67 protein-coding genes, 2 tRNA genes and 18 pseudogenes (1 of these 87 cut by a window edge) are annotated in these 54,388 nt (G+C 46.8%); 45 read left to right on the forward strand and 42 right to left on the reverse strand.

Annotated elements, in window-relative coordinates:
• Positions 1–78: 78 nt before the first annotated feature.
• The 14 genes from JCM16161_RS10585 to JCM16161_RS10625 all read right to left on the reverse strand — a co-directional run bounded on the left by JCM16161_RS10585 (position 79) and on the right by JCM16161_RS10625 (position 7,004).
• Complete coding sequence (locus JCM16161_RS10585; RefSeq protein WP_054855830.1) at positions 79–285, reverse strand: hypothetical protein; 207 nt, start codon at positions 283–285, stop codon at positions 79–81.
• A complete protein-coding gene (locus JCM16161_RS10590) occupies positions 282–584 on the reverse strand; it encodes a hypothetical protein (protein ID WP_054855831.1) in 303 nt (100 codons plus the stop codon). Before JCM16161_RS10590 ends, JCM16161_RS10585 begins: the two co-directional genes overlap by 4 nt.
• Complete coding sequence (locus JCM16161_RS10595) at positions 577–966, reverse strand: DUF6036 family nucleotidyltransferase (protein ID WP_243671399.1); 390 nt, start codon at positions 964–966, stop codon at positions 577–579. Before JCM16161_RS10595 ends, JCM16161_RS10590 begins: the two co-directional genes overlap by 8 nt.
• Positions 967–1,192: 226 nt before the next feature.
• Positions 1,193–1,609, reverse strand: coding sequence for a hypothetical protein (locus JCM16161_RS10600; protein WP_243671400.1), 417 nt, complete (start codon positions 1,607–1,609; stop codon positions 1,193–1,195).
• A complete protein-coding gene (locus JCM16161_RS10605; RefSeq protein WP_054855833.1) occupies positions 1,537–2,397 on the reverse strand; it encodes a hypothetical protein in 861 nt (286 codons plus the stop codon). The genes JCM16161_RS10600 and JCM16161_RS10605 overlap by 73 nt, the downstream gene beginning before the upstream one ends.
• 136 nt (positions 2,398–2,533) lie before the next feature.
• Entirely contained in the window at positions 2,534–2,791 is a 258-nt protein-coding gene (locus JCM16161_RS18150; protein WP_243671475.1) for a PaaI family thioesterase, read from the reverse strand.
• Between the two features lie 11 nt (positions 2,792–2,802).
• Positions 2,803–3,015, reverse strand: a complete 213-nt coding sequence (locus tag JCM16161_RS18155) for a hypothetical protein (protein ID WP_243671401.1) — start codon at positions 3,013–3,015, stop codon at positions 2,803–2,805.
• 35 nt (positions 3,016–3,050) lie between these two features.
• On the reverse strand, positions 3,051–3,215 hold the full coding sequence (locus tag JCM16161_RS18160; protein ID WP_243671402.1) for a hypothetical protein: 165 nt from the start codon (positions 3,213–3,215) through the stop codon (positions 3,051–3,053).
• Positions 3,179–3,970, reverse strand: a complete 792-nt coding sequence (locus tag JCM16161_RS18165) for an ATP-binding protein (RefSeq protein ID WP_243671403.1) — start codon at positions 3,968–3,970, stop codon at positions 3,179–3,181. Before JCM16161_RS18165 ends, JCM16161_RS18160 begins: the two co-directional genes overlap by 37 nt.
• The gene (locus JCM16161_RS18170) at positions 3,922–4,167 is read right to left on the reverse strand and encodes an AAA family ATPase (protein WP_243671404.1); all 246 of its coding nucleotides are present in this window, start codon (positions 4,165–4,167) and stop codon (positions 3,922–3,924) included. The genes JCM16161_RS18165 and JCM16161_RS18170 overlap by 49 nt, the downstream gene beginning before the upstream one ends.
• Complete coding sequence (locus JCM16161_RS18175) at positions 4,143–4,316, reverse strand: hypothetical protein (RefSeq protein ID WP_243671405.1); 174 nt, start codon at positions 4,314–4,316, stop codon at positions 4,143–4,145. The genes JCM16161_RS18170 and JCM16161_RS18175 overlap by 25 nt, the downstream gene beginning before the upstream one ends.
• Positions 4,317–4,442: 126 nt before the next feature.
• Positions 4,443–4,940, reverse strand: a complete 498-nt coding sequence (locus tag JCM16161_RS10620; protein ID WP_054855834.1) for a hypothetical protein — start codon at positions 4,938–4,940, stop codon at positions 4,443–4,445.
• Positions 4,941–5,034: 94 nt separating this feature from the next.
• Positions 5,035–5,451, reverse strand: a complete 417-nt coding sequence (locus tag JCM16161_RS18180) for a hypothetical protein (protein WP_243671406.1) — start codon at positions 5,449–5,451, stop codon at positions 5,035–5,037.
• Positions 5,445–7,004, reverse strand: coding sequence for an AMP-binding protein (locus JCM16161_RS10625; protein WP_243671407.1), 1,560 nt, complete (start codon positions 7,002–7,004; stop codon positions 5,445–5,447). The genes JCM16161_RS18180 and JCM16161_RS10625 overlap by 7 nt, the downstream gene beginning before the upstream one ends.
• A 276-nt stretch (positions 7,005–7,280) precedes the next feature.
• Between JCM16161_RS10625 and JCM16161_RS10630 the strand changes: the two genes are divergently transcribed.
• The 6 genes and pseudogenes from JCM16161_RS10630 (at position 7,281) to JCM16161_RS18190 (ending at position 11,026) form a co-directional block, all read left to right on the forward strand.
• The gene (locus JCM16161_RS10630; protein WP_243671476.1) at positions 7,281–7,736 is read left to right on the forward strand and encodes a 30S ribosomal protein S19; all 456 of its coding nucleotides are present in this window, start codon (positions 7,281–7,283) and stop codon (positions 7,734–7,736) included.
• Positions 7,737–7,798: 62 nt separating this feature from the next.
• Positions 7,799–8,320, forward strand: a complete 522-nt coding sequence (gene rpl7ae / locus JCM16161_RS10635; RefSeq protein ID WP_054855835.1) for a 50S ribosomal protein L7Ae — start codon at positions 7,799–7,801, stop codon at positions 8,318–8,320.
• Positions 8,317–8,558: pseudogene (locus JCM16161_RS10640) on the forward strand (30S ribosomal protein S28e). The gene rpl7ae and the pseudogene JCM16161_RS10640 overlap by 4 nt, the downstream one beginning before the upstream one ends.
• 130 nt (positions 8,559–8,688) lie before the next feature.
• On the forward strand, positions 8,689–9,060 hold the full coding sequence (locus JCM16161_RS10645; protein ID WP_054855836.1) for a hypothetical protein: 372 nt from the start codon (positions 8,689–8,691) through the stop codon (positions 9,058–9,060).
• Between the two features lie 49 nt (positions 9,061–9,109).
• Positions 9,110–10,198 (forward strand): hypothetical protein, encoded by a 1,089-nt coding sequence (locus JCM16161_RS18185; RefSeq protein ID WP_243671408.1) that lies wholly within the window; start codon positions 9,110–9,112, stop codon positions 10,196–10,198.
• A 94-nt stretch (positions 10,199–10,292) separates the two neighbouring features.
• A pseudogene (locus JCM16161_RS18190) lies at positions 10,293–11,026 on the forward strand (S9 family peptidase).
• Here the strand turns inward: JCM16161_RS18190 and JCM16161_RS10655 are convergent.
• Both JCM16161_RS10655 and JCM16161_RS10660 read right to left on the reverse strand, forming a co-directional pair.
• Positions 11,004–11,473: pseudogene (locus JCM16161_RS10655) on the reverse strand (50S ribosomal protein L32e). The pseudogenes JCM16161_RS18190 and JCM16161_RS10655 sit on opposite strands and share 23 nt — an antisense overlap.
• Before the next feature lie 205 nt (positions 11,474–11,678).
• A pseudogene (locus JCM16161_RS10660) lies at positions 11,679–12,070 on the reverse strand (30S ribosomal protein S8).
• Between the two features lie 382 nt (positions 12,071–12,452).
• On the opposite strand from JCM16161_RS10660, the gene JCM16161_RS18195 reads away from it, so the two are divergent.
• Positions 12,453–12,677: a hypothetical protein gene (locus JCM16161_RS18195; protein WP_243671409.1), complete on the forward strand. Its 225-nt coding sequence runs from the start codon at positions 12,453–12,455 to the stop codon at positions 12,675–12,677.
• Between the two features lie 275 nt (positions 12,678–12,952).
• On the opposite strand, the gene JCM16161_RS18200 is transcribed toward JCM16161_RS18195, so the two are convergent.
• Positions 12,953–13,069, reverse strand: a tRNA-Pro gene (locus JCM16161_RS18200).
• Positions 13,070–13,196: 127 nt separating this feature from the next.
• Here JCM16161_RS18200 and JCM16161_RS18205 point away from each other — a divergent pair.
• The 3 genes from JCM16161_RS18205 to JCM16161_RS10670 are packed head-to-tail and all read left to right on the forward strand — an operon-like array spanning position 13,197 to position 14,969.
• On the forward strand, positions 13,197–13,427 hold the full coding sequence (locus tag JCM16161_RS18205) for a hypothetical protein (RefSeq protein ID WP_243671410.1): 231 nt from the start codon (positions 13,197–13,199) through the stop codon (positions 13,425–13,427).
• Between the two features lie 19 nt (positions 13,428–13,446).
• Positions 13,447–13,761: a hypothetical protein gene (locus JCM16161_RS18210; RefSeq protein ID WP_243671411.1), complete on the forward strand. Its 315-nt coding sequence runs from the start codon at positions 13,447–13,449 to the stop codon at positions 13,759–13,761.
• Positions 13,728–14,969 carry a hypothetical protein gene (locus tag JCM16161_RS10670; RefSeq protein WP_243671412.1) on the forward strand — a complete coding sequence of 414 codons (1,242 nt, stop codon included), beginning with the start codon at positions 13,728–13,730 and terminating at the stop codon, positions 14,967–14,969. Before JCM16161_RS18210 ends, JCM16161_RS10670 begins: the two co-directional genes overlap by 34 nt.
• Before the next feature lie 153 nt (positions 14,970–15,122).
• Here JCM16161_RS10670 and JCM16161_RS10675 read toward each other — a convergent pair whose 3' ends face one another.
• The 4 genes from JCM16161_RS10675 to JCM16161_RS18225 are packed head-to-tail and all read right to left on the reverse strand — an operon-like array spanning position 15,123 to position 16,788.
• A complete protein-coding gene (locus JCM16161_RS10675; protein WP_054855838.1) occupies positions 15,123–15,386 on the reverse strand; it encodes a hypothetical protein in 264 nt (87 codons plus the stop codon).
• 45 nt (positions 15,387–15,431) lie between these two features.
• Positions 15,432–15,755 (reverse strand): heterodisulfide reductase-related iron-sulfur binding cluster, encoded by a 324-nt coding sequence (locus JCM16161_RS18215; protein ID WP_243671477.1) that lies wholly within the window; start codon positions 15,753–15,755, stop codon positions 15,432–15,434.
• Complete coding sequence (locus tag JCM16161_RS18220; RefSeq protein ID WP_243671413.1) at positions 15,749–16,336, reverse strand: hypothetical protein; 588 nt, start codon at positions 16,334–16,336, stop codon at positions 15,749–15,751. The genes JCM16161_RS18215 and JCM16161_RS18220 overlap by 7 nt, the downstream gene beginning before the upstream one ends.
• A complete protein-coding gene (locus JCM16161_RS18225) occupies positions 16,333–16,788 on the reverse strand; it encodes a (Fe-S)-binding protein (protein WP_243671414.1) in 456 nt (151 codons plus the stop codon). The genes JCM16161_RS18220 and JCM16161_RS18225 overlap by 4 nt, the downstream gene beginning before the upstream one ends.
• 153 nt (positions 16,789–16,941) lie before the next feature.
• Here JCM16161_RS18225 and JCM16161_RS10685 point away from each other — a divergent pair.
• The 3 genes and pseudogenes from JCM16161_RS10685 to JCM16161_RS10690 all read left to right on the forward strand — a co-directional run bounded on the left by JCM16161_RS10685 (position 16,942) and on the right by JCM16161_RS10690 (position 17,716).
• Positions 16,942–17,342, forward strand: a pseudogene (locus JCM16161_RS10685) (30S ribosomal protein S8e).
• Positions 17,343–17,381: 39 nt separating this feature from the next.
• Entirely contained in the window at positions 17,382–17,522 is a 141-nt protein-coding gene (locus JCM16161_RS18230; RefSeq protein WP_243671415.1) for a hypothetical protein, read from the forward strand.
• Positions 17,468–17,716 (forward strand): signal recognition particle subunit SRP19/SEC65 family protein, encoded by a 249-nt coding sequence (locus JCM16161_RS10690; protein ID WP_243671416.1) that lies wholly within the window; start codon positions 17,468–17,470, stop codon positions 17,714–17,716. Before JCM16161_RS18230 ends, JCM16161_RS10690 begins: the two co-directional genes overlap by 55 nt.
• Here JCM16161_RS10690 and JCM16161_RS10695 read toward each other — a convergent pair.
• Both JCM16161_RS10695 and JCM16161_RS10700 read right to left on the reverse strand, forming a co-directional pair.
• Complete coding sequence (locus JCM16161_RS10695) at positions 17,713–17,985, reverse strand: hypothetical protein (RefSeq protein WP_243671417.1); 273 nt, start codon at positions 17,983–17,985, stop codon at positions 17,713–17,715. The two genes, JCM16161_RS10690 and JCM16161_RS10695, sit on opposite strands and share 4 nt — an antisense overlap.
• A 116-nt stretch (positions 17,986–18,101) precedes the next feature.
• Complete coding sequence (locus JCM16161_RS10700) at positions 18,102–18,446, reverse strand: hypothetical protein (RefSeq protein WP_243671418.1); 345 nt, start codon at positions 18,444–18,446, stop codon at positions 18,102–18,104.
• Positions 18,447–18,553: 107 nt separating this feature from the next.
• Here JCM16161_RS10700 and JCM16161_RS10705 point away from each other — a divergent pair.
• Positions 18,554–19,929 (forward strand): annotated as a pseudogene (locus JCM16161_RS10705) (bifunctional hydroxymethylpyrimidine kinase/phosphomethylpyrimidine kinase).
• A gap of 29 nt (positions 19,930–19,958) precedes the next feature.
• On the opposite strand, the gene JCM16161_RS10710 reads toward JCM16161_RS10705, so the two are convergent.
• The 3 genes and pseudogenes from JCM16161_RS10710 to JCM16161_RS10715 all read right to left on the reverse strand — a co-directional run bounded on the left by JCM16161_RS10710 (position 19,959) and on the right by JCM16161_RS10715 (position 20,907).
• Positions 19,959–20,270, reverse strand: coding sequence for a hypothetical protein (locus tag JCM16161_RS10710; RefSeq protein ID WP_054855840.1), 312 nt, complete (start codon positions 20,268–20,270; stop codon positions 19,959–19,961).
• 109 nt (positions 20,271–20,379) lie between these two features.
• Positions 20,380–20,534: pseudogene (locus JCM16161_RS18235) on the reverse strand (50S ribosomal protein L40e).
• A 52-nt stretch (positions 20,535–20,586) separates the two neighbouring features.
• Positions 20,587–20,907, reverse strand: a complete 321-nt coding sequence (locus JCM16161_RS10715) for an AbrB/MazE/SpoVT family DNA-binding domain-containing protein (RefSeq protein WP_054855841.1) — start codon at positions 20,905–20,907, stop codon at positions 20,587–20,589.
• Between the two features lie 129 nt (positions 20,908–21,036).
• Here JCM16161_RS10715 and JCM16161_RS10720 point away from each other — a divergent pair, with 129 nt between their 5' ends.
• Complete coding sequence (locus JCM16161_RS10720; RefSeq protein ID WP_243671419.1) at positions 21,037–21,591, forward strand: MarC family protein; 555 nt, start codon at positions 21,037–21,039, stop codon at positions 21,589–21,591.
• 245 nt (positions 21,592–21,836) lie between these two features.
• Here the strand turns inward: JCM16161_RS10720 and JCM16161_RS18240 are convergent, their stop codons facing one another.
• Positions 21,837–22,772: a S53 family peptidase gene (locus tag JCM16161_RS18240; protein ID WP_243671420.1), complete on the reverse strand. Its 936-nt coding sequence runs from the start codon at positions 22,770–22,772 to the stop codon at positions 21,837–21,839.
• On the reverse strand, positions 22,721–23,626 hold the full coding sequence (locus tag JCM16161_RS18245) for a hypothetical protein (protein ID WP_243671421.1): 906 nt from the start codon (positions 23,624–23,626) through the stop codon (positions 22,721–22,723). Before JCM16161_RS18245 ends, JCM16161_RS18240 begins: the two co-directional genes overlap by 52 nt.
• 150 nt (positions 23,627–23,776) lie before the next feature.
• On the opposite strand from JCM16161_RS18245, the gene JCM16161_RS18250 reads away from it, so the two are divergent.
• From JCM16161_RS18250 to JCM16161_RS10755, 8 genes and pseudogenes are all read left to right on the forward strand, one after another.
• On the forward strand, positions 23,777–24,286 hold the full coding sequence (locus JCM16161_RS18250) for a hypothetical protein (RefSeq protein ID WP_243671422.1): 510 nt from the start codon (positions 23,777–23,779) through the stop codon (positions 24,284–24,286).
• A gap of 35 nt (positions 24,287–24,321) precedes the next feature.
• On the forward strand, positions 24,322–24,975 hold the full coding sequence (locus JCM16161_RS18255) for an MFS transporter (protein ID WP_243671423.1): 654 nt from the start codon (positions 24,322–24,324) through the stop codon (positions 24,973–24,975).
• Between the two features lie 220 nt (positions 24,976–25,195).
• Positions 25,196–26,106: pseudogene (locus JCM16161_RS10735) on the forward strand (divalent metal cation transporter).
• A gap of 11 nt (positions 26,107–26,117) precedes the next feature.
• Positions 26,118–26,291, forward strand: coding sequence for a hypothetical protein (locus JCM16161_RS18260; protein ID WP_243671424.1), 174 nt, complete (start codon positions 26,118–26,120; stop codon positions 26,289–26,291).
• Positions 26,292–26,557: 266 nt separating this feature from the next.
• A pseudogene (locus JCM16161_RS18265) lies at positions 26,558–26,754 on the forward strand (hypothetical protein).
• Between the two features lie 77 nt (positions 26,755–26,831).
• Positions 26,832–27,725, forward strand: a pseudogene (locus JCM16161_RS10745) (branched-chain amino acid transaminase).
• 72 nt (positions 27,726–27,797) lie between these two features.
• The gene (locus JCM16161_RS10750) at positions 27,798–28,346 is read left to right on the forward strand and encodes an MFS transporter (RefSeq protein WP_243671425.1); all 549 of its coding nucleotides are present in this window, start codon (positions 27,798–27,800) and stop codon (positions 28,344–28,346) included.
• 23 nt (positions 28,347–28,369) lie between these two features.
• A complete protein-coding gene (locus JCM16161_RS10755) occupies positions 28,370–28,987 on the forward strand; it encodes an MFS transporter (RefSeq protein WP_243671426.1) in 618 nt (205 codons plus the stop codon).
• Here the strand turns inward: JCM16161_RS10755 and JCM16161_RS18270 are convergent.
• A complete protein-coding gene (locus tag JCM16161_RS18270; protein ID WP_243671427.1) occupies positions 28,959–29,474 on the reverse strand; it encodes a hypothetical protein in 516 nt (171 codons plus the stop codon). The genes JCM16161_RS10755 and JCM16161_RS18270 overlap by 29 nt on opposite strands.
• Entirely contained in the window at positions 29,471–29,974 is a 504-nt protein-coding gene (locus JCM16161_RS18275; RefSeq protein ID WP_243671428.1) for an SIS domain-containing protein, read from the reverse strand. Before JCM16161_RS18275 ends, JCM16161_RS18270 begins: the two co-directional genes overlap by 4 nt.
• 305 nt (positions 29,975–30,279) lie before the next feature.
• On the opposite strand from JCM16161_RS18275, the gene JCM16161_RS18280 reads away from it, so the two are divergent.
• The 9 genes and pseudogenes from JCM16161_RS18280 (at position 30,280) to JCM16161_RS10785 (ending at position 35,948) form a co-directional block, all read left to right on the forward strand.
• On the forward strand, positions 30,280–30,792 hold the full coding sequence (locus tag JCM16161_RS18280; RefSeq protein ID WP_243671429.1) for a hypothetical protein: 513 nt from the start codon (positions 30,280–30,282) through the stop codon (positions 30,790–30,792).
• An 11-nt stretch (positions 30,793–30,803) separates the two neighbouring features.
• Positions 30,804–31,223 carry a hypothetical protein gene (locus tag JCM16161_RS18285; RefSeq protein ID WP_243671430.1) on the forward strand — a complete coding sequence of 140 codons (420 nt, stop codon included), beginning with the start codon at positions 30,804–30,806 and terminating at the stop codon, positions 31,221–31,223.
• Between the two features lie 489 nt (positions 31,224–31,712).
• A complete protein-coding gene (locus JCM16161_RS18290; RefSeq protein ID WP_243671431.1) occupies positions 31,713–32,525 on the forward strand; it encodes a C2H2-type zinc finger protein in 813 nt (270 codons plus the stop codon).
• Positions 32,483–33,376 (forward strand): annotated as a pseudogene (locus JCM16161_RS18295) (helicase); the annotation flags it as partial. The gene JCM16161_RS18290 and the pseudogene JCM16161_RS18295, both read left to right, overlap by 43 nt.
• A gap of 39 nt (positions 33,377–33,415) precedes the next feature.
• The gene (locus JCM16161_RS10770) at positions 33,416–33,601 is read left to right on the forward strand and encodes a hypothetical protein (protein WP_054855844.1); all 186 of its coding nucleotides are present in this window, start codon (positions 33,416–33,418) and stop codon (positions 33,599–33,601) included.
• Positions 33,598–33,759, forward strand: a complete 162-nt coding sequence (locus JCM16161_RS18300) for a hypothetical protein (RefSeq protein WP_243671432.1) — start codon at positions 33,598–33,600, stop codon at positions 33,757–33,759. The genes JCM16161_RS10770 and JCM16161_RS18300 overlap by 4 nt, the downstream gene beginning before the upstream one ends.
• A 4-nt stretch (positions 33,760–33,763) precedes the next feature.
• Positions 33,764–34,036 (forward strand): hypothetical protein, encoded by a 273-nt coding sequence (locus tag JCM16161_RS10775; RefSeq protein WP_243671433.1) that lies wholly within the window; start codon positions 33,764–33,766, stop codon positions 34,034–34,036.
• A 137-nt stretch (positions 34,037–34,173) separates the two neighbouring features.
• Entirely contained in the window at positions 34,174–34,842 is a 669-nt protein-coding gene (locus tag JCM16161_RS10780) for a hypothetical protein (RefSeq protein WP_243671434.1), read from the forward strand.
• A 79-nt stretch (positions 34,843–34,921) separates the two neighbouring features.
• A pseudogene (locus JCM16161_RS10785) lies at positions 34,922–35,948 on the forward strand (DUF1152 domain-containing protein).
• Positions 35,949–36,028: 80 nt separating this feature from the next.
• Here the strand turns inward: JCM16161_RS10785 and JCM16161_RS10790 are convergent.
• Positions 36,029–36,517, reverse strand: coding sequence for a hypothetical protein (locus tag JCM16161_RS10790; RefSeq protein ID WP_243671435.1), 489 nt, complete (start codon positions 36,515–36,517; stop codon positions 36,029–36,031).
• Between the two features lie 147 nt (positions 36,518–36,664).
• Here JCM16161_RS10790 and JCM16161_RS10795 point away from each other — a divergent pair, with 147 nt between their 5' ends.
• Positions 36,665–36,943 carry a hypothetical protein gene (locus JCM16161_RS10795; protein ID WP_054855887.1) on the forward strand — a complete coding sequence of 93 codons (279 nt, stop codon included), beginning with the start codon at positions 36,665–36,667 and terminating at the stop codon, positions 36,941–36,943.
• 49 nt (positions 36,944–36,992) lie between these two features.
• On the opposite strand, the gene htpX is transcribed toward JCM16161_RS10795, so the two are convergent.
• The 3 genes and pseudogenes from htpX to JCM16161_RS10810 all read right to left on the reverse strand — a co-directional run bounded on the left by htpX (position 36,993) and on the right by JCM16161_RS10810 (position 40,105).
• The gene (gene htpX / locus JCM16161_RS10800) at positions 36,993–37,967 is read right to left on the reverse strand and encodes a zinc metalloprotease HtpX (RefSeq protein WP_054855847.1); all 975 of its coding nucleotides are present in this window, start codon (positions 37,965–37,967) and stop codon (positions 36,993–36,995) included.
• Positions 37,968–38,012: 45 nt separating this feature from the next.
• Positions 38,013–38,710 (reverse strand): annotated as a pseudogene (locus JCM16161_RS10805) (acetate--CoA ligase family protein).
• A gap of 28 nt (positions 38,711–38,738) precedes the next feature.
• Positions 38,739–40,105 (reverse strand): annotated as a pseudogene (locus JCM16161_RS10810) (CoA-binding protein).
• Between the two features lie 306 nt (positions 40,106–40,411).
• Here JCM16161_RS10810 and JCM16161_RS10815 point away from each other — a divergent pair.
• Positions 40,412–41,685 (forward strand): annotated as a pseudogene (locus JCM16161_RS10815) (aspartate aminotransferase family protein).
• A 144-nt stretch (positions 41,686–41,829) separates the two neighbouring features.
• Here the strand turns inward: JCM16161_RS10815 and JCM16161_RS10820 are convergent.
• Positions 41,830–42,144: a thioredoxin domain-containing protein gene (locus JCM16161_RS10820; RefSeq protein WP_243671436.1), complete on the reverse strand. Its 315-nt coding sequence runs from the start codon at positions 42,142–42,144 to the stop codon at positions 41,830–41,832.
• A 207-nt stretch (positions 42,145–42,351) separates the two neighbouring features.
• On the opposite strand from JCM16161_RS10820, the gene JCM16161_RS10825 reads away from it, so the two are divergent.
• From JCM16161_RS10825 to JCM16161_RS10840, 4 genes and pseudogenes are all read left to right on the forward strand, one after another.
• A tRNA-Asp gene (locus tag JCM16161_RS10825) sits at positions 42,352–42,428 on the forward strand.
• 244 nt (positions 42,429–42,672) lie between these two features.
• Positions 42,673–43,442: pseudogene (locus JCM16161_RS10830) on the forward strand (sulfide-dependent adenosine diphosphate thiazole synthase).
• Positions 43,443–43,492: 50 nt separating this feature from the next.
• Complete coding sequence (locus JCM16161_RS10835) at positions 43,493–43,729, forward strand: hypothetical protein (RefSeq protein ID WP_054855848.1); 237 nt, start codon at positions 43,493–43,495, stop codon at positions 43,727–43,729.
• Entirely contained in the window at positions 43,705–44,382 is a 678-nt protein-coding gene (locus tag JCM16161_RS10840) for an inorganic phosphate transporter (RefSeq protein WP_243671437.1), read from the forward strand. Before JCM16161_RS10835 ends, JCM16161_RS10840 begins: the two co-directional genes overlap by 25 nt.
• Before the next feature lies 1 nt (position 44,383).
• On the opposite strand, the gene JCM16161_RS10845 is transcribed toward JCM16161_RS10840, so the two are convergent.
• The 4 genes from JCM16161_RS10845 to JCM16161_RS10855 form a co-directional block, all read right to left on the reverse strand.
• On the reverse strand, positions 44,384–45,160 hold the full coding sequence (locus tag JCM16161_RS10845; RefSeq protein ID WP_243671478.1) for a sn-glycerol-1-phosphate dehydrogenase: 777 nt from the start codon (positions 45,158–45,160) through the stop codon (positions 44,384–44,386).
• A gap of 23 nt (positions 45,161–45,183) precedes the next feature.
• Complete coding sequence (locus tag JCM16161_RS18305) at positions 45,184–45,423, reverse strand: hypothetical protein (RefSeq protein WP_243671438.1); 240 nt, start codon at positions 45,421–45,423, stop codon at positions 45,184–45,186.
• A 116-nt stretch (positions 45,424–45,539) separates the two neighbouring features.
• Positions 45,540–46,085, reverse strand: coding sequence for a DJ-1/PfpI family protein (locus JCM16161_RS10850; protein ID WP_243671439.1), 546 nt, complete (start codon positions 46,083–46,085; stop codon positions 45,540–45,542).
• A 37-nt stretch (positions 46,086–46,122) separates the two neighbouring features.
• The gene (locus tag JCM16161_RS10855) at positions 46,123–46,722 is read right to left on the reverse strand and encodes an adenylate kinase (protein ID WP_054855851.1); all 600 of its coding nucleotides are present in this window, start codon (positions 46,720–46,722) and stop codon (positions 46,123–46,125) included.
• A 102-nt stretch (positions 46,723–46,824) separates the two neighbouring features.
• Between JCM16161_RS10855 and JCM16161_RS10860 the strand changes: the two genes are divergently transcribed.
• The 6 genes and pseudogenes from JCM16161_RS10860 to JCM16161_RS10880 all read left to right on the forward strand — a co-directional run bounded on the left by JCM16161_RS10860 (position 46,825) and on the right by JCM16161_RS10880 (position 51,897).
• A complete protein-coding gene (locus JCM16161_RS10860) occupies positions 46,825–48,027 on the forward strand; it encodes a glycosyltransferase family 4 protein (protein WP_054855852.1) in 1,203 nt (400 codons plus the stop codon).
• Positions 48,028–48,165: 138 nt separating this feature from the next.
• A pseudogene (locus tag JCM16161_RS10865) lies at positions 48,166–48,358 on the forward strand (30S ribosomal protein S27ae).
• Positions 48,359–48,415: 57 nt separating this feature from the next.
• Positions 48,416–49,519 carry a mandelate racemase/muconate lactonizing enzyme family protein gene (locus JCM16161_RS10870; RefSeq protein WP_243671440.1) on the forward strand — a complete coding sequence of 368 codons (1,104 nt, stop codon included), beginning with the start codon at positions 48,416–48,418 and terminating at the stop codon, positions 49,517–49,519.
• A 43-nt stretch (positions 49,520–49,562) separates the two neighbouring features.
• A complete protein-coding gene (locus JCM16161_RS10875) occupies positions 49,563–50,795 on the forward strand; it encodes a UbiD family decarboxylase (RefSeq protein WP_243671441.1) in 1,233 nt (410 codons plus the stop codon).
• Entirely contained in the window at positions 50,768–50,905 is a 138-nt protein-coding gene (locus tag JCM16161_RS18310) for a hypothetical protein (RefSeq protein WP_243671442.1), read from the forward strand. Before JCM16161_RS10875 ends, JCM16161_RS18310 begins: the two co-directional genes overlap by 28 nt.
• 90 nt (positions 50,906–50,995) lie before the next feature.
• A pseudogene (locus JCM16161_RS10880) lies at positions 50,996–51,897 on the forward strand (RimK family alpha-L-glutamate ligase).
• Here JCM16161_RS10880 and JCM16161_RS10885 read toward each other — a convergent pair.
• Entirely contained in the window at positions 51,894–52,778 is an 885-nt protein-coding gene (locus JCM16161_RS10885; protein WP_054855853.1) for a phosphomethylpyrimidine kinase, read from the reverse strand. The pseudogene JCM16161_RS10880 and the gene JCM16161_RS10885 overlap by 4 nt on opposite strands.
• A gap of 89 nt (positions 52,779–52,867) precedes the next feature.
• Complete coding sequence (locus JCM16161_RS10890; RefSeq protein ID WP_054855854.1) at positions 52,868–53,587, reverse strand: hypothetical protein; 720 nt, start codon at positions 53,585–53,587, stop codon at positions 52,868–52,870.
• A gap of 58 nt (positions 53,588–53,645) precedes the next feature.
• Between JCM16161_RS10890 and JCM16161_RS10895 the strand changes: the two genes are divergently transcribed.
• A complete protein-coding gene (locus JCM16161_RS10895) occupies positions 53,646–54,101 on the forward strand; it encodes a hypothetical protein (protein WP_054855855.1) in 456 nt (151 codons plus the stop codon).
• 6 nt (positions 54,102–54,107) lie between these two features.
• Here JCM16161_RS10895 and JCM16161_RS10900 read toward each other — a convergent pair whose 3' ends face one another.
• On the reverse strand, positions 54,108–54,388 hold the 3' portion of the coding sequence (locus JCM16161_RS10900; RefSeq protein WP_243671443.1) for an AAA-associated domain-containing protein. 187 nt of this gene lie beyond the right edge of the window; 281 of the gene's 468 nt are visible here — the last part of the coding sequence; its start codon lies off the right edge, out of view; the stop codon is at positions 54,108–54,110.

A 54,388-nucleotide genomic window follows, 5' to 3' on the forward strand; every position in this document is an offset into this window, starting at 1 on the left:
TTGTATGTTGAGGGTGCTATTGAGGCATTGAGGGAGATGAGGGGCGGTTCTGAGTCGTGATACGTCGTCATTGATGTGCTACCCATTAAAAATTGGTCCTCCCCGCCTCCTTGCGATTAACTTGGTCGGCGGCCTTACTTTGCCGTTTGAGTACTTCTCAATGAGCCTGAGGTCCCTCACGTGCTCCCTAAGGTGCATTACGTGGTTAATGGCGTCTTCGACCGAGGCAATGCCCAACCCACACCTTTCACCATCGCTCCTTACCCTCTCCTCGAAAATCCTCAACTCGCCCAGCGCGACCCTGAGGGTCTATAGACCCAGCCGACCGTGGCCCAACGCCTCCCGCGCCAAATCATTAGGCCGAGTTCCCTGAGGCCGTTAACAACTGCGTCAATGTCTGGGCAGGCAATCTCGAGGTAGCTTGGGTGGTATGGAATCAATAACTTACTACCGGCGTGTATTGCCAATGCGGTCCAGCCGGTGAAGGAGCAGCCATAACCGCCCAACGCCCTAGCCACCTCAATGGGTATCCTAACATTATCAATGATTACACAGCCCTCGTCAAACACGAACCCCCTAACCATCAATCCTCAACCCAACTCTCCTGGCAATCCTTAATAAATCCTTATCAACACCCGCATCACGTGAGCGCCTTAGCAGGTAATGAGTGTCCAGGTTGGATAGCCTAAGTAGCTTCTTGACGTCCTCCACGTCCTTATCCTCACCGCTCATCAACTTAAGGATTATTAAATCCTCAATTGATGGGACGAGGATATCTCCCAAGGCCCTGGACCTATTGATGAATTCCTCATCAAGTGTCAGGGGCATGTAATTAATATCAATATGAACAGCGCCGGCATCAACGTAGAATCCCCACCTACGCCACTGCACGAGAAATCCCAAATCCCTCAATCTCCTCGTCACTGCATCCCTAACCTCAACACTAAACGGTCTATCGATGGTCAAGTCCCAATCGCCCGTCTCCCTGATAATACCGTAGAAGGCCAGAGCCTCGCACCAATAAGAAAAACCCTAAGGCCAAGTCCCCTAAGTACCGAAACCACCAACAAAACCTCCCGAGGAACCTCCACAAAACATAGATAGAGCCGTGGTCTCTTAAAAGCAGTGTCAGTATAAAATACATGACCTAATTCTAGCTTATTAATACGTGATAAGACCTATCATGCCTTGATTAAGGTGGAATCATTAGAAACTTTTCATGAGCAGTTAATCTTACTGGGTTAATAACGTCCTTTGGTTCAATGCTTATTGTACCCTTCACGGCCATAGCCTTGATTATCCAATAGTAAGTTGGTGATTGATATGCGTAGTGCCTCCCTATCCATGGCTCGTTTGGTAGTTGTGATATTGCCGTGGAGCTTATGCCAATGAGTATGTTATTCCTCAGCAGTGGCTCTGCATGAAGTGGCGTGTTTAGTACTAGGTTATCTGGCCCTGTGTCCTGCCCAATGCGCCTAATCACGGTGTTCAGAACCTCATCAACACTACCGAGGCCCAGTCTCTCCTTCTCCTCATTCAGCACCTTAATGACCTCGTTAATGGCATCCCTAAGCCAGGCATCCACGCTCCAGCCATAGGCGGTGGCCAACTGTGATAGGGCCTTGGGTTACCACCGAGCAACTGCCACAGCAACTCAACGTCAACGTCCCGCCTCCCCACTAACTCGAGGATCAACTCCGTAAATGGCCCCTTGGGTAGGTTCCACATGAGCATTGAATGCAGCCCACCCTTACCCCTATACCTATTGGCTACTTCCACCGCCGTGTAATCACTTAGCGCCAGGTAAGTGACGCTGTACTTATTGCCCCAGGGCCTCTCAACACTCGCTGGCCCACCCTCGTATAAATTCGATAACAAGCCCACGAGACCTATAACGGCGTTACCCAAGCCCCTCGACGTCAACCACCTATCTAAATCATCATGAACGATCACAACACGATCAACGCCCCAACCCCTGACCAACTCAAAGAGTCTCCTCACTAACGTGGTGATAGCGCTTAAAGCCGCTGAAACACCAATGGACGCCCCAGACAGGGAGACCACAACGTTAAGCACCGAATTGACCACAGCATCCCTGGCATTGGCCGCGTTAACCCCACGGTAAAGAATATCAACAACTGCACCATCATAATTAATATAAACACCAGCTACATCACCGCCAAGCTCCTCAACACCACTAATAAACAACCTAAGAAACGTAGACTTACCAGCACCCAAAGGCCCATAAACCACACCAACATGCTCAAACCTAAACAAATCACCAAGCAAAGCCTCAACCTCAAACTCCCTATCCCTAAACCTAGTACGAAAACCACCCAACAAAACCTCACGACCACTAATCCACCTAATCAACGAACTAACATCTAGACCAACCATTAAAAACAAGAACAAAAGCCCCAATTAAAAACAAACCATACAATGAATTACGAAAAACAACTTTCAGCTTACCGAGCCATGGCAAAATTTGCATGGAACGACCCAGGAAGAAGTACTCGAAAGCTTTCCACAATGTTCACGTTTTGCCTCTTAATTCGTTTATTAAGTCGTTTAATGACTTATTAGTTAGTGTTACCCAGTAGGTTGCTGTTGATGTTCCTATTAATTCATTGCTCTTATTCCTTAGCTCCACTGTTATGAGTGCCATTGGTTCCTTGATGTGTGTTATCCTTGCCACGGCCTTTAGCACCCCCTCGGTTATTGGCCTTAGGTACTTCACTGTTAGGTCTGTGGTCACTGCGATTACGTACCTTGGGTAGTAATGGCTTATTATGGCTACCCATGCTATCGCGTCGGCCAGTGCCGCGTGGACCCCGCCGTGTACCGTGCCAGGATCTGAAGGTGCTTCCTGCCTATCTCCACGAATCCCACGGCGCAGTCCCTACCCACGTCCTCAATCTTAATGCCTATGAGTCCCCAATATGGGCTTAACTCCTCGATGATCATCATCGTCCTTAATAACTCATCATTACTTGCCTCACACCTTAACCTCTGCATCGCCGATTGGTGTTGCGGTCATGGACTTTAAGCATTTAGCCTGCAAGCAACCACCTCCAGAGCGGTGTTATTTTTACCTTGATCCCCTCGATCTCGACCTCATCCTCCAGGTCCCAACTAATTACCCTAGTCATTCCACGGCCGAGGACCTCATTAGCCCTAACTAGGGCCTTGAACTCCCTCCTATCGATTTCGTCCATTGACGATGCGTAGGTGACTTGGATGTACTCCCTGGCTCTTGATTAATTATGAAGTCAACCTCGTAATCATTTACCTTAAGGTAGCTATAATTAAGGCCCCTCCTCATTAGTTCCACAGCAACCACGCCCTCCATCATAGGCCCAATGGACCTCCTCCTGAAGTATGCCGTATCTATTGGGTACACCTTCCTTGGCTGTTTAATGACCTCCCTACTTGAGAACCCAAACCTCCGAACAAGTATTACGTAGTAGGACTCCTCCAGGTACTTAAGGTAATTACTGAGCGTCCTCTTGCTCTTGCTAATACCTAAGCTCCTAAAGTAGTTGCTCAATTTCGTTATCGAGACATAGCCGCCAAAGTTATTCTCAATAATCTCCAGGAAGGTCTCGAAGAACGCCGCATCCCTAACCCTGTACCTCTCGATTATGTCCCTGTAAATAATCGTCTGCCTATACGTCCTGACCAGGTCACTGGCCATTTCCGGCCTAAGCACCACCTCGGGTAGGAAGCCATTGAGTACGTAATCCCTCAGGTAATTAAGTAATTTGCCGCGCTTCTCAGGCACTTCCAGGAATTCCTGCTCAAAACCCCTAACCCTTAGGAACTCCTTGAAGGAGAACGGCAGCACTAACCTATCAATGTAGCGGCCCCTCAACTCCGTGGCCACATCGCTAGCCCTCACCCTTGATGATGAACCACTGAGTATCACGAAGTACCTACCCTTATCAAGTAGGTCCTCACCCAGCGACCCCACTCTGGCAGGTTTTGGACTTCATCAAGCATCAGCAATATCCTGCCATTGTACTCACGCGCCTCCTCATTAATGACCTTAAGAAACACGCCAAAGTCCGTTGGCCTAAGAACGCTTAACCTGACATCCTCAAAATTAATATAGACAATGCTTGACCTAGGCCAACCCCTACCCATTAAGTCCTGGGCGATCCAATACATGAAGTACGTCTTACCGGCCTACGAGGACCAACCAACGCGAGGGCTGAACCCTCAGGTAGTAGGTACGAAATATCCCTAGGTATAACCCTAGGCAGGTTAAAGGCAAACCACTCCTCAATAACCTCCCTAAGCACACTCTCAATACTCATACCGTGAGTTCGATATAAATAGGAAACAGCTTAATTATAAATCTGTTTCCTATAGGAAACAAGAATAACGAGAATTAGGCATGGGTATTTATTTAAATGAGTAGGTAAAGATACTTGCATATGCCATTAGTTATTTTTCTCTTTTAAATAATTGCTTAGGCATTCCTTATTTATTGTTATTCTCCTGTTTATCCACGCCCTCTCGGTTATTTTTATTGGCTGTATCATCTCGTCCATCACGGTGAGTGGGTCGTAGTCCCTACTAAGGACTATGCACCTACTCCTCCTCAGGCATTCCTTGGCCGCCCTAACCTCGGCTGGCTCATCCTCCGCCAGTATGTAATCGAGACTTAACTCCCTAAGCCACTTAACCCTGACCTCAGCGACGGCTCTATGCTCAGGCCTTGAGTAATCAATCACGAATACTACACTTGGCCTTAGGTAGTCGTAGTCAAGGGCAAGCCTAACATTCACTAGGAATGTCCTTGGGTCCCTGAGACCGTAGGTTATGCTCGCCAGGTCTATCATTAGGTAATCATACCTATCATTGACTAGGTCTGGTAGGGTCCCGCGCTCGACCTCGACAACGCACCTCGCGTATACCCTCCTGAGCCTTGGGTCCATTAATCACTCCGTTATTTCCATTGATATTTTATAAAAATAAATAACTAAGGTTTAAGGAGACATCACTCCTTCATTATTTCATCCATATACGGCTTCAACGCTCAATAACGGCATAAAAAGCCTCAGGATTTAACACGGCATTTATGTTCACAGCCTTATCAATGGGCCAGCCCATTAGGACCTTCTTAATGGGCACCTCAAGCTTCTTGTAGTTCCTAGTCATTGGTATGTCCGGGACCTGTATTATGTAGTCGGCGATGTAGTAAGGCCCCAACTGACTCCTTAATGCGTCGTTTATCTTCCTCCTCAACTCCTCGGTTAGTTGTAGGCCGGGTCTCAGGGCTACGAAGAGTATTAACTTATTCTTGACCTCAACGGCTAAGCTACCCACGACCTCAGGCAGGGACTCAACGACCTTGTAGATGTCCAGGGTCCCAATCCTAATCCCCTTCCTCTTTATCGTTGAGTCTGAACGCCCACTGATTATTACCGTGCCCCTATCCGTTACCATGGCCCAATCACCGTGCCTCCACACGCCCGGGAACATGCTGAAGTAGGACTCCCTGTACCAGTTGTAGTCTGGGTCGTTCCAGAAGTAGATGGGCATTGAGGGCATGGGCTTTTCGATGACCAACTCACCAACTTCATTAACCACGGGCTTGCCCTCCTCATTATACACATTAACCGCAGCCCCCAACCACCTACACTGCATCTCACCCTCCACACGGGCAGTATTGGGCAGCCCCCAACGAATGCCGAGACTACGTCTGTACCACCGCTTATTGGCGCCAGCCACACGTCCTCCTTAACCTTGGTGTAAACCCACTCAAAGCCCTGCGGCGATAGTGGCGCCGCCGTTGAGCCAATCTCCCTAAGAGTCTTCAGGTTAAATTGCCTGCCAGGCTCTATGGTGGACTTCATGGCGGCATGAATATAGGGCGCGCTGAGACCAAGTATTGTGAGGCCCTCCTTCTCCGTAATCTCCCAGTAGGGCTCGAAGTTCCTGGCCGTTGGATCACCATCATAGAATAGTATTGTCGTACCGAAGAGCAGGGCATCGACCGTGAAGTTCCACATCATCCATGACGGTGTCGTGTACCAGGTGAATTTATCGCTTGGTTTATAATCCATGTGAAGACCGACCTTGTACGCCTCGAGGAGGACGCCGCCGTGGCTGTGGACCACGGGCTTCGGTATACCCGTAGTCCCCGACGTGAATAATACCCATAGTGGTTCGTTGAACTCCATGGGTTCGAAGGAGAGCCCAATACCCCTCCTGCCCGTGACCTCCCTCCAATCATGCACCGGCTTACTAAGGCTTAGCTCCACTGAGTCCCTCATGTTTGGTACCACGACGACCCTCTCAATACTCTGTACTGAGTCAACAATCTGCTTGATGTCGCCGTACTTATCAAAGACCTTGCCCCTGTATGGGTAACCATCCACCGCGATCAAGACCTTGGGCTGAAGCATGTTAAACCTATCAATTGCTGCCCTAGGGGCCAACTCGGCGCCAACACCGACCCAAATGGCTCCGATACTCGCCGTAGCCAATAAGGCAACCACGGCCTCTGGGACCTGGCTAACGTACGCGGCGACCCTATCACCCCTACCAACACCAACACTCCTAAGCCAATAGGCCAAGGCCGCGGCCTCCCTATACAGTTGATCCCACGTAAGGCTCCTCCTAAGCCCATCCTCCTTGACGTAGATTACAGCCTCCTCACCCCAACGGGCAGCCTTAAACACGTGCTCCGCATAATTAAGCCTAGAACCAATGAACCAGCGGGCACCAGGCATCGTCCTTGGCTCGAGAACCTTAGTATAGGGTGAGTGGGAAACAACACCAAAGTACTGCCAGATACTAACCCAGAAGTTCTCGAGATCCTCAACACTCCACCTCCAAAGCCTATCATAATTACCCACATTCCTCAAGGGGTCATCAATGGAAACCTCAAACCTAAGACCAAAAACCTCACCAAGCCAATTAACGAACCTCAATATGTTAGAATTCCTAATCACACTTTCGCTAGGCCGCCAAAGAACCTTAACCCCCTCCGTCATATTAATTATTGCTTATTAAGTACCTTATTAAAATTAATTCATTTAAATACCGCTTTATATAGGTAAAACGATTAATAAATCCATAAGTCACGCAACGAGTAAAAGTTATAAATAAGGCGGCTACTGCGGTTTTGAATGTCGAAGAAGCCAGAGACAAAGGCACCGGGTAAGGCTGAGGAGAAGGCTGGAGCCAAGGCTGCTGGTAAGGCGGCGGAGAAGGCTGCTGAGAAGCCGGCGCTGCGCCGGCCGCGGCAGCGGCTAAGGAGGAAGAGGAGGGTGCTGAGGCTGGTAGGAAGGTTGGTTGACGGCTGCGTGATACCGCAGGAGGAGTGGAAGGGATTTAGGTACAGGGGTTTCACGTTTGAGGAGATCTCTAAGATGTCCATGGAGGAGTTCATTAAGTTATTACCGGCTAGGCAGAGGAGGTCGTTAATGAGGGGTTTAAAGCCTGAGCATAGGAAGTTCCTTGAGAAGGTTAGGAAGGCTAAAAAGCTCATGGCCGAGGGCAAGAAGGTGACCCTTAAGACCCATGCCAGGGACATGATAATACTGCCTGAGATGGTTGGTTTAACGGTCGCGGTCTACAACGGCATTACCTACCTACCAGTCACGATTAGTCCATGGCACATCGGCCACTACCTCGGTGAGTTCGCAATAACCACCAAGATTGTTCAGCACGGCGAGCCCGGCCTTAAGGCCACGAGGAGTACGCTACACATAGCCTCAAAGTAATCCCTTCATTTGTTTCGTATTGAAAAATACTTATAAATGCCAATTTCACGGTTTAGACGAGTATGGCAACAGTAAGTATAGACCCAAAGACATTTTACGCAAACCCACCACAGGGGAAGCCATTCTACGTTAGATTCGCAGTGCCGCAGGAAATAGCCGAGAAGGCGTATGAGGTGTTATCGGCGGCCAGGGAGACGGGTAAAATAAAGAAGGGAACAAATGAGGTGACTAAGGCTGTCGAGAGGGGATTGGCCAAGTTAGTCCTCATAGCCGAGGACGTTGATCCACCGGAGATTGTTGCTCACCTACCAATCCTCTGCGAGGAGAAGGGCGTGCCGTACGTATACGTGCCGAGTAAGGAGAGACTCGGCAAGGCCGCAGGTCTGCAGAACACGTCGGCCGCGTCTGCGGTCATCATTGACCCTGGACAGGCATCTGCTGAGTTGGAGAACCTTGTTAAGCAGATAAATGATGTTAGGGTTAAGGCGGGCCTCAACCCAATACAACTGCCGCAGCCACAGGCAGCGCCGCCGGCTGAGAAGGCACCCGCCAAGAGGGCTGCTAGGAAGGGTGAATCCAAGTGAGCGAGGAGACCAAGGTTGAGAGGTTTAGTCCTTATGAGGATGCAGTCGCGGCATTGGTGGTTCAAATATTGGGTAGGACGGGGATTGCAGGTGAGGTCAGTATTGTTAGGGTTAGGATACTCGAGGGTAGGGATAAGGGTAGGGTAATAACGAGGAACGTGAAGGGCCTGTCAGGGTTGGGGACATTGTAATGCTTAGGGAGACTGAGAGGGAGGCTAGGAAGTTAACGGTTAAATAAACATCGTTTACTCTCATAATCTTCGTTAAATCACGACTTAATCTCTCACTCATTGAATTCCTCGATACTTATGACGACGGTATGGCCGTGACTAGCCACGTAAATAAGAAATTTATTATCACGATAATGCATGATAGAGGTGTCATTCACAGACCTGGTGTTTACTCTCACGGCAACCATGATTATTATACATGTGACAATCGCATTCGCTAGCCTGAGGTATTTAGTCGTGCCGAGACGTATTGGCCTACCAATAGCTATTTACGAAAGTGCCTACTACATGGCACTCCTGGCCTACGCCCTACTTAATCATTATGGCGCAGCATTATTAGGCATAGCTGGGCTACCCCTGGTAATACATGTTGGTGGGGCTTACCTATACGTGAATGGCGTGTTGAGTTACTTATCACGTAATTGCAATAACCTTAGGTATTACGGTTATTACGAACTCTCTGAACTCATATTCCTAGTAATTATTGCGGCAAGCATACTAACTCATTGACCTTCGACTAAGTGAAATCTTAATAGCCCAGGGATTTCCTACATCATTAATGGTTAGGAAGTTGGTGATTGAGGATTTGAGGTTGGTGAGGATGGTTCATGATTTAAACGCGGATATTGATACAGGCATGCTTGCCTTCACAGTCTCCAAGGTCGCGGATTCCATGGAGGATTACGAAAGGAACGTCTGGGTATTTGACGGTAAGTCACTGAGGCAGGTCACGAGGGGTAATAGCGACTTCTCACCAAGGATCCTGGGTACCAAGGGCCTAATATTCCTATCGAGGAGGGGGCTTGGTAGGGATAAGCCTGGCGTTGAGGTTTGGTACCTGCCATTCGATGGTAGTGAGGCCGTGAAAATAGCGTATGTTGCTGGTGGCATTAATGATTTACGCATTGCCAATGGGGCCATGTACTTCATCAGTAATGTCGGTCCTGTACAGGAGGACGTAAAGTTTGTCGATGACTGGCCCCTCTGGTTTAATGGCAGGGGATTCATACACACATTCAGGTCACACCTATTCTCACTGGACATGAGTGGCTCCATTAGGCAGGTAACCAGTGGCAATTTTGATGTTGTGGCGTACGACGTTGAACCAGGCGGTAAGAGGGCGGCCATAGCCGTGAGCAGTGACAGGTTCAAGCCCTATAGGAATGAAGTTTGGATACTAAACCTGGAGAGTAATGAGAGGTACGCGATCCTTAGTAATTACAGTATATCGGCGATTAGGTGGTCGCCGGATGGTAAGTACTTGGCATTGGTCGGCAATGACCTTCATAGGGGCTTCGCAACGCATGACCACGTATTACTCATAAGGCCTGAGGGCGGTGAAGTAATCGACTTAATGAAGGGTGTTGATAGGAGCGTTGGTAATAGCCTCAATAGTGATGTTAGGGGCTCACCACCGCCGATAAGGCTTCAGTGGGTTGGTGATTGGGTTTACTTCATAATGATGGATGGCGGGTCTGCAAAGCTCGTTAGGGCCAGTGTTAATGGTGGTGTTGAGACGGTAATCGGTGGTGAGAGGGGTATTGAGGACTTCGTGGTCATGAGGGACGGCGCCATATATTTCATATCCATGGACCAGTCAGGCCCACGGAATTGTACAGGTGGTTTAATGGTGGTGAGGAGAGGGTAACGAACTTCAATAATTGGGTTAATTCCGTAGAGCTCTCCAGGCCCGAACCTTCAGGTTCCGCGCCAGCGATGGTAGGGAGGTTGAGGGTTGGTTAATGAGACCCACAGGGTTTAAGCAGGGCATTAAGTATCCAGCGGTTTTGGAGATCCACGGTGGCCCGAAGACCGCCTACGGCTACTCGTTCATGTTCGAGTTCCAGTTACTGGCGAGTGAGGGGTTTGTTGTTATTTTCATGAATCCAAGGGGTAGTGATGGTTATGATGAGGAATTTGCGGACATACGTGGGCATTACGGCGAGAGGGATTATGAGGATTTAATGGAGGGCCTTGATTACGTTGTTAAGAATTACGACTTCATAGACCAAACCGATTGGGGGTCATTGGTGGGTCATATGGTGGATTTATGACCAACTGGATAATAACGCATACGGATAGGTTCAGGGCAGCAATCACCGATAGGTCAATATCCAACTGGATTAGCTTCTTCGGCGCCAGTGACATAGGGCCTTACTTCGCCAATGATCAAATAGGCGGGAATGAGGATAAGGACTTCTGGTCAAATCTAGAGAATTACATGGCCAAATCGCCAATTATGTATGTGAAAAATGTCAGGACACCACTATTGATAATACACTCATTGGAGGACTATCGTTGCTGGTTTGAACAGGCGATACAACTATACACGGCGTTAAAGTATCTGGGTAAGGAGGTCAGGATGGTAATATTTCCAGGGGAGAACCACGACTTATCCAGGTTTGGTAAGCCAAATCATAAAATCACTAGGTTAAGGACTATCATTGATTGGTTCAACGAGAAATTAAAGTCGTAATTACTGAGCCTTTTTTTAATTCCTCAATTACGTCCTTAGTCACGTTCATTACCCTCACGCCCTTCTCAATAGCCCTCTTAACAATCTCAATCCTCTTCCTAAGGCCCACAGTCCTGCCTATTACTATTGCCTCCTTCGTTGGGTCGACCTTATCGACATCCTCAGGCCTATGAACAATGACGAGCCTGAAACCGCTTGGGTGCAGGTTCCTGGCCAGCCTCGGCTTACCATAACCAACCTTAACCCTCTTCGGGTAGCCCTTAATCTCAAGCCTAATCTTATTATCGTTACCCCTAGCCTACGCCAATGCTCGCCATGGGCAATCCTTAGGTACCTCCACTCATCCATCCTCATCCAACGCGGCTCCCTCCTCTCCATCAACAACCTAAGCCTCAATAACCTCCTTAACTTATCGCTCAACGAAGCCCTAGGCCTTGGAAGCTTCACCTCCTTAACCTCGGGCTTGGTCTCTGGCTTAGCCACCGCCTGCCCAGGCGCCTGCTGAGACTGTTGCTGCGCTGAGTCTCCGTCTGTTGAGCTACCTGCGCGGCCTGCTCACTTGTTGGTTGTTGGGTCTCCTGCTCCGTGGCTTATTCTCCTCCGTGGACATCGCAGAAGCACCTTGTTAATGCCCTTTTTAAATTTACCACTATCAATAGACGTAGGCTATGAGGACACCGCCAACGTTCATCTGCCTAGCCTCCAGGTGCGATAACACGCCCTTTGAGGTGCTGAGGATTAGTATACCCACGTTCCTGGCAGGTAGGTATTTCTCCTCCCACTTCATTAGTTCGGAAACCCTAACGCTGAACCTGGCTTTATGGCCCCAACATCGTTTATTTTACCGAGAAGTTGAACCTTGAACTTACCACCCCTACCATCCTCGATAAACTCAATCTCGCCAACATAGCCATACCTCTGCATAACCCTGAGAACATTACCCACTAGCTTGGAAGACGGCCAAATAATCACCTCCCTATGACCCCTCATCTCCGCGTTCTTAATCATTGTCAACGCATTCGCCAAGACATCAAGCAAGACCATACAACCAGCGTGCACAACCACAAATTAAAAACTTTACTAGTATCAGCGAAGGACCACATCATCACCCTCAGCCGTACTCCCTAACATCATGACTCAATATGTGTAGCTGGGAATTTTAAATTCTTGACTATATGCGTGTTACTAGTATGTATTTATTTATATTGAAATAAATATTAATAAATATAACTGTTCATAAAAAAAATTATAAGTCGCGAATACGATAAAATAAGGGCAATAATTAACCTTGGATAATGAGGGTTTTAGTTAATGGTAAAGAGGTCGGCGATGAATACACTGGTTGCGCCCTATGCGGTTATAATAAGAGAACAGGCACCTACCTAAGTATTAATGGGGCACTTCGGTGTAAGGTGTGCGGTAAGCCGTGGGTGGTGCCTATCAGGAAGTCGCTGGTGCCAAGTTATACTTCTGCTGTGGAGATCATTATAGGGAGTTTAAGAGAATAATACAGGGAGCTATTACGGTAGGAAACATGGGCAGGGTAAAGACCGTCTCAATCTTCGTAAACGGTGGCGAAAGGAGCATTATTGTCGAGGACAATAATGGTAAAGTAGTGATGATAAACGAACCAATATTTAACCTAAGTTAGGGTTCGGGCTTAAATTGTATCCTTAAACTGCTTTTAAATGCTTATGGCTACTTACTTCATTTCTTCATTTGTAGTTCCCGAGACTCTCTAGGAATATTCAGAGTATTTAATATACAGTGAATAGAGAAAATTGAATTGCTTAAAGCCTTCATAATGAATAAGGAGCATGGGGAAACAGTAATGTACTGTAGGATAGTCCCTAAGGATAAACTAAGGCATGGAATACCCGGTATTAATAACGGCAATTAATACTAATCGAATTCCCAATAAGGACGTGGTGGGGCCGCCGGGATTTGAACCCGGGTTCACCGGCGTTCCGTACGGGGATTGTTCCCCAGGCCGTTGGACCCAGGTTTACCTGGTGCATCCTAGCCAGGCTAGACTACGGCCCCAGTTTGGGTAATTCATTGCTTATTTAAAAGCGTTTTCCGTCATTCACGGGATTGGATGCGTCTATGATGGGGTAGAGACTGTTTTACGTTTTGATTCTAAAATGCCCGTTGTCTCATGCGGTTTTGAGTGGGCATATATTGGTGCTTCCTTGATGCGTGCCTTGAGCCTAACGCCGTGCGTGGTTGGCGAGCCCACAGCCTTGCTGCTCGATCGCCGACAATCAACGACTTGACTATGTGCCTCATTGCCTTGCTTAGGGCTCTCTCCACGATGTACACGAACTGCACCGACCTTATCGACCACCTCTCAATTGCTTACCTAAGCCAATTCGGCATTGGCTCGGTAGTGGCTTATTAGCTCTGTTGGGAATTAGTCCATGGATGTCTCCATGGCTCTAGAGATTTGCTGGGGTAGGAAGGCCAGGGGCTCTAAACGCCTAAGGTGCGGTGAGCCTGTTGATGATCCGAGGGTCGTTGAGGAGGTTATGAGGCTAATCAATGAGTTCCTCAGCCGAGTAGAGAGACACAGAGGCATGTTGCTTAGTGATTCTGCAACTCCATTTGATGAGTCAATAAGGGCGCTGAGCGATTGGCTGCAGAGGATCGAGGCTAGGATTAGAGAGGGCAACGACGAGGACATCGCAAACCTTAGGAGGCGATGCTCGACATCGGCAAGAGGATGCTCGAACTAGCCAGGAAGGCACGCAAAAAGTGGCTCGAGACCTATAGACCAGAGCTCGAGGAGCTAATCAATAAACTAGGGAGTGGAGGAGCAAGGATAATCATAAGCGGCGAGCCGCTCAATAAGGACAAGAGCTTCACGGCGCACCTGTACACTGAGGACTTGGCAATTGAGATATCAAGGGTTGCTAAGACGGGAGGCATAACAATGCAGATATCGTTCACTGGCCTCAAGGGCGTTCATGTGGTTGTACCTAAGCTATTCAGTGATGGTAAATTGAGGGCAATGTGGTGTGGGCTTTTGCTTACTGATGGTGCAATCAATAAGGATGGCTACCCAGCGATGGGCACTAGCCAGCTTTGGCAAGCCTTTGCGTGGCTGCTGGCTTGGCCTGGGAAGAACCACATGTGGATAAATGGCTTGGGCCTCAATGATGGCGATGTGAGCGTTAGGTGGCAATTAAGGGCTACTGACCACAGGAGCGTGTTCAAGGAAAAGGCTGAAGTCGCCGAGGAAGCCGGCGAGCTCGGCGAGGAGAAGTTCCCAACGTTCGTGTTATACATAATACTTGGTGATGGTGGCGTGAACATTAAGAAAAAGAGGGTTGGGCTCTATATGGGTAAGTCGAAGCTCGAGTTGTGGGGCAACTTAATCGAGAGACTTAAGGGTCTTGGGTTTAGGAAGAGGGATGATTATGGGTATATCATAACCTACGCGGTTAAATCCTCAAAAGCCGTTGAATTGGCTAGGAAAATGCTCAGCGACCCAATGATCAAGGCTTTAATTGATGACTTGAGCTCGCTGCCCGATGCGGAGAAGTTAAGACGATTAATCGAACTAATGAATATGGAGCCCAAGCCCTTGGGCAAGTCAATGGTTGAGGTTGTTGATGGCATTAGGATGACCGTTCACGTGAGAGACAGCGGCACAGTTGAGCTTAGGACTAAACGTAAGGGGCTTGAGGATGCCGTGGCAATTTTGGAGGGACTCAAGAGGGCGGGCTACGAGGCTGGGCTGAGGCCGTTGAAAGGCGGATTCGAGGTCTACATGGGCATGAGTGAGGTTAAGAAAGACCAAGAGCTCGCGAGGAAGGTCTGCGGAGTGCTTAGGAGAATGCATGAGGAGGTAATGAACGAGGACAAGGTCGAGAGGGCTTGGAAGACGGCCAAGGCAATGAAAAACCTAAACTGCCCCACCCAAAGCCCACGGGCCCGATAAAAACAAAACACAAACATCATCCTTCGAGGTACGGCCACCAGGATTTGAACCCGGTCTGCTGCTCGACAGGCCGCCATCCTAGACCAGTCTAAACTACGGCTCCCGTGGTTGTCATTTCATGGGCAATTTTAAGCTTTTCAGTGTGATGCTTCATTAGGTCATCTCTCCATACACCCTCTCCACGTACTCCCTATCCTCATTGCACGTTGGTTCGGCCTTGCCCATCGTATTGTCAAACCTTACTGCGCAGTAGGTAATTAATTCGTTAGTTCTTACTCTGTAAATGGCGATTAGAACCTTAACACCGTTTAATACATTGTCATAGCGAAGAACCTTCATGTATAATGGCTCATTCTCAAGACCTAGGTACCTGGCTAGAAACTCCATGACGCGTTTATAAAACGCGTAGTCAATCATTGAGCTGGGATAGAGAGGGTTTAATTAAAGGTGTTGTCCATAGGATTAGTGAGGGGTGATTCGCCTTTCGATGCTTTTCGGTATCATGGCTTTATACACTAGGTCCATTAGCCCTGTGAATGTTAATTTACGGTTGTACAATTTATTTAGTCTTGGTAATACCCTATCCATCTGTAGTTTGCAGGCTGCGCATGACACCACCACGCAGTCCGTGCCCTTGCCAATCGCCCTTTGGTACCAGAGCTCTGCGTATTTAATGGATAATTCCTCCATTTCCTTAGCCAGCATTCCACTTGTTCCTCCGCAGCATATGGCTAGTTCGGGCTTATCATTCAATTCCACATAACGCATCACCGCATTACTTAATATGAACCTCGGCTCCCTAACCAGGTCACCACCCCTGGCGTAATGGCATGGTCCATGTATATGTAGGTCAAGCCACCATTAGCGGATGGATCCAACCTAATCAAGCCCCTCCTTATGGCATCCGCGGCTATGTAGAGTATGTGTGTCCCCTCAATACCGAACTCCCTAAGCCTCGGTATTACGTAATTCTTGAACACCCTCCAACCATGACCACACTCGCCAGCCACCACCAGCTTCACGCCCAACCTGCGCGCCTCCTCCACAATCCTATCTGCAATGAGCTTCATGTGTCTCTCATCCATGAATAAGCCGTAATTCGTAATGTCCGGAGCCTTGGTGCTCAGGGTAAAGTCTATCCCTAATTCACTGAGTAGTAGTACGTAGCCCTTAAACGTGTTTATGGCCACTGTATAGTCAGCGCAGGCGGAGGGTAGTAGCAATGCGTATGCAGGTTCATTAATCTTAACCTTAATGTCAACGCCCTTTTCAAGCCGGACCTGGTTAACCACGTTCAGTATTACTTCCCTGAGCACGTCCTCGGGCAAACCGAGGAAGTTACCCACGGACTCCAGGTTATCTATCACCCAGCCACGTAGTTGGGTGCCAAGCCTACTTCGTAGAGTAATGACCTAATGGTCCTTGAGATGTCGGCCACGTCAACGCCGAAGGGACAGGCCCAGGCGCACCTCCTGCACGTTAGGCATTGCCAGAAGTATGTGTATGCCCTGTCTATCAAGTCCTCATTAATGTAACCACGCATTAATGACCTGGCCAGGGCCACCCTACCGAGGGGTGAATTATTGATGTCGTTTGTTGCCAGGTACGCTGGGCATACCGTTAGGCATGCGCCACAGCTCATGCAAAGGCTTAGCGAGAGTACTAAGTTCCTATTCTCACGTACCCTACCTCTTAATAGTCTCCCGAGTTCATGGGTGTTTTGTCGATGCTTATTGAGGCCAATCCTGGTATGGAGTTTATTAATTAGGTCCTGGGAGGCCTTTTCATGCCTATACCCATTACTCATTGCTTGACTCATTGATTTATCAAATACCTTAATACATTGTTATATGTGCAAAACCTGCACCTCAGCGAGGAGTTAGGTTCTTCATGATTTCCGCAACGGGACGCATCATCACCATTAATTCCACGAGGCAAAATCTTTTAAAGGCAATGCCCGCGTTGGGTCTTCGTGGTTAAGCTACTGAGCTTCTACCAGGGTAGGGACACTAAGAAGCCCAGTGGTGGTTATAGGCTAGGCCGTATAAGGTTAAGAGGAAGGCGCTTGGTGGCGGTCCACCGACAAACACGACCTTATCCGATAGGGATGTTAGGAGGGTGATTAGGGTCTTTGGTGGTAATGTTAAGGTTAAGGCCGTCAGTGCGCAGTACGCTAACCTATACATTCCCAAGGAGGGTAAGGCCATCAAGGTGAAGATACTTAGGGTGCTTGAAACACCGGCGAATAGGGAGTTGGCTAAGAGGGATATCATCGTTAAGGGCGCGATTATCGAGACCGAGAGAGGCAGAGCCGTGGTCACGTCAAGGCCTGGGCAGGATGGCGTGGTAAACGCCGTGTTTCTTGAGGGATAGGAGGTAAAGCATTATTAATTAGCGGGCTTTCTAGCCTTTGTGGATAAGAGGGACTACTGGATTATTTGGACTGTCTACTTCGACTCAAGTAAGAGCAGGGGCTTGGCAGGAAGGTTCCCAATGGTATGGCTATTAGGTCACCAACAATTGAGGAGTTGGTTAAGGCCGTCAGCAACCTAGGACTTGAGTTCGAGGTTTACAGCGATAAGAAGCACCCCAGTAATTGGTTTGAGGGACCTCATGGCTACGTCGCCGTGAAGAGGGACTCCGCGGTTAGGAGGTTTGGCTCGATAAATAAGAGGAGGTTACTAACGCTAATAGCCAGGGAATTAATTAGGATTAGGCAGTCCACGACTCAGGCTAAGAACCCTTAATTACTCATGCTTATTGTTAATCTCAATTTTAGTAAGTCACTCAATGCGTGGGACAGTGATTGCCGTAGGTCCTTAGTGACTGGTGAGTTCATTATCGATTTGATTACTTCCTCAGGATTATCCAGTGATTGTGGGTTTATGCCCGTTGGTATTGGCATGTCAAGCTCGATCTCAACCTCATTCGAGCCTTGGGACGTAACCTTAAGAATTACGTTATTCCCATAATCCTTAAACCAATAATTATTGCTGTCACTCCTTTTAAAGCCCATGCTTTTAAGAATATCAATAAGCATTAAATCACCAGGTCATTAAGCCCCCTTAAATCATTTGCTCATTCATATGTGGGCTATTATAATTGCCAGCAACGCAAGTAGTATTGCGGATATCACCAGTCTGCGTCCACGATATGGCTAATGCCCGATAGCCATAGGAAGCCACCAATAATTCCAAAGAGTATTGCGAGCACCGTCGATGCGTTGTAGATTACGTTCTTTAGGAAGTTCGTGAACGATATTAGGTCGGCGAGCGCCGTATTTATTACATTCTCCGTGCTATTGGTTATTGAGTTCATGAAGTCATTTATCGTACTCGTCACGTTACTCGCAGCATTATTAATATCACCAACATTATTAATATCACCAATGTTCTGTGAGGCATGCACTATTAATGGTGTTATCACCGTGATTAGTATTACGAGGAATACCTCCAGGACCCTCCTCATTTCCTTCACCAATACCTTAATTGCCATTTCGATTTATAAATTACTTTCAGTCTACCCCCTCGTGGGTCCATCATTAATAAAAGCTTTATATAATCATAATAAGCGCATTATCTTGCATGAAGATACCAAGGGCACTAACAATAGCAGGGCTTGACTCAGGCGGCGGTGCCGGTATTACGGCCGACTTAAAGACATTCCACGCCCTGGGGGTTTACGGGATGGTCGCCCTAACAGCCGTGACCGCGCAGAACACTCTTGGTGTTAGGGCTGTCCAGGAGATTGACCCATCAATAGTCGAGGCTCAGATAAATGCCGTGGCTGAGGACATAGGCGTTGATGCTGCCAAGACTGGCATGCTGAGTAGTTCGCCGATCATGGAGCCGCAGCCCGCGCAGTCAGGAGGTGGGGATTTCCATTGGTTGTCGACCCTGTTATGTATGCCAAGAGCGGTGACCCGCTCATTAGGCCCGAGGCCATGGAAACCCTAAAGCGCGTTATAATACCCATTGCCAAGGTTGTGACGCCGAATGCGCCTGAGGCGTCGCACCTGGCTGGTTTTCGTGTCGAGACCCTCGATGACGCCAGGAAGGCGGCTAAGGTAATTGCCGAGGAGCTTCACCCAGAGATAGTCATTGTCAAGGGTGGTCACTTAACAGGTGATGAGAGTATTGACATTGTCTACTTCAGGGACTCCGGTGAGTATAGGGAGTTGAGGCTCCGAGAATTGACACGAAGAATACCCACGGTACTGGTTGCTCATTCTCTGCAGCCATAGCCGCCGGTTTGGCGAGGGGCTTGGATCCCTGGGAGGCTATTAAGTTGGCTAAGGAGTTAATAACCACGGCTATTAAGTACTCATTACCGCTTGGCCATGGCCATGGACCCGTCAACCCCATGGCATGGCTTGAACTCAGGCCTATAGGGCCGACGTTATTGATGAGATGAATAGGGCGTTAAGGATGATTGAGGATAACGCCGACCTAATTGGAAATTACATACCCGAGGTCCAGTCAAACCTAGGCTATGCATTACCTGCCTTTTATGCCAGGGATTTAAATGATGTAGCCGCAATACCTGGCAGGATAGTTAGGTACATGGGTAAGGCCAGGCCAAGTGGCCCACCAACCTTCGGTGCGAGCTCTCACGTGGCTAATTACATACTCACGGCCATGAAGTACGACCCAGAGGTTAGGTCTGCAATGAATATTAAATACGATGATAGGGTGATAGAGGCTGCTAAGGAGCTTGGTTATGTGTTGGTAGTTACGATAGGAGGCAGGAACCACCTGAGGTTAAGGCTAGGGAAGGCGCTTCAATACCCTGGGGTACCGAGCAGGCCATAAAGAGCGTTGGTAGGGTTCCCGACATTATTTACCACCTTGGTGATTGGGGTAAGGAGCCTGAGATTGTGATACTTGGTAGAAGCCCAACGGAGGTTGTTAATAAGTTGTTGGCTGTGTTGAGGCGTGTTGACGAGAGGTCTCGGTTTTAATAGGATTAATTGCTGTGTTAGGGCGTTCATTAGATTAAAACTACTTGTAAATACTTATCCCCACGCCTACTTATCCTATACTTACTTACCTTCCCATCCCTAAGAACAACTACATCGCCACTAACGTTCTTAGCCACAGGCCTCCAACTCGGTGAGAAGTAGTACTCGCTCTTCCTAAACTTGGACTTTGCCAGTGGGTATGCATTACCGTTATACAGTATAACACCAACACTCCACTCGGGTGCCTTATCGATTAGTGATGAGTAGTCCTCACCACCCGTGGATTCCTCATTACTTTCCTCGTTTTCAGACTCCTCCTCGTACTTATCCTCGTCCTCCATTACATAAAGCTCAAACCACCTCTTTATATTTTTATCTAAGCACCGACAGTACTAACGATGGGTGTGCGTAGTTAGGTAATACACTAGGATTAAGGATGGATCGAACAGGTTACCTCTTGAACCTCTTTGGTCTCAGGTTCTTGCTCTTGCATCTCCTACACTTCTCAGCGCCCGGCGGTTCCTAGCCCCGCATTCCCTACATATCCAGTAGTTGAACCTATGCTCAATGGCTATCCTAAGCTTCTCAGGGTCGCTAATGGGCATACGTGCCTATGGAGTTAAGGGCCTTTTTATATTTTTACCTACTTAACAGCAATCACTCAATGGGTATTATCGACTTAATCTTTATTTCGTCGAGTGGCTTTATCCCGTACTTCTCCCTGACCTCCTTCGGTATTGTGAATTGCCTACTCGCCGTGTTCCTAGTTCTCAATAGCTTAACCTTTTCAAGGGTTATTTCCTGGCCGAAGTACTCAATGGTTATGTTGGCGTAGGTAACATTCTCAATATTGAGAGCCTTAACTAAACTGGCTGGTATAAGGACTTGGTAATTTATGTATATTTTCGTTACATATGGCAATTTAGTGATCACCATACTTCTCCTAACCCTCCTTACCCTAGATATTCCAGATGCCATATCAATGATTTGATTACTAAATTAATTTATTAAAGTTTCTAATTAAGGCTAGAAAAATTAGGATGTAAACATGTCATAGCAACGTACATAGTGAACTCTTTTAAAGGACCTAAGCCTCATCATTGGATAATGAGTATTGCAATTGACGTATTGATAATGACCACACAACTAATTGCAATAGTGGACCCAGTTGGTGCACTGCCAATAATGGTCAGTATGCCCGGGATTGAAAAGCCCGAGGTCTTCAGGAAAGCCCTCAGGATAATCGCGATTGCCGTACCATCACTACTAATAATATTCGCAGTGGTTGGGCAGTACATACTGGAGGCCTTCAACATTAGTATTGCAGACTTCAGGATAGCCGGCGGCATAGTACTGCTCGTAATAGGCATCGACACCCTCAGGGAAGGCGCCCCCAGGACCATGGGCCTAAGCCCCGAGGAATTCATATTCACGCCAATAGTGACGCCAATGCTCGTTGGGCCTGGCGCGATAACCTCCGTGATGCTCTTCACCACGTATTACGGGATTCCCGAGGTCATAATTAGCATACTCATTGCATCCCTAATTACTTACCTGGTGATTAGGTTTAGTTTCACAATAATTAGGCTCATTGGGAGTAACATGCTTAGGTTCATTGGCAGGTTCCTAAGCCTGATAATCATGCGTGGGCCGTATCACTAATAATAGAGGGAATTAGAGAGGCGTTATTGATTTAATTAAAATTATAGTGAGATTGAATGATGAATTTTGATTTTGATAAATCTTCATTATTACCCTAGCCAATCTGTATTTGAGATATGAAGAAATACCTCGGTGTTATGTATGGAAGTAGGTGAGCTAGGCCATAAGCGTTTATCTGCCCAAGGCCGTCAACCGGTTCCACTGACCCTGAATAACCCAGTAAAGCCCATTCTCGCCACCGAGCGTCACAAACATGGCACCAGGTATTCCACTAATGAACCCACTAGTTGGTATGCAGAACCCCATGCATAGAATTGACTTGGGTGGTAGTAATACAGTAAGTATAGGTTTGGTGCTAGATCACCTATTGTGTAGTCAATGCCGGTGCCGTATAGGTAGCTCTGTATGGTCGTGGTCATACCCGCAGATAATGGTGTTGCAAGGCTAGTACCACCCCATATGTATGGTGATAATTCACCATTAATAATCAAAAGAACACCAGTATATGGATCTGCGTCAGCTGCAATATCCGGGACACCCCTATGCTCAACAGTGTAGAAGTAAACGCCTAGGTCTGGCTCATAAACAAAGGTCCTCTCATAAACAATATGTATCATCTCCTGGCCAGGCGTTTCATTAAATGCAAAGGAGTAACCACCACCACTACCCCACATGTAATGGCTATTCCAATCCCACGCATACTCAACACGACCAGTCATAATATTGGTAATATTCCCGTAAAGCGTAGTACCGCCAACACCAGTCACCCACGGATCACTGGCCGGATACCAAACACTGGGTTCAATGGGACTAACGAATAAGTCAAACGCGCCCCAATCACCCGCTGCTGCAAATACCCCGATGCCCTCTGCGGCTGCCTGCATGAATATCTCGTCATAACCATAAAGTAGGTTATACGATACGGGCGGTATGTAATACGCATCCTCAGGCGAGGCCCAGCTTAGGCTTATGAAGTTGGCTAGGTGATGAGCAACAACGTACTCAATATCTGTGAATAGGTCATCACCTGACGTTGGCGATATAACAAGGAGTATCTTGGCTCCAGGAGCCATTGTGTGGGCATACTCAATATCCAGGGCTGTCTCGTAGGACCAACCCTCTGCAGTACTTAGATCACTTGACGTAAGTACGGCGTACCGGTTGGGTAGATGATTGTGCATGAGGCTGGCGGTGATAGGTGGAATATGCTGTCGAAGGTTGCCAGGTCATTGCAAGCAACGTTCTGGTAAACATATTGACTGGCCAATGTGAAGTTAACATCACCAAAGGCATCAACAATGGCTATCGTCAAGCCCTGGCCCGTGTAACCACTGGAGAATAGTGGTAATTCATCATAAATAAATTCAAGGCCCTTGGGTAGCCATATCTCTGCCTTGTGATACCTTATTTGCATTGGTACTCCATTTATCACTGTAACATTGGTAGTTAATACTGAGCTTACGTTTGTTGTATTTAAAGGAATAGCTACGTACTGCGGTTTATAGGATGGCATAACGCTATTTACGTAGAAGTAGCCGATTGGTATGCACTCCCCAGCCAGTACCCACTGGGTTATGTTGCTTGGTGCTGATTGTAGGGCTGTTAGGAAGTTGTCCACTGCCGATGCATTGCCCGTGGCCTCAATGAGCATTGGGAAGGTGTAATTAACGACTAAGCCATACTCCGTAGCAAGACCCGTTATGTAACTAAAGACGTAACCCGGCGGCGAATACCACTCGGCAAACTCCTGAGGGGTAATGAATTCGTGGTAATACGGACTGGATAGATTGTAGTACATTTGGTCTAGGAGGTATAGTAAGCCGTTGGGTGTGGTTACGTTATTTAGCCTTAGCCACACAATCACGTGACTCAAGTTAGAACCTGACACGTTTGATATTATCTCAGTGCATGTGAAGTATTGGGGTGTTGTTGATGGGCCTGGTGGTGGGAATGCTTGGGCGTGGGCTATTATCACCATCGCCATGATTAGTATTAACGCTGTTACTATTGGTATTACCCTCGTTAAGTTCGTCATAGATTAATTAATTATTCTTACTATTTTTAAACATTTCTCTCTAGGTCAATATCCCCTTTGATCAATTATTCTATTGCCTTACTTTGTCATTAAATTTTCTATTCCAAATGAGAAATACGCCTTATTAACCCAAGCCCTAATCAATGCCTGATGTCGTTTAGGCGCATTGGTCGTGTTGGCTTCCTCCTGGTTACGGCCAATTCCCTAAGCGGTATTATCTGGGGTGCTAATTCGGTAATTCTCTCGATATACATGTTGAACATTGGAATATCAACTACGCTCATTGGTATCGTTCTCGGACTCTTCTCATTGATGAATGCCCTTGGTTCTTTGGTCGTTGGTTACCTAACGGATTTCATGGATAGGGTTAGGCTCTTCACGGTATTATCAATAATCAGTGGTTCCCTAATACTACTAATGGCCACTGGCGTGCCAATTATTGTTTCGATTGCTTATTTATTGGCCGCATTATTTAACAGGTACGTGGTGCTCACGGCCATAGTTGGTGAATTCGCTAAGCAGAGGAACGTCTCAGACGAGGCTTTTAGCCTATCATCATCCTTCAACGTAGTCTTTAGCGTTGTTGGTTCTGCAATGGCCGTTCTACCCAGCTACCTCGGACGTCTTGGTTATGAACTGATCTTCATAGCGAGGCAATAGCCATTTACCTAACAATACCCCTAGTACTCAATGCGATGAGACACCTAGACCCGGTTATTGTTAATGCTAGGATTGAGAGGATTAGCCTCAAGGACCTGAGTAGGTTGCGTTCATCATGGTTAATAAAGAGGTTGTTACCCGAGGCGTTAATTGGGCTTGGGGCTGGTGTGATAATACCACTGTTCAGTCTCTGGTTTTACCTGAAGTTTCACATAAACATTGCAAGCCTCGGTATCGTCTACGCGATATCTAATGCCACGCTTGCCCTGGGCACATTGATGGCGCCGGCAATATCGAGGATTCTGCATAGTAGGGTGATCTCCGTGGTGACGCTCGAGGGTTTGGCCACGGGCGTACTAGCCATAATGCCATCAATATACAACCTACCACTACTGCTGGCCCTATTCATAGTTAGGAACACCCTCATGAACATGGCAAACCCATTACTAACCTCATTAATCAATGAGTTAGTGCCTAGGGAGGAGCGAGGCAGGGTCTTCGGACTCTGGAACATGATATCCTCAATACCGAGGGCTGTTGGCCCAGGCATTGGTGGTTACCTAATGGATATTGGTTACCTAGACCTGCCCCTTTACATAACTTCCGCACTCTACGCAACCGCCGTGGTGCTATTCTACGCCCTGCTTAGGGGTGTTGAGAAGGGGGTTAGGGTTGTCCACGGTACTTAGTGCGTGCACGGCTTTTTCACTTGTCACAGGAAAAATATTAATTAAGTAGGCCCTGTGTGACTCTAACGTGAATTTTCAGGAGAGAGTATCGAGAAGTATTAAGGGAATTAGTGATTCATTTAGGGTATTACTTGGGCCTGGTTGGTTAACCATGTTGGCGGATGTCGATGCCCCCAGCATATTGACGGCGATGCAGAGCGGTTACTACACAGGGCTTGCCATGATTCCCTGGTTAATACTCCTAACAATACCCCTATACTTCATTCAGGAATTAACAATTAGGGCGGCGCTGGGTAGTGGGAAGGGCATGGGGACACTGCTTAAGGAGGTTTATGGCAATAAGGCTGCGGCGATTTCGTTAGTTGCAATGCTCATAATAGATGGTGCCGCCTACGTGGGTGAGTACGCAGCAATTTCAGCAATTGGGCTGCTCTTTGGAGTACCCGTAATAATCTCAGTAATTTTAGTCCTGGCATTTCATACGGCGATAATACTGATGGGTGGTTCGTATAAGAGGGTTGAGAATGTGCTGCTCGCGATTTCCGCATTCATTCTCGTTTACTTAATAGCCTTCGCGGTAATACCTGTTAAGCCTCAGGAGGTTTATGGGGCATTATTATCGATATTCCTACCAAGCTCATACTCCAACCCTCTATACGTGACGCTGCTCGCGGCAAACATAGGCGCGGTGATAATGCCTGGATGCTCTATTACCAGCAGTCGGCAATTGTTGATAAGGGCTTGAGGAGAGAGCACTATATCCATGAGAGGTTTGAAACCGCAATGGGGGCCGTAATAAGCGAGACGTTGATGATAGGCAGCCTATTGGTTGGTTATTGGCTTAAGGTAAAGGGTGGGGTTGTGGATGGCTTTCAATCCGCACTTCTCTCCATTAACAGGGTTGTTAGTCCGTACTGGTTCGTGGTTGCTGCCGTGGGCATGATAGCGGCGGCGTTGCTCGCAATATTCATTATAAGCCTGGGATTTGCCTATGGGCTCAGTGAGTACTTTAATTGGCCCGCAGGGCTTAGTAGGAGGATGTGCGAGGCCAGGGGTTTCTACGTATTCTACGTGGTTGAGGTAGTGCCTGCCGCCCTGATAATATTGTTTATGAGGACCTCGCCAACTTAATACTAGGGATCATGGTCTTCAACGCGATAGCCCTGGCCATACCCACATACCTATTGATAGGCCTGGTTTCGAGGAGGGATGTTGTTGGTGATTATGCAATAGGTAGGGTTAGGGCTATCACGCTTTATGTAGTGACCACCGCATTGATAGCGGCTGGCGCCTACGCGATAGTGGCCAGTGTTTAGGTCGTTATTTGGGAATAAGGTTTAATTAGATCTTTATTAAGTGTAGTATGGGGCTACATGTGAGGATATCCAGTAGGGAGTTCCTGTACTTGGTAGTGATTAAGGGAATGAATGATAAGGGCTCTGGCGCGACAATATTTGGCGTTGCAAAGGCGCTCGGTGTCTCGACAGCCAGTGCGTACGAGGAAATAAACCACCTAATTAAGAAGGGACTTGTGGAGAGGAGGGATGGGGGTGTATTCATAACTGACGAGGGAATTAAGGAAATGAACTCATTAATTAGGGCCCATAGGGTTGTTGAAACGTTACTTGTCAGGGCAGGTATTGACCCAGATAAGGCCTGTGAATTGGCTAGGATGTTTGATTATGCCTACCCGAGGAGGTCGTGGATAGGCTCTATGAGTATTTAGGGAAACCAAGTAAATGCCCACATGGTAGGGATATCCCAAGCCCTAATTCATGAGCGCGTCAACACTAATATACTATATATATATATGATAATGCTTAATAAGGAGTTTATTGTTGACTAATCAATGAGGTATGTATGTAGATGGTAAGCTTGTTCCCGAGAGGGAGGCCGTAATACCCATACTAACGCATGCGTTGCATTACGGCACGTCGGTCTTCGAAGGCATAAGGCCTATTGGAGCCCCGAGAGCAATAACCTATACATATTCAGGCTAGGGACCACTATGTCAGGTTTCATAATTCAGCCAAGATAATGGGTATTAGGGTTAATTACGGCATTGACGAGTTGATCGACGCCACCGTGGAACTGCTGAGGGCTAATGAGGTGCATGAGAACGTTTACATAAGGCCAATAACCTTCGTATCAGCATCAACGGTGAACCTGGACATTAGGGACTTGGAGACTACCACGGCCATAATAGCCATACCCTTCGGCCACTACCTGGAGCCTAAGGGCGTTAGGGCTAAGGTCGTTAGTTGGTTGAGGGTTCACAATTCCATGTTTCCAATGAGGGCTAAGGTTGGCGGCATCTACGTAAACTCGGTAATTGCATACTCGACGCTAAGGTCTCAGGGTTTGATGAAGCCATTTTGCTTAATCGTGACGGCTATGTAGCCGAGGGTAGTGGGGAGAACATATTCATTGTTAAGGACGGCGTACTCTACACGCCGCCGACCTATGACTCAATCCTCGAGGGCATCACTAGGGATACGGTAATCACCATAGCCAAGGACCTGGGGCTAACGGTTATTGAGAAGAGGATAACCAGGGAGGAGCTGTACACGGCTGATGAGGTCTTCTTCACAGGAACAGCCGCTGAGGTAACCCCGGTGGTGAACATTGATGGCAGGGTCATCGGCAATGGAGAGCCAGGCCCAATAACCCTTAAGGTAAGGAGTTACTACATGGATGTGGTCCATGGTAAGGTTAGTAAGTACATGAACTGGCTCACGCCTGTCTACTAGGTTTTTATCATCATTAAAATCAATGTGCAGGATGGGAATGGTTTTTAAGCGGTGGGTTTCTCGTTGATGATTGTGCGTATTAATAGGGAAATAGCCCATTACGCAATCATAATATTCTTAATAACCTTCGCCACCCGTGCGACAAATAACATGATTGGGACAACCGCACCCCTACTTGCTAGGTATGACTTACTATTCCCCAACTACCTGGTTGGCTTTCTGGTATCGGCAGTTACTGCCGTAAACCTAGCGTCCATAGTATTTATAAACGCTAGATTACCTGGATCAACAAGGAGACTGCTCTTCATAGTCTCCAATGCATTAATAGTGGCTTTACTGCCCATGTACTTCCTAGCCAATTCACTCAGTATTTGGATCGCCTCAATACTCACCGGATTTGCCTATGGTCTAATAATGCCTAACATACTCACGTCAGCGAGTATCGTCGGTGATCAGTTCACTGCGGAGAGAATACTCGTACTCTACACATTAGCCCTAAGCACTAGTCTTGTTGTCGGTCCATTATTCGAGACATACCTACTAACCCGCCTTGGTTATAGGTACGTATTCCTACTATTCATACCACTGGCAATACTCTCCCTAGCCTATCATTCAATGTGAGATTCCCACCAGATCCCAGGGAAGTGAGGACCGCAGTCAATACTGGCAGGATACTCAGAAACAAGGGTTTAATATCGGCGTTACTTGCGAATTCCACGTACAGCATACCCTTTGTGGTCTTCACGGCCTTCATCGCCATCTACGCACAGAGTGTGTACCACGTTAGTAGATACTTGGCTTATTTCTCATTCGTACCATTCTTCCTTACCTCCTTCCTTACCAGGCTTTATCTAACCATTTACGTCCCAAGGAGCCTATTCAGGCCGATGCTAATCTCCATAATGCTAACCATGATAGGCATCACACTACTTTACCTATCGCCCAACTACGTGGTATTCCTAGCATCAATGTCAATACTAGGCATACCCCACGGCTCAACATACCCACTCTCAACACTGATGATTAGTAGGGGGACACGCATTGAGGAGAGGAATGCCGCAAACTCCTACTTCGCGGCTTTCCAGGGCATTTTAGGAATAATAGTACCTGCGCTGTTCGGAATCTCTGCGGACATGGTGGGTATTAGGTTATCAATGGCCCTGCTCTTAATTCCGGTAATAACCATAGCCATTGCATTCGTGAGATTTTACCTGAACTCAGGCCTTGAGCAATTCAGACCGGGAACACCCTCCTCTCGCTGAGTAGGTTCTTAAGCCTGTCAATTGGTTCCGTGGACACCGGCTCAACACCCAACAACTCCGCCAACGCCAAAGTCGTAATTCCTAGGTAGGTCACGCCATACATCTCGGTCTCCAGGGGAGTCTTGCCCTCAAGCTTAACGATTATTGGCTTTGCCCCAAACGAGGATATTACATCGATGAGGACCTCCTCGTACAAGCCCTCATAGTCGTTCGGCCCCATTATCGCCACATGCCTTAGGCCGACCTGCTTTGTCGTGACTGCGGCTATGTCGTTATGAGCGCCCTCAGGCACCACGGAGACCACCGAGTAGTACTTGGCGTTTTCGTTGAGGTCGTTCTTAAACCTAATACCAACGCCACGCCTACTTTCCGTAACCCAAACCACGGGTATTGAACCCACCAACTGCTTTGCTAGGTTCACGGCATCATCAACATGCCTAAGGGCATTCTCAATCCCGGCAATACCACTCTCCAACTCATTAGTCACTGAGCAATGCCAAACCTCTCAAGAATGATTAACGCTGGGTATAGCAGTGCCGGTAATCCATACCTGGGCGCCGAGGCCTTTGGAATCAGGACAACGGGTACGCCCTTACCACTAAGTACCGTGCTTAATTTACCGCCCGTCGTTATACCAACCACCGGGTAACCCCTGGACAACGCCTCATTAGCGCTCATTATGGTCTCGGCAGTATTGCCTGAGTAACTAATGGCTATGACTAAAGGCCTCGATAACCTCCTCGGCAACCTCATGTTCTTACTCACGATTATGGGCACCCTACAATCCCAAAACCAGCATAGGTCGCTTAATAAATCGCCAACAACGCCCGACCCGCCCATACCAGTAATAACCACTGAATCAATCTCAGCGCCATAATCAATGACCTTACCATCGATACTCAACCTAATACTCCTCAGATCCATGGGCACATTAAGTATAGACTCCCTCGCGAGCGATGGCCATTTCGGGTAATCAATTAAGTTCATCAGGAATTATTGAACTAAAGCCTTTGTAAACTTTAACTACTGTGTAAAAATACGATGCGCATATATACGTAATACCACCCTGCGGGTTAACACGCCTTATTAAAAGGCCCAGACCTCCATGGCGCACTATTGATTTTTCTACCCTACGTTAGAAATACAGGGAATTAGAAGGTAAGGCCGATAAATTAATGATTTAAGGAATTAACGAAATTCGTCATTTTGAATACTGTAAATTATGATTACTTGTTTTAAATTCAAGCTTAAAATATGGATTTAAACTCCAGCTATATTGGTTTGTTAATAAGATGCGATTTAGGGTTGTCATCAATGGCGATGTTGAGATTAGGAGGGAGTGGCCGTGGGATAGGGTATCGAGGGTCAAGGATAGGTTGAAGGAGTTGGGCTTTAGGTGGAATGGTGAGTATTGGTCGGGCAAGGTTTACTCGGTTTCGTTAATTAGGGAGTTGAAGGATCTGCTGGAGCTGACTAGTGAGGAGGTTGAGAAATTAATGAGAGCTATACTCGTAAACTCGTCGGGTGGTGTAATCGGCGTCGAGGATTTGGGGAGTCTCGGCTCCATACCTAGCGACTGCGTGTTGGGTGAGGAGGGTGGCTTATTCATTATTTCACTATCATGCCTAGTCAGGGATTTCATTAAGAATGATAGGAATTACATAGGCAGTGTATCTTCATACGAGGAATACGTCGATAAGGCCGTGGAGAGTATTAGGCAGTTACTCATTGGTAAGGCGGTGATTGGCGACGTGGAGCTTGCCCTTAAGAGGCTCGGGAGTTCGCCCTGGCCAGTAATAAATTGAGGGATTTATTCATGAGGAGGATTGAGTGGTGGACCGCCAAGCTCAGCCTTGATACAGCTGAACTACACTTTCTGTCTAGGGAACTTTATGAGAAGTTGAGGGGCTTGACCATACCATACTACGTAGTTGATAAGGAGGGTAACCTCAATAAGCATGATTTAAGGCTCATACGCAAGGACGACATTGTTAAGGGCGATGACAAGGTCATGATCAGATTCCCGGTATTCCTCAGGGATACCGTGAGGGAATTATTGGTAAAGAGTGGTTATAAGGTGGTTGACCTGCCATGGAACCCAAGGCAGGTACAGATTCCTAAGGACGAGGTGAAGCTCCTACCCTTCCAGGAGAAAGCCCTCGAGTCCTGGCTTAGGGCTGGTAAGAGGGGTACGATAGTCATACCCACAGGCGGTGGTAAGACCTTCATAGCCTAAAGGCTTGGCCACGGTTAGGGCACCGGCGATAATACTCGTAATCACGGAGGAGTTAATGAACCAGTGGTATGAGAGAATAATGAAGTACCTGGGCATCAGCTGGTAGGCTGGGTGGTGGTTATGATGATGTTAGGGAGGTCACGGTGGCGATATACAACTCAGCAGTTAATAGGATTGCGGAGATAAGCGATAAGTTTGACATGGTGGTGTTCGATGAATGCTTACCTTACGACGCATTGATTGTTACAGATAGAGGATTAATGCCCATAGGTGAAGTTGTAGAGAAGCGCTTGCCGGTGAAAGTCTTGACACATAAGGGACGCTTTATGCGAATAACGAACTACTTCAAGATACCACTCATTAAGAGGTTGGTAAGAGTTATTCATGAAAGAGGAGAGATTGTATTAACCGAGGATCACCTAGTCCTAACTAAGGATGGATGGAAACAGGCAATAACATTAAAGAAAGGCGATGTGATATATTTTTACGATGTACAAATGCAGGATTTGTGGGAGAGAATTCAAGACAATTCAAGCTCTCGGAGGGCATTACGTGACGGCTCACAACCCAGAGCTTCAAAGGGCGAAGTCACAGAGACGATGGTTACTTCACAGGGAGGAGGGGGTTCAGCAAATAAGGAATATGGTAAGAATGAGGGAGGAAAAGAGATTAACTTCATTACCGAGATTGACGAAGGAACAGATGGAAATAGTGTTAGGTACGGTGCTTGGGGATGGGCATCTATCAATCCCATCACCAAGGGCGAAGAATGCGAGACTAACAGTGGTTCATGCTTTATCCCAGTACGAGTACTTAATGTGGAAGTACTCGAAACTAAAAAGTATCGTGAAGTCACCACCAAGGTTGGAAAGGAATACGAAGTATGGGGCTTACGGGGACGTTTACAGGTTTCAAACTATCTGCCATCCAGAATTAACGGAGATTTACAAGGTGGCTTACGTAAATGGGAGAAAAACAATAACCAGGGAGTTCCTGAATATGATAAAGACCCCAATAGCATTGGCCGTATGGTTTCTGGACGATGGATCAGTAAGTATGGGGAAAAATGGTTACATCACAATTTCTCTTCACACAGAGGGTTACACCTTGGAGGAGAACAGGGAATTAGTACAGTGGTTAAAGACGAATTGGGACTTAACATTCAGCATTTCACAATATCGCAATTACTACTTCCTACATACACCGAATATGAAAGAAGCGGAGAAATTCCTGGAATTGATCAAACCGATAGCACTGGAGGCATTTCCGGGGAAGGTGAATTCGTTTATGATATTGAGGTAGAGGAGGATCATAGTTTTGTGGCTGATGGGTGGTAGTACATAATTGTCATCACGTTCCTGCCGATACCTTTAAGGAGGTTGCATTTAGCTTAGGGCGCCGTTTAGGCTTGCTTTGTCTGCTACACCGAGGAGGAGTGATAATAATGAGCACCTGATATTCCTAAGCGCCGGTGATATTGTTTATCAGGCCGATTATAGGGATATGATTGAGGCTAAGCTTGTTGTCCCCGTTAGGCACTTTAGGATATACGTTGATCTAACGCCTGAGGAGAGGAGGAGCTATGAGAGGCTGGTGATAACGCGATCGTGCTTAGGAACATCGCGAGCATGGCGAGCGCCAAGATAGGGGTTGCTAAGGAGATCGTGAAGGCGGAGGTTGGCATTGGTAGTAAGATTATCGTATTTACGCAATTCATAAGGCAGGCTGAGGAATTGTACAAGGCACTTAAGGAGGAGTTGGGGCCCATCGTTGCGTTAATAACATCTAAGACAAGTGATAGGGACTCAATATTCAGGGCCTTTGCCAAGGGTGTTTATAAGGTGATTGTGGCGACGACGGTTCTTGACGAGGGTATTGACGTGCCTGATGCGGATGTGGCGATAATACTGTCGGGGACCGGCTCCCAGAGACAGATGATTCAGAGGGTTGGTCGTGTTGTTAGGGCTAGTAATAATAAGGTTGAGGCCAGGGTCTATGAGGTGGTGGCTAGGAACACTATTGAGGAGGCCCTTAGTGAGGAGAGGCATGTTAAGGGTGAGGTCCTTGAGGTTGAGTGTAGGAGATACCTGGCTGATGAGGTAAGGCGATTAATAAGCCACGTAGTCAGCAGTACGCGCCTATTTTCTCAGTGATTAGTAGTGACTTATATATCGAGTTGGTAATTATTAACTGTGAAGGCAATCGAGGAGTTAATGAATATTCTATTCCAGGAATATGGGTCATTAATACTCACTGTAGTTTCAGTACTACTCTCCATAATAATAGCCGCATTGTATGCTGAGTTGCTGAAAAATAACATTGAGTTAATTAGAGAGCTTAATGGGATTATTCAATGGATTAATGCGGTGATTAAATGATTAGGTACCTACTCACATCAATATTGATAATTATGATGTTCATAATGATTATAATTATCGAGGGCTTCCTACTAAAAATGCTCCACTTAACGGTTTCCGTAAGCAATTACGCCGTGGTGACCGTTAATGGCTCTCGCGGACTCCTTGGTATTCCCTGATCTGTTGATTTCAATTACCCTAATAACTATAATACTCATACTCACAATATACCTAGCAAACCTACTGCTAAGGCTATCAGTAATTGATTATAAGGCGGCTATCGGGACATACCTATTCACGGAGTGTCAACTGGGTGATTTCACGAATAATATCGGCCTTAGCCATGTTGTAATAACGGATAAGGTGATGACTAATAATTACCTAATCATATGCCCGAGAATTACAGTCAATAATTCTAGGTTGGAGGTCAATGTATACGTTGCCTACGTTAGGTGAGATTGAATGATCTTTAGGTCATTACTACCCATAACCATAGTATTGCTGGTGATGATTGTGTTAACAACATACTTAATAAATTACGTGAGTAATGAAGCATCGAGGCACTAGCCCTTGAAAATACCTACCTATTATCCGTGAATGTCATTAAGCAATTGAACAACACACTACCGCAAATAATGAGGAGTGACGCATGCCTAATCATAACGAATCCAATAAACTACTCATGTAATACCATTGCCGAGAACCTAACGGAAACACTAAATGAAGCCCTTAGCTCCATAAGTAATGAAACGAATAATGCCGTGAGATATAGGGTGATTTATTACGAGATCTATGGTGAGGATAATGAGACGATCTATCGCGCGGTTATTCAGGCGATTACGCAAACAAACAGTGTCGAGGATGCCATCATCGTTACCTACCCATTCAATTTATGCTACTACTCACAGGCAATTAATAATCTCATTAATGGCATGGGCGTGAACGTGACGATACACGCCAATAACGTAACACAGGCCGTGCAAGACATAAATAATTATTTAACCAGTAAAATAGGTAGTAGTCATTTTGGTATAAATATAACGCTTGATTACGTTGGTGTTTTTAGGATGATTGAACGAGCACGTAATTACACTATTTATTGGGGATCCATAGACTATGTACTGCGCGCTTCACCTAGGGAAGAATTATGTAATGGCGGCTTGGAATTAGGTGGTAGTTTCTATGTTGCGGTAATAATTAGCGCCTATGTAAATAATACGTATTACTTTGCAGTTAGTGGTGTGATAAATAATGATGAGTAATTAAGTAAAATGAGTAATTCTGAACTAGTTATACATTTAAATGATTTAACTACATGCCATAATTGTGATTGATGAGATTGTGGGATTTAATGCAAGGAACATCTTAGTAGTTGGCATTGGTGGTGGAGGTGATGTTGTAGGTTCAACTATTACCTATAGTCTAGCCGTTAATGAGGGTAAGGAGGCCGTGCTAGGTGCGGTTCTTTGGGAAAGGTACGTGAACGATATCGTGCCGGGGCCCATTAGGATACAGGAGCTTAGGAATGCCGAGGCCGTTGGTGATTACTTAGCCATTGTTAATGGGGATACCTACGCCATTAGGGAGGGTAGCGCGTTATTCCTCAAATAGCCAATGTATTAAGCGTTATCAAGGATGATGGTTTGGGAATAAGCATCGCCGGGCCCGTAAGTGACGTGGCTAGGGAACTTAGTGATTATGTGAGTAAGTATGGTATTGACGCCGTGATAGGGATTGACGTTGGTGGTGATGTACTGGCCCTGGGTAATGAGGATGGACTTTACAGCCCACTAACGGATAGCTACTCAGTGGCTATTTTAAGTAGGGTTCAGGACCTCACTAACGTGCCGGTAATACTTGGTGTCGCAGGCCCAGGGTGGATGGCGAGTTAGATAGGGATTATGTCCTGATGAGAATCAGCCAATTAGCTAGTAAGGGCGCGTTCCTAGGCGCCTATGGGCCAACGAGGGATGACCTAGCAATACTTGAGGATATACTCAGTAAGGCGATAACCGAGGCCAGCGGCTTGGTCTTCAAGGCGGCCAGGGGCTATCATGGCAACGTGGGCATAAGGGGGAGTACCAGGTATGTGAGGCTTGACATATCCTCATCAATAACGTACTACCTAGACCTTAGGAGGGCTATGAATGATCTGCCACTGGCTAACCTGGTAATTGATGCAAGGGATCCCTGGGACGCGATGAGGATACTAAATAGTAGGGGTGTGATGACCGAGCTTAACTTTGAGGAGGAGGTCTATAGGTATTATAGGGCTAAGTCCAGGGTGCCCAGCCCTGAGGAGGCATACCTAATGATTAGGGAGATAAAGAGTAGATTGAAGGCACAGGCCCAGTTAATGAGTAGGTGATCTGCCCGGCGGTATTCATCATAAATGCTCAGTTAAGGGCGTGCTCTTCATTAACACGTCGTAATTAATGACCCTGAAATTTAACCCTTAATCGCCTGCCTCCTCATAGAATAATGCGTAGTCCTTCTCAGCTTCACGAAGTAATTGAAGCTGTGATATTCTCTCCTCAGCCTTTCTATACATGTTTGCGAACTCCATAATCCTTGAGGCGACGTCATCAGCCTATTAAAGGCCACTGAGCTGTATAGAAGCTTCTTCCTGTCATTACCCTTAATACTCACGACGTAACCCTCCACAGTACCTGACGTTGGTATTTTACCAAGCTCACCACCCTCACCCTTTATCAGGAATACGTACCCCTTGCGGGAACCATCATTAAACGTTAGCCTAACTAAGACAAGCGCTATGTGGAATTCCCTGAGAATATTCGTGATCACGTCCCTATACCTCTCGTACTCACGCACATAGGGTAGCCTCTCAATGAGCGATAAATCATCCCTATTAAGGTCGTTAAGGAGCTCATTGAGCATATCCATAACATTCCTACCCGTGTTTACTACCTCCATCACGTGATGCGTAACTTTAGCTAAAAATAAGCATTACCTAAAACCCTGGAGGTATGCATTGGATTTTTAGATAAGGTATATTTAGTGGTATAACTGTGATGCATTGATGAGCGGATTAGACAGGAGGTTTATGAAATACATAACAAGGTGATGAGCGAGTTCATGGGCAGCAAGTGCTACGATGTTGATGAGACTTTAGTAATTGATTGCATAAAGGATGCATTAACGAGCATTGGGTTAAGCGTCAATGATGTAACGCTCTTTGACATAGATGGTAACGTGACCAACAACATTAGTAATGCCAGGTATGTGAGGGTCTCAACGACGAGCAATTACGTCAATGGTGAGCAAATATTCACCTTCGCACTAATTAAGTCAAGGAATAGGTATAGGGTTCTCTATCTTCAATCAGCGGTCAAGGAGGGTTAGGAAAATGGAGGGAGATTTTATGGGATTTCTTTCTATTTTAACTGGGAGGTTACGGTGAGGACTCGGCAATCCTATCAAGCATTTGTATCCTCCTTGCCGGGTGTGGGTGGGTCATGAACAACTCCTCCCAAATCGATGGCTTATAATGCCTCCAATACTCTATCAAATCCTCAACATTACTCTCTATATACTCGGTACTAACTGGTGGTGCAAAGAATAGCATCCTCAATGTACCGTTGGTAGTCCTCTTAACGATATTCGGGTCCATGTAAAGCGTAATCTTCGCAAGGGCCCTCTGTAGATTATGGGCGCCATTCTCAACTGTTAACGCACCATTAATATCGGCATAAGCCTCCCTCAACCTATTAATGTATAGGACGAATAATTGGAATAGGAAGCTAACCGCAATGAGTATTAAGCCTATTAAGAGAAGTAGGCCACCGCCATTATCCCTACCCTCGGACCAACCTCCCCACCAACCACCCCACCAAAGTGACCAACCGAGCCAGTAAATAACCGTGGGTAATAGACCAACGGCCATTAGGACCTCCACATCCCTATGCCTAAGGTGGCCAATCTCATGGCCAAGAACAGCCTTTAACTCGCTAGGCTTTAGTATCTTCAGTAGCGGTAGTGTTATTGCAACCCTCTTACCGGCTATTGGGCTTCCATAAGCGAAGGCGTTGGGGAATGGTACGTCGGCTATGTAGACCTTGGGCACGTCCTTAAAGCCATTAGCCCTCGCAACATCAGCGACCATGTCATAGACCCAGCCATAGGTTGGGTCATCAGGCTTAACCTCATGTGCCCTATACATGGCGTTAATCAGGAATGGACCAATCAACCACTGAAACAGCGTTAGGAAGAACGCCATAATGACTAAACCCGTGACAAGCGCGACACCGCCTATTGAACCTCCCGTTAACCACCACATGATGCCATATGTGAATGCAGCACCTAGTAGTAATATCGCTATTATTGCGAGTGACATCTTTAACCTAAACAGGAGTAGTGCCTTGTTCATACAAGGCGGAAACCACGGTATTAATTTTAAACCTAACTCACGAACTCACACAGACCCTATTATGAACCTAGCATCGGCCGCGTACGCACCCTTACCCCTCTCGAGCACAATGACTGGGTTTAGGTCAGCCTCGACAATGTTTGGATTATCGGACAAGAGCTCCGAGAACTTCGTTATTATGTAAATCACGGCCTCCTCATCCCTCACTGGCATGTTCCTATAACCATTAAAGAGCCTGTAGCCCTTTATCTCCCTGACCATCGCCCTGGCATCCTCCTCGGTGATGGGCACAATCCTGAAACTCACGTCCTGCAGAACCTCAACCATTACTCCACCAAGCCCGAAGGCTATTACGTGGCCGAATATCGGGTCCTTGGTTGCGCCAATTATCGTCTCTAGGCCCTCGGGTACCATTCTCTGTACGAGGAAGCCGCTGATCCTGGCATATGGCGCCTTCTCCTTAATGTTATTCCTAATTCTATCACAGGCGCTCCTTAGCTCATCATCATTGCTTATATTTAGTATTACGCCACCAACGTCTGACTTATGTATTATGTCTGGAGAAACGACCTTAAGCACCACTGGTAGCCAATGTCTTTAACCACCTTAAGCGCTTCATTAATGTCCTGCACAAGCGCGAAGTCAGGGACTGGTATGTTATACTGCCTAAGTAATTCGAAGGACTCATGCTCAAGTAGTTTATACCTACCCTCCTCAAGTGCCTTCGCAATTATTGGATTCATACTCACCACCACTCCTTCGCCACACCCTTTATTTTTGAATACTCATACAGGCCCATAGAGCCTTAGCAGCCCTGTGCGGTGCATGATAAACGGGTATTCCATTCTCCTCAAGGTGACCCTCGAACTTAGCCACGTACTCATTACCACCAAAGCTAACCACGACTATTGGCTTATTAAATCTCTTGGCCTCAATTATGTAATTACCCAGGTTAGCCGTTAGGCCGGTATCTGCATTAGGGCTATTATCAATGCCATGTCTACGTAGCTCGTTGGTAGTACCGTGTCCAGCACGAACTTGTACATGGCATCCGTGGCACTGCCAGTTAAGTCAATCGGGTTGCGGGTAACGGCTAGGGGCGGCAATTGCTTCCTTAGTATTTCCTGAAGGCTCTCGGATAATTCCGGAACCTGTAGCCCACGCATGTCAAGGGCATCAACGGATTGAATGCCCATACCACCACTATCAGTTATAACCAACACCCTGTTGCCCCTGGGCAATGGCTGCGTCGCCAGGGCCTTGGCCATGTCAAAGGCATCCGTTAAATTATCCGCCTCAATGACGTTAGCCTGCCTCAGCATTGCGTGGTATATTTCGTAATTACCCGCCAGGCCGCCGTGTGAGACTTAACGGCACCCGAGGCGGCCTTAGTCCTACCCGCCTTATAAACGACTATTGGCTTAACGCTGGATACCTCCTTCATAACCTCAAGAAGCTTCTTACCCTCACCTGGGTATTTCAGCCCCTCCATGTACATCACAATGACCTTAACCCTATTATCCCTAGCAAAGTATTCAAGGAGTTCGGGCTCGTTAATGTCGAGTTTGTTTCCGTAGTTTACGGCTAGTCCAACGCCAATATTCCTCCTGGCTGCCCAATCAAGTATTGCGCCGGCCACGGCGCCACTCTGGCTAATTAACGCCACAGGGCCCGGCCTAGGCCTACCCATCCTATCCTCAGGCAGGAAGAACGTGTCAAGGCCATTAAACGCATTATAAACACCAATACAATTAGGCCCAAGGACTGATGCGACCTTGGACAACCCTCCTCAACTCCTCCTCGAGTTTAGCGCCCTCCTCACCAACCTCACTAAAACCACCACTAATTATTATCGTAACCTTAACACCCTTCCTTGCGCACTCGTCGGCGACCTTAGGCACTGCTGGCGCTGGGACCACTATGACTGCCAGGTCAATGCTGTCCTGGATATCAAGTATTGACTTGTAGTACTTAACGCCATTGACCTCATCATACTTAGGGTTAACCAGGTAGACCTTACCCTTAAACTTAGTGAGTAGGTTCTTGGTAATGACACCACCAACGCTATTCTCCCTGGGCGTAGCCCCAATTATTGCGACTGACCTTGGATTAAACAATAGATCAAGTGGTGACGAAATCGTTAATGAAGCTTCAGAAACAACCTTACCCTCTTGCGTCTGTGCCTTCTGCTCCTCCATAGTGATCGAGCCTATCTAAGGTTGATTCTTAAAAACCTTTCTAAATGAGTAAATAATCTATGTATTTTTATAGATTATGCATTATTATGAAAAATTTCTCTCAAAAACATTGAAGATATTATGGAAAAAAATATTATATACCTTATGAAAGGAAATAACCAGTAGATTAAGCTTAAAAGTAGTGGGCATTTAATTAGCTTAATGGGAAGGTCTGAGGAAATCCTTAAGGAACTAGATGAGTACTTAATGACGAATTTATACCCAACACATAGGATAGTCGTTAAGGAGGCCCGCGATATCTATGTTTATGATGTTGATGGTAATACATACCTGGACTTCATGACCGTAGTTACCACGGCATTACTCGGCCATAACCCACCGGGGCTTGCTGATGCAATTGCTGAAACGGCAAAGCGCTTGATTGCTGGCAATGGGTATAACTGGTATACGGAGGAACTGCTTAACGCGGCAAAGGCGGTATTGAGCTTATTCCCTGATAGGAACATGTATAATAAGGTCCATTTCAAGTTAAGTGGTTCTGAGGGTATTGAGTTGGCGCTTAAGATTGCGAAGAGATATACGAAGAATACGTACGTGATGTACCTAATGGGTGGTTATCACGGCAGGACATACCTAACCGGTTCATACCATGGAATGAGGAGGAAGGAATACGGCCCATTACCACCAGGCACATTGATAGCCCCATTCCCATACCCATACAGGTGCCCATTCGGCGACATGCCACCGGAGGAGTGCGGTAAGGCCGCTGTCGAGACCATAGAGTACTACATTAATTACGTGGCCATTAAGGACGTGTGCTGCCTAGTCACAGAGCCAATACAGGGCGTTGGCGGTATTGTAGTACCACCAATGGACTTCTTTGAGAGGTTGAAGAAGGTCCTCGATACCTACGGTATACTGCTAATATTTGACGAGGTCCAAAGCGGCATGGGTAGGACGGGCACCACCTGGGCCTTTGAACAATTCAATGTTAAGCCCGACATTGTTGTCGCGGCTAAGGGCATGACTGGTGGGTTACCCGCCTCAGCGTGGTGACCAGGAAGGAGATTGCCTCAGCAATGCAGTTAAATGATGAGCACTCAACCTTTGGCGCCTCGGCACTGATAATGGCCGCGGTTAAGGCAACCGTCGACTACTATAATATGCATAAGGAGGAGTTACTGAACAACGCCAAGAGAATGGGTGAGTACGCAATGAAGAGGTTAATGGAGCTCTACGACAAGCACCCACTCATCGGCGAGGTTAGGGGGCTAGGGCTCATGATTGGTATTGAACTCGTTAAGAACAGGAAGACAAAGGAACCCGCGACTAAGGAGACCAGCGATATATGCCTTAACAGGGCGTTAAAGAGGGGCGTGCTTTTCGTGACTAGTGGTTGGAATGGCAACGTAATTAGGTTCGCACCACCACTTACCGTTAAGCAGGAACATATTGACAAGGCAATTGACGTGCTCGATAAGTCACTGGGTGAGGTGGAGAGGGAGGAGAATATTAGGTAGGTATTCGTGATTTACCGTGAGGTTAGAAGTTTAAATTTAACGACTTTCAATTCTCATTAAGAACCCTCCTTATCTTATCAGCGATAATCTTCTTAGGTACCGCGCCAACCACGAAGTCTGCCGGCTCACCATCCCTAAATATTATCACGGTTGGTAGCTCATTACATCATACTTAGCGGCAACGTCAGGCCACTCCTGTGTGTTCAACCTACCAAAACCAACACACGGCATTTCCTTAGCCAAAGCCTTTAGGATTGGCTCAAGCAGGAAACACGGCGCGCACCACGGAGCCCAGAAATCAACAACCACGACCTTCCTACTCCTTATGAAATCGTCGAAATTATCCTCACTTAACTCAACAGGCTCATTACTAACTGCCTTAGCCAACTCCCTAGCCTTCTTCTCCAACAACTTACTCAACTCCTCATCCTCCTTACTACCCATATTATTACTACCCATGCCGTTCACCGCCATACTTAAGACAGAAAACTGCCAATTTAAAGCATTTACTCAGTCAATAATTAGACAGGAATAGGAAATACAGCAATGAGGAAGCACCATAACCCCACCTAAATACTAAATAACAACCATAGGACCCCCAACACATCGCCAATAACAGCCAAGGCAAAAAAAACTTAAATTCTCAACAAAGCCAATCACTACGCAGCCCCGGTGGTATAGCCCGGTCTAGTATGGCGGCCTGTCGAGCCGCAGACCCGGGTTCAAATCCCGCCGGGGCGCCACGCAGGTTGTTGATGGTTGTGTTTTATTTTGGTTTGTGGGCCTTAGATGAAGTTGTTAGTAGTCTAACTTTTCAATTATCTTCAATTATCTTTAGTTTATAATTTATCTTGTAACCTGTCACAAATTGGTCGGAATTTGTTGTATTCAATTTCTTTCCTTTCTCTACGGATTTTGCTAAGGGAATATTTATAACTTGCTTATTAATTATTAATAACTCGGTGATTATATGGCTGGCGTATCAATATCGGAGGTGGGCATAACCCGTGCAATAATGAGGAGCGCCTGAAAATACTTGATGAGTACTCGAGTGTTGATGTGGCTATTGTTGGTGCTGGACCGTCGGGCATGACCGCGGCTTACTACCTGGCTAGGGCTGGCTTAAAGACCATTGTGCTGGAGAGGAGGTTCTCGTTCGGTGGTGGTATCGGCGGCGCCGCCAGTCACCTACCTAGCATAGTGGTTGAGTATCCAGCCTCTGAAATCCTCAGTGAGGACTTTGGCGTTAGGCTTCAGGACATGGGTGACGGCTTGTTCGTTATCGACCCCGCTGAAATGATGGCTAAGCTGGCGACCAGGGCCATTGATGCGGGCGCCAAGTTTTTGCTTGGTATTAATGTCGAGGATGTCATAATTAGGGATAATCCTCCGAGGATTGCCGGTCTTGCTGTTTATTGGTCATCAATACAAATGGCCAATATACACACAGACCCATTCTTCATAGAGGCTAAGGCTGTCGTTGATGCCACAGGGCACGATGCGGAGGTCGTGACGGTAGCTGCGAGGAAGAACCCAGACCTTGGCCTAAAAGTGCCTGGTGAGAGGTCGGCGTACGCTCGGTTGCTGAGGATTTGGTTGTTAAGTACACGGGTAGGGTTATGGAGGGCCTTTACGTGACTGGCATGGCCGTTGCCGCTGTTTATGGATTGCCAAGGATGGGGCCTATATTTGGTTCAATGATAATGAGCGGTAAGAGGGTTGCTGAGTTGATAATTAATGATTTGAGGAGTAGGTAATTAACGTGGGTTGAGTTTAAAAAGTAATTTCGTGGTTATACCTGCCCAGTATGGCGTACTCACTACTCATTGATTACATACTGGCATTTTTCTTATCATTCCTAGTCTCCGGTAATAACCTATCGGCTAATGCAGGCGCCGCAGTTGGTTCCAGGTCTATTGATTATAAGTATGCCATAGTAATTGCATTGCTCGGCTATATACTTGGCCTGTGGTTGCAGGGAACGTACATGAGGGCTAATGTAGTGAGCGGCGATATTGCATGGTGGCTATGGCAGTTACTATAGTGATATTCCTAATTGGTGAGAGTATGAGGGTGCCCATGTCATTAACGGGGTCATTATACGCGAGCCTAGTTGGTGCATCATTAGCGCTGGGGCGTATCATGGGTAATGCAGTCCTCGTGCTTAGTTACTGGTTATCACTACCAATAATAGTCATGTTGCTTTCGTACATTCTCTATAAGTTCCTAGGCGTATTTTCAAGGTTATCGTTTAAATACGTGGGTATTTACCGAGCATTGTCCGTAATCACGATCTTCCTGCTATCATTCTCCTTCGGCGCAAATAACCTCGGACTACTATGGGCATTACTAAACTTTAGCAGTAGGGGCTTATTACTAATCATCATTAGTTCAATACTTGGTGTATTATTAATTGGCTGGAGAACATTGTACAAACTCAGCACTAGCCTATTCACGATAGGCCCACTGACCAGCTTCACGGTCCAGCTATTCTCGTTCATGGCCATGGAGATCGGGACTCTATACTCGGTGCCGATGCCCGTCACGGTAACCACGTCCTTCGGCTTAGTCGGTGTCGGCGCAGCCCACAGGTTTAGAATAATAAACCTGAGGTACTTCAACGAGTTGGTGATCGGCTTCGTAGTGTCGATAATTGTCGGTCTCGTATTTAGCTACGTATTAATCAGAATTGTCTAAACTAAGCTATGCCCGTAATCTCTATTAGATTCTCAGCGGCCTTACGCGTTAAGCCGGCCCCGAGTATTGTGAACCTATCGGGTCTTACGTTATGCGCCATCGTCAGCGCGTCGATTATCACATCCCTGTCAAGGCCGAGTTCCTTAGCCGTGACCGGTATGTTTAGGCTCTGCAGGAATGATTTAATCCTCCTCCATTTCATGCCATGTAGGTAAGCCATCATTATTGCGCCAAGTGCCACCTGCTCGCCATGCAGTGCGGGTCTGAATCCCCTCTCCCTAGCCAGCAGGTCTATTGCATGGCTGAATAGGTGCTCAGAACCGCTACATGGCCTTGAACTACCGGCAATGGCCATGGCAACTCCACAGCCGAGTAATGCCTTAACCACTATCCTAACGCCCTCCTCACTATGAACCTTCAACCTATCCCTATTCCTAAGGACTATTAATGCGCTGTCCCTGGCAAGGGCTGCCGCGTACTCGCTGAATTCCTCGCCCTTAACTCTAACGGCCAATTCCCAGTCCTTAACAGCTATTAACTTACCAACTAACTCACCAATACCGGCCAGTAGATACCTCCTTGGCGCCTCGAGTATTATTGACGTATCCGCAATAATGGCTATTGGAGACCTCTGCACCTTACCAACTCCATACTTATTAAGGTCAAGTTGAAGTATGTGAGATACGTATGGACTTGCTATGCCATCGTGGGACGCTATCGTCGGTATTGATACGTAGGGTACATTCATTATGTAGGCCATGGCCTTTCCAAAATCGATTATCCTACCGCCACCAAGGGCTATTATATAGTCAGTAACGTGGGCGTACCTATTTGATAACTCAATAATTTTCTCAGGCTTATTTCATCAACCTCCTCAACATCGCAGGTCCTACACTCTATCTTATCAATTAGGTGCTTACCAAAGTGAGAGCCAATAAGGATTAAGCCCCTTAATCCATTAAGCCCCACCTTACCCAATATCTCGGGTACTTTACCAATAGCGTTGGGTCCAAATACCACGACCCTAGGAATCTCATACATCTCTAATGCCTTACGTTGTGCCGAAGCCATTATTAATTTAGGCGAGGTAATGGGTAAATTTAAACTATTTCTTTGCTCTCAATGCGTTATTAAATCAATAAATTCTAACGCTATGATTATTTACCAAGGGCTTTAGTAAGGAGTTCTACGGTTACCCTCTTAAGGGTTACGACATTACCGTCAATTACGAAATCCTCATTCACGTACTCAACACCATTATTCCTGAGAATGCTTATTAAGTCCGTGGTTGGGTAAACCGTTGCCTTCCTACCCCTTAATAAGCCAAGCTTGGCTGCGTAGGCAGGGGTTGCCAGAGGTAGTATTGTCTTCCTTCCACTACTCACTGACTGGGTAAGTAACCCCTCGAAAACCTCCTTATTAACCATGGGCTTGACTTTACCGGGCATTTCCTTACCAGTAACGGCATAGTAAGCCCAATAACCGCCTATGAAGACCACGACATCATAACCATTAAGTACATCCTCGCTTAACCTATCCGTTATGTCAATGTCGAAGTTGACATTGACGGTCTTACTTACTAACCCTGTACTAACCTCCATACCCAACTGCCTAAGCGCCTGTACTGCCATTGAATATTCCCCCTCATACGATGTGTCGGCAACAATGATTAACGCCTTCATACACCATTCGAAGAACCCCATTTATTTTAAGCATTTCGCGCATCGAAGAATAAACCGCCTATTGCTTCGTACCCCTATTCCTCATTATTAAATCGACTATGAATTTCGCAGCTATCTCCGCATGTTCGAAGGGTCTTGACTGAGGTCTCCTCCTGAAGTCTAGGATGTATACCGAGCATTCGCCAGCATTGGCCGCGGCAAATGCGTAGTATCTATTGGCTAATTGATGCATCTCAATGTCCTCAGGCGATTCCTGCTCCCTATCTCTAAGACCCACGTCCTTAGCCCTCCTCTCAAGGATGTCCTTTGGGTCGAACTCCATGAGGACTATTGCGTCGGGCTTTAGCTTCGTTATTATCCTGTCGGGAAGACCCGGGTAGAAACCGCCCTGGACCTTAATACTTGCGTGGGTATCTATGATTACGTCCCCAGGCAACTTCGCGATTTCCTCAGCCGCAAGTTCCTGAACCTTCCTATACTCCTCCACTGGTAGCTTCTTCCTCATCTCATCCCTATTGGTAATTCCGTACTGTCTCCTTGCAATCTCAAGCATGTAATCGCCGTAATTAACGATGGTTATGTCAGGGAGCATCTCCTTAACGAACTTCAATGTTGTGGACTTACCACTACCTGGCACAGCGACGAGTACGATCTTCACACGGTAAGTTATTCCCCATTAATTTTAAATTTTATTACACGGTCACCCACCACCCACTTACCGTAGAATCTTACTTTTAAATAAGCCTGGGAGCTAATATTCGTGGTAATTCGCGTTCTCCACCTGTCCTGGGAATACCCACCCCACATGGTGGGCGGGTTGGGAAGGCATGTTTATCACATTACTAGGCACCTGGTTAGGGACGGCATTGATACTACGGTTATGAGCATAGCACTACCCGGCTCACCACCTTCTGAGGAGGTTGAGGGCGTTCACGTTAGGAGGGTTGATCCATTTAGGTTTAGGTCCACGGGCTTCATCACGTGGGTTCTGAACTTCAATGAGGAAATGATTGAGGAGGCCCTAAGGCTTTATGATGAGTGGAGGTTCGACATAATACACGTTCATGACTGGTTAACGGGGCCCGCGGGCATTGCACTTAAGCACCTGCTTCATAAGCCCCTGATCGCTACAATACACGCCACAGAGGCCGGCAGACGTGGTGGTATTCACAATGAGGAGCAGTTTATAATTCACTCATGGGAGTGGAGGACGACGTATGAGGCGTGGAAGGTCATTGTCTGCAGTAATTACATGATGAACGAGGTCTCCTCGGTGCATGGCGTTCCAAAGGATAAGCTAGTAATGATACCCAATGGCATTGACGTAACTTACATAGACGCTGTTGGCGTAAAGCCCGGCTTTAGAGACTTGTACGCAATGCCTAATGAGAAGATAATAGTCTTTGTGGGTAGGCTTGTTCATGAGAAGGGGCCCGACCTGGTGCTGGCTGCGTTTAAGGAACTACTAAAGTGGAATTGGAATCTGAAGCTTCTCGTTGTTGGTGATGGGCCAATGAGGGAGTACCTAATGGGGTTGGCCCATGATTGGGGCATTTGGAGTAAGGTGTACTTCACGGGCAGGGTTGACGACGAGACCCTCTACTCAATACTAAAGGTCTCAGACCTAGCAATATTACCAAGTAGGTATGAGCCCTTTGGAATAACAATACTCGAGGCCATGGCCGCGGGTCTAGCGGTAATAACGACAAGAGTTGGAGGGCCTGATGAGATTGTGCGCGATTGGTACAATGGTATTAAGGTGTCGCCAAATAACGTTGATGAGATAATAAACGCAGCTAAGGTATTACTTAGTAATGATGAGTTGAGGAGAGGGATTGCAAGGAATGCGAGGGACTCCGTACTTAGGTGGTATACCTGGGATAGAATTGCCAGGTGGACTAAGAAGGTTTATCAAGACGTGCTTGAGGAGTATGGTAATGCGAAGTGGTTATCATTATGGTGATTATCAGGAAGGGAGACCTTACATCACGGCTCAGCCCTGGCCACATCAATCATCGTAAGAGTAAGTCATTAAGTCCTTATAAGGATTTATGGTTAAGGTCCATGAAGGAAAAATCTTTATAAGGGATGCGTTAAGCCCATGACTGTGCCAAAGGAGGTTAAGGCAAGGGCGCACACGTGTATGAGGTTGACTATGAGAAGGGTACCATAAAGTTTCTAAGGAGAATCTGCCCAAGGTGTGGTTCAGTAATGGCTTATCACAAGGTCCCAGTGCTAGGTGGGCCTGTGGTAAATGTGGCTACACAATATTTGAGCAGGTTAAGGCCCGATAAGTGTTGAATAAGTCATAGCCAACATTATTTATAAGGTCAGGAATGATTCATAGTATTGTGAGGATTAGGGAGGTTAGGGTTGGGGTTTTTAGGGCTGGGCTTGAGATCCCAGACTTCGGGTCTGCGAATGATATGGTTGTTGTTAAGGTTGTTGGTGAGGATGGTAGTGAGGGTATTGGCTATGTGACTGATTACCACCACATTAAGGAGGGTGTCTACTTCTCAGACCTACTCGCCGAGTTCATTAGGAGGGTTATTGCTAGGTTTGTTGTTGGCAGGGACACAACCGAGTATGAGGCAATCTGGGATGAGTTGTTTCAGAGACTTACTCGATGGGGTAGGAGGGGTTTCGTGATTCACGCAATTAGTGGTGTTGACATAGCCATCTGGGACTTACTGGCTAAGGAGGCTAATAAGCCGCTTTGGAGGTTGCTCGGTGGTTATAGGAGTGAGGTGCCTACATACGCAAACACGGCCCATCAACTACCACCTAAGGAGCTTGCGGCCAAGGCCCTTGAGTATGTTAGGCAGGGCTTTGATGCCGTTAAGATTAGGGGTTCGTTAACGGCCGTTAGCCCTGAGGAGGCCACCGAACGCATTAAGGCTGTTAGGGAGGCTGTTGGTCCTGATGTTAAGTTGATGGTTGACCTAAATGGGACTTACGACTTGAACCTGGCAATGAGGATGTGTAGAAAGTGGGAGAGGTATGAGTTGTTTTGGGTTGAGGAGCCCGTGCACCCTGACAATCTCGAGGGTTATAAGAGACTGAAGAGGGCTTGCGGGATACCGATTGCTGCAGGTGAACAGCATCACACGATCTACGACTTCAAGCTACTGCTCGAGAGCGAGGCCGTGGATATAGTCCAGCCTGACGTCGGCCATGTCGGTGGAATTACTGAGTGGCTTAGGGTCTGGGCCCTCGCCAGGGCCTACGGAATACCAGTATCACCGCACCTAATGCCGATAGTTAGCGCCCACCTAGTCGCCGCCAAGCCTGGTACCATGTGGATTGAGTACACAGCGCCCGACAACCCACTTAGGAGTGCCATATTCGATGTTTTTGATGAGCCTAAGTCAATAATGTACGCAAGGAATGGTAAGGTCTACGTACCGGAGACGCCGGGAATAGGCATAAAACTAAAACCACAACACCAATTCTAACAACACGGAAAAACTATTTTACTTCAAAATTAATGCCGAATTGATGGACCTGAGGAAGTATCTAAATGACCTAAGGAGTGAGGATGCCCTGAAGTTCATTGATGAGGAATTGAGCATTAACTACGAAATACCCTACGTGATCTCGCGACTCGATAAGGGACCAACCCTGGAATTCACCAATGTACGTGAGTTTAAGGGAGTTCACGTGGTTGGTAATGTCGTTAATACCAGGGATAAGGTGTACAGGGCACTCAATGTGAGGAGCGATGTTGAATTTTACAAAAGGCTTCTTTGGGCCGAGGACGCAGCATCATCCTACAGGCCGGGCGAGACTAACAACGTGGTTTATGACCCATTACCCAATGTTGACCTGTCGAAATTACCCATACCTAGGTATTTCGAACTTGAACCGGGGCCCTGCCTAACAAGCGCGGTTGTCGTGGGTATGGATGTTAAGGACGGTATACTAAACGCAAGCATCCATAGGCTAACCCCAATAGGCCCTGATAAGTTCGTCATTAGGCTTGTACCTAGGCACTTATACAGGATTTACATGAGGAATAAGGAAATTGGCAGGGATACGCCCATATCAATATCATGGGGCTTACACCCAGCCATTTTAGTCGCTGCGGCGTCATCACCACCCTTTGGAGTCTTTGAGCTTAACATGGCCAATGCCCTGCTTGACGGTTCACTTAAGGTTAAGGTCCTTGATAATGGAGTGCCCGCGCCTGCTTATGCTGAGGTTGTGATGGAGGGTTACATATCGGCCAAGGAAACTGCCAGGGAGGGACCGTGCATGGACGTACTAGGTACCTACGATGAGGTTAGGGAACAGCCCATTGTCAGGATTACGAGGATTTACGTTAGGAGGGACGACCCATTGATCGCCCAGGCCCTTGTGGCTGGTTATTCCGAGCATAAGCTCCTAATGGGTATTGAGAAGGAGGCTAAGATCTGGCAATTCGTTAGTAATGTGGTCCCTGAAGTTAAAGCTGTTAGGCTCACCGATGGCGGTTGTGGATGGTTACACGCGGTTGTGGCCATTAGGAAGCAGAGTGATGGCGATCCTAAAAATGCCATTATGGCGGCCTTCGCGGCACACCCAAGCCTTAAACACGTGGTGGTTGTCGACGATGACATAAACGTAGACGACCCAAGCGAGGTTGAGTGGGCCATAGCCACCAGGTTCAGGGCTGATGAGGACTTAGTGATAATTAATTATGCCCGGGGATCTACCTGGATCCCGTGGCTATTGACCCGGTGCAGGGCATAACCACCAAGGTCGGTATTGATGCCACGAGACCGCTCAATTACGACATGAGTAGGTTTAGGAAGGGGGTTATTCCCGCATCTGTTGATTTGAGTAGGATTAGGCTTAGGTAAGTATACGTTTACTTTACGTATACCTTTATTCAATTTTAATGATTATTGCCCGGGCTAATTAATAAAAGGAGGTTTTTAATGCGTCGTGATGTGGATATCGGCATCATCAGGCCTTATGAGGTTGAGTATAACCCTGAGGATGTGGTTGATCTAGAGGATGCCATTAGGTCACTGGGCCATAGAGTTAGGAGGATCTACATTGATATGGTTGGTGTTAGGTTTGGTAGGGGCCGTATTGATTATTATCAATTAATTGGTAGGTCCAATTATGAGGAGTTGAGTGTATCAGGTGCAATACTTAGGCATATAGGGTGATTAGGGATTTTGAGCAGTTTGTACATAGGTTATGGGTTGTTAGGGCCCTTGAACTTGGTGGTGTCTACGTGATGAATCCCGTGATGAATTGGATGATGGCTAGTGATAAGTTCATATCATTAATGTTATTGGCTAAGCACGGGTTACCAGTGCCTGATACCGTGGTTAGTGAAAACATGTTCGTTGCCTATAACGCGGTTAAGGAGTTCGGTAGGTCTGTGGTTAAGCAGATTAGGGGTGCCATGGGCTTTGGAGTTTTTCAGGTTGATGATGCTGATGTCGCCATGCACATATTCAGTTACTTAACAAACCTGAACAAGCCAATGTATGTGCAGAGGTTCCTTGATAAGGTTGGTAATGGCGATTACAGGGTTGTGGTTGTTGGTAATGAGGTTATAGGCGCCGAGTTTAGGAGGGGCATTACATGGAAGAGCAATGTTGCCCAGGGGGCCAAGCCGGAACCCACCAGAGTTACCAATGAATTAAGTGAATTGGCGTTAAAGGCTATTCAGGTCCTTGGGCTTGATTATGGTGGTGTTGATATTGCCGAGACCAGAGATGGGTACTTCATACTTGAGGTTAACCCAACAATGTCCTGGCAGGGATTCAAGAGGGCCACCGGGATCAACCCTGCTAAGTATATCGTAAGCTACCTAATTAGTAAGGTGAAGGCTTAGGCTATTCTTGAGGCGATTCTAATAACCTTTAATGCTACGTCCACGGAGTCCAGGCCAAATACATAGGTAACTGGCTCCAGTGCATAACCACCTAGGTCAATCACAGCCTCTAACGTGGGGTCCTTAATGAGTGAGTTGGTTACGGCATTAATCACCTCATCCTCATTGGAGCTTTCATGAGGACCGACCTTGGCATAGCGCATATTTAACTCCGTAAGCACGCGTTCTATCTTATCGTCATATTTAATACTCGCCACAGACCTGTACCTGGGGTTCGCACTCATGCACTTAATAATTAACCTACCCAAATGCCTACTTCCACCATAGATGGGCCTCGACCCTATGATAACCCTCCCATCATGGGCATCAATCCTGCCAGGAACGCCAACAACGTCGTCCTCCATCATCGCGCCCGGTTTGGCCTCAACAATGTTCATGAGGACCCTCGGTATCACGGCCTGGATCTCGGGGTGAGCCTCAAGAATTGATAATGCCCTCTCCACATTCCTGATTATCGAATCCGAAATACCCGTAATTAATACCGAGCATACATTACAATTCGCTGGTAATGAAGGAACAAGCCTTCTATGGGCGTCGCACATTCTTAAGGAGCCCAGTTCCATTAATATGGCGTTGGTTAGGTATTCAAGTGCTTCATACTCCCTACCACCTAGTATTAACTCTACAACGTTTTTAACAACCTCAAGCACCCAATCCCTGCTAATGCCCAGGGATTCAACCTTACTGAGTAATTCATTGTAATCCCTACTCACGTACCTATTAACCGCCGGTTGCGTTACGCCAAGTATCTTAGCCACCCTAAGTTGGCTATACCCACTCTCGAGTAGCTTCTTGGCAACTAGGCTCCTTATTATTGGCAATACATTCTCAACGGCAAACTCAAGCCTGTGCTTATACTCACGGGTTAATACAAAGCATTGTCACTATTAATCCTTACTTTTACACTTCACTAGATACTCCTCATCTCACTTATCATCTTAGCAACGATATCGATCGGGTCATCATTTGCCGAGTACTTACTAATTACGTTACCACCCTTAGTCAGTAAAACCAGGTATTTATTACCCACCATTGTCTGTCCTTCATTGAGGTACGTCCTAACCAATAAGTACTTATCACCGCTCAGTAGTGCTATTTCCAGGGGCATTGACGGTATTCTACACATGCATGACGCATTAACTCGACCCACGCTGGCGTAATTACGTAAAATGCCAAGTATCGTTAATACCGTTTTAATACTCCCTGAACTCACGTATCCCGTGTTTATGAATAACGTATCTCCAACCCTGTATGGGCATATTAATGGGTAATAATCGGAATACCCGGAATTTGGGTCTCCAATCAGTATGAAGGCATTCCTTATGGTGACCCAGTCACTGTACTTCCTAAGGTCGACGCCACCCCTACCGGGTATTCTAACTAGGGAGTCCTCACTTAATGTGTATGAGCCGTACCTACTGCCCATGTCCATGGCCTTAATCACATACTGACCAAAGGATGCGATGGCTACGTGACCCACCACCTGCCTATCCACCTTAAGCTCTTCAATAAGTTCAATGCCATTAACACTGCCTAATGTCGTGGTAGTCCCATCAATGCTCCACACAGCCAACTCCTTACCGACCCTACCAATCACTAGTACGATGGGTACCTTGAATGATGTGATCATTAATTGCTCCTTTTAAATTAATTATTTAAGATTTATATTAGCACGCAATACTTACCGCATGACATTGGCAATAAGTGACGATTTAATAAGGAGATTAATAGAGGTTGTCGATGATAAGTGGGTTAGTGTTGATGAAGTGGAGCACCTGTTAGGTGTAAAAATAAATATGGACTTGATTAATAAATTAAGTAGGTCCGGTTTCTTCGAGGTAATGTATAGTACGTTAGACGGCACGTTTTACATAAAGAGGAGGATTATTGGTAATGCCGTAACTGATAATACCAGGAACGGCATTGGTGATTTGGGTAATGGTAGGAATAAGTTAAATCTTCAGAGGATTGTGGATAAGATGAGGAGTGAGATTCAGGGGATGATGCCGAAGCCGCAGTTTGAGGAGTGGCTTAGTAGTAATGTCTCTGATAATTGGCGTTTGATCTATAATCAATTACTAAATGATGGGGTTATTGAGGAGGTCATTGTTTCGGGAATGGTCTTCGTAAAGGTAAATAAGTGATTAACTTCACGGTATTGCAATGTACATGTCACCCCTCTTCTTAAGCATACCTGCAAATACACCCCACTCGGCCAGTAATATCTCGAGTAGGTGCCTAATACCTGGTTCCCTGGCCTCCACATAGCCCTTCTCGTTTAGTTCCTCGATAAGGTCATCAATCGTGAATGGCTTATGCAATCCCAGGCTATAGGCCGTATGAAATGGCTCAAGGTTTAGCAGTTTTTGCCGAAGTATTTTCTTCCTATCACTAATTTTAGCGTTTAGGAATTCCCTACCCTCATTTGTTA

The organism is Vulcanisaeta sp. JCM 16161 (genome assembly GCF_001316285.1).

Excerpts from the sequence above, each read along its gene's own strand:
- JCM16161_RS10590 (WP_054855831.1), bottom strand. The coding sequence starts at position 584 with ATGGTTAGGGGGTTCGTGTTTGACGAGGGCTGTGTAATCATTGATAAT.
- JCM16161_RS10605 (WP_054855833.1), bottom strand. The coding sequence starts at position 2,397 with ATGGTTGGTCTAGATGTTAGTTCGTTGATTAGGTGGATTAGTGGTCGT.
- JCM16161_RS18155 (WP_243671401.1), bottom strand. The coding sequence starts at position 3,015 with ATGCAGAGGTTAAGGTGTGAGGCAAGTAATGATGAGTTATTAAGGACG.
- JCM16161_RS18160 (WP_243671402.1), bottom strand. The coding sequence starts at position 3,215 with ATGGACGAAATCGATAGGAGGGAGTTCAAGGCCCTAGTTAGGGCTAAT.
- JCM16161_RS18170 (WP_243671404.1), bottom strand. The coding sequence starts at position 4,167 with ATGTATTGGATCGCCCAGGACTTAATGGGTAGGGGTTGGCCTAGGTCA.
- JCM16161_RS18175 (WP_243671405.1), bottom strand. The coding sequence starts at position 4,316 with ATGAGTATTGAGAGTGTGCTTAGGGAGGTTATTGAGGAGTGGTTTGCC.
- JCM16161_RS10620 (WP_054855834.1), bottom strand. The coding sequence starts at position 4,940 with ATGGACCCAAGGCTCAGGAGGGTATACGCGAGGTGCGTTGTCGAGGTC.
- JCM16161_RS18180 (WP_243671406.1), bottom strand. The coding sequence starts at position 5,451 with ATGGTAACGGATAGGGGCACGGTAATAATCAGTGGGCGTTCAGACTCA.
- JCM16161_RS10625 (WP_243671407.1), bottom strand. The coding sequence starts at position 7,004 with ATGACGGAGGGGGTTAAGGTTCTTTGGCGGCCTAGCGAAAGTGTGATT.
- rpl7ae (WP_054855835.1), top strand. The coding sequence starts at position 7,799 with ATGGCAACAGTAAGTATAGACCCAAAGACATTTTACGCAAACCCACCA.
- JCM16161_RS10645 (WP_054855836.1), top strand. The coding sequence starts at position 8,689 with ATGATAGAGGTGTCATTCACAGACCTGGTGTTTACTCTCACGGCAACC.
- JCM16161_RS18185 (WP_243671408.1), top strand. The coding sequence starts at position 9,110 with ATGGTTAGGAAGTTGGTGATTGAGGATTTGAGGTTGGTGAGGATGGTT.
- JCM16161_RS18210 (WP_243671411.1), top strand. The coding sequence starts at position 13,447 with ATGGATGTCTCCATGGCTCTAGAGATTTGCTGGGGTAGGAAGGCCAGG.
- JCM16161_RS10670 (WP_243671412.1), top strand. The coding sequence starts at position 13,728 with ATGCTCGACATCGGCAAGAGGATGCTCGAACTAGCCAGGAAGGCACGC.
- JCM16161_RS10675 (WP_054855838.1), bottom strand. The coding sequence starts at position 15,386 with ATGATTGACTACGCGTTTTATAAACGCGTCATGGAGTTTCTAGCCAGG.
- JCM16161_RS18225 (WP_243671414.1), bottom strand. The coding sequence starts at position 16,788 with ATGAGTCAAGCAATGAGTAATGGGTATAGGCATGAAAAGGCCTCCCAG.
- JCM16161_RS10690 (WP_243671416.1), top strand. The coding sequence starts at position 17,468 with ATGGCTATTAGGTCACCAACAATTGAGGAGTTGGTTAAGGCCGTCAGC.
- JCM16161_RS10695 (WP_243671417.1), bottom strand. The coding sequence starts at position 17,985 with ATGGGCTTTAAAAGGAGTGACAGCAATAATTATTGGTTTAAGGATTAT.
- JCM16161_RS10710 (WP_054855840.1), bottom strand. The coding sequence starts at position 20,270 with ATGGAGGACGAGGATAAGTACGAGGAGGAGTCTGAAAACGAGGAAAGT.
- JCM16161_RS10715 (WP_054855841.1), bottom strand. The coding sequence starts at position 20,907 with ATGGCATCTGGAATATCTAGGGTAAGGAGGGTTAGGAGAAGTATGGTG.
- JCM16161_RS10720 (WP_243671419.1), top strand. The coding sequence starts at position 21,037 with ATGAGTATTGCAATTGACGTATTGATAATGACCACACAACTAATTGCA.
- JCM16161_RS18240 (WP_243671420.1), bottom strand. The coding sequence starts at position 22,772 with ATGCACAATCATCTACCCAACCGGTACGCCGTACTTACGTCAAGTGAT.
- JCM16161_RS18245 (WP_243671421.1), bottom strand. The coding sequence starts at position 23,626 with ATGACGAACTTAACGAGGGTAATACCAATAGTAACAGCGTTAATACTA.
- JCM16161_RS18250 (WP_243671422.1), top strand. The coding sequence starts at position 23,777 with ATGTCGTTTAGGCGCATTGGTCGTGTTGGCTTCCTCCTGGTTACGGCC.
- JCM16161_RS18255 (WP_243671423.1), top strand. The coding sequence starts at position 24,322 with ATGAGACACCTAGACCCGGTTATTGTTAATGCTAGGATTGAGAGGATT.
- JCM16161_RS18260 (WP_243671424.1), top strand. The coding sequence starts at position 26,118 with ATGGTCTTCAACGCGATAGCCCTGGCCATACCCACATACCTATTGATA.
- JCM16161_RS18275 (WP_243671428.1), bottom strand. The coding sequence starts at position 29,974 with ATGAACTTAATTGATTACCCGAAATGGCCATCGCTCGCGAGGGAGTCT.
- JCM16161_RS18280 (WP_243671429.1), top strand. The coding sequence starts at position 30,280 with ATGCGATTTAGGGTTGTCATCAATGGCGATGTTGAGATTAGGAGGGAG.
- JCM16161_RS18285 (WP_243671430.1), top strand. The coding sequence starts at position 30,804 with ATGAGGAGGATTGAGTGGTGGACCGCCAAGCTCAGCCTTGATACAGCT.
- JCM16161_RS18290 (WP_243671431.1), top strand. The coding sequence starts at position 31,713 with ATGTACAAATGCAGGATTTGTGGGAGAGAATTCAAGACAATTCAAGCT.
- JCM16161_RS18300 (WP_243671432.1), top strand. The coding sequence starts at position 33,598 with ATGATTAGGTACCTACTCACATCAATATTGATAATTATGATGTTCATA.
- JCM16161_RS10795 (WP_054855887.1), top strand. The coding sequence starts at position 36,665 with ATGAGCGAGTTCATGGGCAGCAAGTGCTACGATGTTGATGAGACTTTA.
- htpX (WP_054855847.1), bottom strand. The coding sequence starts at position 37,967 with ATGAACAAGGCACTACTCCTGTTTAGGTTAAAGATGTCACTCGCAATA.
- JCM16161_RS10820 (WP_243671436.1), bottom strand. The coding sequence starts at position 42,144 with ATGGGTAGTAATAATATGGGTAGTAAGGAGGATGAGGAGTTGAGTAAG.
- JCM16161_RS10835 (WP_054855848.1), top strand. The coding sequence starts at position 43,493 with ATGGCGTACTCACTACTCATTGATTACATACTGGCATTTTTCTTATCA.
- JCM16161_RS10840 (WP_243671437.1), top strand. The coding sequence starts at position 43,705 with ATGGTGGCTATGGCAGTTACTATAGTGATATTCCTAATTGGTGAGAGT.
- JCM16161_RS18305 (WP_243671438.1), bottom strand. The coding sequence starts at position 45,423 with ATGTATGAGATTCCTAGGGTCGTGGTATTTGGACCCAACGCTATTGGT.
- JCM16161_RS10850 (WP_243671439.1), bottom strand. The coding sequence starts at position 46,085 with ATGGGGTTCTTCGAATGGTGTATGAAGGCGTTAATCATTGTTGCCGAC.
- JCM16161_RS10875 (WP_243671441.1), top strand. The coding sequence starts at position 49,563 with ATGGACCTGAGGAAGTATCTAAATGACCTAAGGAGTGAGGATGCCCTG.
- JCM16161_RS10890 (WP_054855854.1), bottom strand. The coding sequence starts at position 53,587 with ATGATCACATCATTCAAGGTACCCATCGTACTAGTGATTGGTAGGGTC.
- JCM16161_RS10895 (WP_054855855.1), top strand. The coding sequence starts at position 53,646 with ATGACATTGGCAATAAGTGACGATTTAATAAGGAGATTAATAGAGGTT.